Source organism: Egicoccus halophilus, assembly GCF_004300825.1.
Taxonomy (GTDB): domain Bacteria; phylum Actinomycetota; class Nitriliruptoria; order Nitriliruptorales; family Nitriliruptoraceae; genus Egicoccus; species Egicoccus halophilus.
This window is the reverse complement of record NZ_CP036250.1, coordinates 685,654-743,324: the sequence shown is the minus strand read 5'-3', so window position 1 is coordinate 743,324 and position 57,671 is coordinate 685,654. Positions and strand designations below refer to the sequence as shown.

The window sequence follows — 57,671 nt, the reverse complement described above, 5'->3', positions numbered from 1 at the left end:
GCGGCGTCGACCACCGTCCGCCGGGGAAGTTCGGTCGCCTCGGCCAGGACGTCGAGCCCGGTGCCGTCACCCGCGACGGCCGCGACCTCCACCAGTGCACGCTCGTCGCTGGACAACGATGCCAGCCGGGTGCGGACCAGGTCGCGGATGGTGGCGGGCAACGGGAGCGTGCCGGCATCCACGTCGAGGTCGTCCACGGTCTCGGCGATGGAACGCAGGGTCTCCACCACGAACAACGGGTTGCCACCGGTCTCGCGGTGCAGACGCTGCGCCAACGCGGCCTCGGCGCCGCGCCCGAGCCCGGCCGCACGTACGACCGCCGTCACATCGGCGGGTGCGAGCGGTTGCAGCAGCAACCGCACCGGCCGCAGTCGCCGGTCGAGGTCACGCACGGTCCGCCACACCGGTCCCCGACGGCGGGCCTCGTCACCGCGGTAGGCGAGCAGGAGCGCGATGCTGGCGTCACCGACCTCGGCCGACAGTTCGGCCAGCAGCTCCAGGGACGCGTCGTCGGCCCACTGCAGGTCGTCGACGGCCACCACGAGCGGATCGAGCGACGCCATCGCGACCAGGGTCCGCACCAGGGCCGAGCGCAACCGGCCCGCGGCCTCCTCGGGCCGCACCGCCGCGATCGGCCGCAGTGCCGGGGGCAGGGCGCGCGCCACCGGCGGCAACAGCTCGGCGACCAGCCCCAGCCACACCGGGTCGAGCCGGTGACGCAACTGCTCCACCCGCAGCGGGGTCAGCGCCGGCTCCAGCAGTTGGCGGACCACCGCGTACGGGCCCGAGCCCTGCGGCCCGCGGCCACTGGCCAGCAGCGTCTTGGCCCCGCGCCAGCGGGCGTCGTCGAGCAGTTCGGTGAGCAGGCGTGACTTGCCGTGGCCGGCCGACGCCTCGATCAGGACGAGTCCGCCGCGCCCGGCCTGGGCGTCCTCGAGGACCGCGACCCCGTCGGCGCGCTCCGCGTTCCGACCGGCCAGCGGCAGCCGCTGCGGGAAGGACGAGGCCGGCGGGCCCGGGGGCGCTCCCTCGACCCGTCGCCGTTCGTGCAGGATGCGCTGGTGCAGCTGCCGGGTGGCCGCAGCCGGTTCGGTGCCCAGTTCCTCCGCGAGCACCTCGCGACAGCGTTCGTACTGGCGCAGGGCGTCGCTGGTGCGACCGAGCAGGGTGCACAGCCGCATGACCTCGCGGTGTGCGTCCTCGCGCAGGGGGTCCTGGTGGGTGAGTCGCCGGGCGTAGACGAGCGCTTCGTCGTAGGCCCCCACGGACCGGGTGAGCGCCACGAGGTCACCCAGCGCGTCGAGGTGGCGCTGGGCGAGGCGCTGCTGTTCGACCAGGACCCACTCGTCGTAGTGTCCGGCGAGGAAGTCGCCGCGGTAGCGCTCGACGGCACGTTGCAGCACGGCGATGCCGTCGACCGCGCCCAGGGTGTCGCGCAGCTCGCGGGCACGGTCGAGCTCCCCCTCGAAGTCCTCGACGTCGATGCGGCACGGCGCGTCACCGTCGACCGCGATCGTGTCGCTGGTGGCCCGCAGGTGGTCCCACCCACCGGGGACCTCGGCGAACGCGTCCTGGATCTGCCACAACGTGTGGCTCAGCCGCCGCCGGCCCCGGGCGCCGGGCAGGTCCGGCCAGAACGCGGCCGCGAGTCGCTCGCGCGGCTGGGGCGAGCCACGGTGGATCAGCAGGTGCGCGAACAACGACCGGGCCGCCCGGGACGGCAGTGGCGCCAACGACTCGCCGTCGAGCCGCAACTGGAAGCCTCCCAGCAGCAGCACCTCGAGCACGGCCACGCCACCCTCTCCCGGACGTCCGTCACAGGCTAACGGAGCGTGGGATCGCCACCGCCCCCGCGGTCGGCCTCGACGGCGATCGCCGGGCAGTGTTGTGGCACCGGCAGCGGGCCCGGACGCCCGAGGTGGTGCCCCTGCGCCGCATGGGCACCCAGGTGACGCCAGTGCGCGAGGTCGGCGGCGTGCTCGATGCCCTCGGCGACGAGGCGTCGACCGGTCTCGTTGGTGAAGCGCAGCAGGCAGGCGGCCAAGGTGCTGCGCACCGGGTCGGCGCGCAGGTTCTGGGTCAGGGACATGTCGAGCTTGATGAACTCGGGCGCGAGTCGGACGATGTGACGAAGGCTCGCGAAGCCCGCACCGGCGTCGTCGACCGCGAAGCGGGCCCCGTGCTCGCGCAGACGTTGCATCGCCGCCTCCAACGCCGGGTAGTCCTCGACCATTGCGTGTTCGGTGATCTCGAACACGACCGGACGCCGCGTACGACCGAGCAGGCCGGGCAGCCGCGGATCCGCCAGCGCCTGCGGCGAGCAGTTGAGGTTCACCCCCACGTCCGGCGGCAACCCGTCGGCCGCGACCGCCGTCAGTGCCTGGTCGATCGCGGCGAGTTCGAGGTCACGACCGAGTCCGGCACACGTCGCCCGCTGGAACCAGACGTCGGGACGTTCCGGCGGGTCGGTGTGGAAACGGGTCAGCGCCTCCACCGCCACCAGCCGGCCGTCGTCGAGCGCGTACAGCGGCTGGAACACGATCGAGAAGTCGCGCTGCTCGAGCAGGGCGCGCACCTGCCACTCGTGCAGTGGCGCGATCGCCGAGGGCGGTTCGGGCGACGCGACGCTCAACTGCACCTCGCGGTCGAACCGGTCGGCGACGGCCGCCTCGTAGGAACGGCGCAGGTTGGCGACCAGGCCGCCCACGAGCGCACCGGAGAGCACGAAGAAGAAGCCGCGGACCAGCCAGTCGATCGCGGGCTGCGGGGCGCCGGTGGCGACGTCAGCCGGGGTGAGCGGGCCTCCGAGCAGACCGGCGAGGACCCCCGTCGCCGCGCCGCCCACGGGTCCCAGAGCGGCAGCGGCGACCAGGATCGCGACGTAGTAGGCGTGCGGGAGGGTGCTGGGTGCCCCACCCGCCAGGTACGTGGCGAGCCAGGCCAGGCCCAGCAGCGTTCCGACGCCGACCACCACCAGCCACGGGCTGGCACGGCCGACCAGCCACGAGCCGAGGCGGACGCGCGGGAGCGACGACGGGAGCGACAAGAGCAGGTACCTCGGGGGTCGGGCGCACGAACCGGGGCCCGTCCGGTCGGGCGGTGACCGGCGCTGGACCCCCACGCGAGAGTCTCGACGCCGGGTGTCTCCGAGGTGTCTCGCTGCTCGACGCGCCCCGCACACGACGATCCGTCACCCGGCGCCCCGGGCCACGACGGGCGGGCCTCGCTGCACCGGAACGCCCGGCGGCGGGCGGTACCCTCGCCGGCCACGGGGGGTGGCCCGCAGCGCGGCGCTCGCGTCGACCGCGTGCGCGTGCGCCGCCGGCCCGGATCCCGTCCGGCCGGGACCGGCCCCGTGCGTCGACGGACCGACCGCGACACGACCAGAGGCCGGATGACCGCTCCCTCCGCCACCGTCTTCGACCGCCCCGTCACCCCTCGCCGCTTCCGCAGCGACATCGAGGGCCTGCGCGGCATCGCGGTGCTGCTGGTGATGATCTACCACGCGGGTGCCGCCTGGCTGCCGGGCGGCTACGTGGGCGTCGACGTGTTCTTCGTCCTGTCCGGCTACCTGATCACCCGCGGGTTGGTCACCGAACTCGAACGCACCGGCCGCATCGCGTTGCCGACCTTCTACGCCCGTCGCTTCCGGCGGCTGCTGCCGGCGTCGACGCTCGTGCTGGTCACCACGGTGCTCGGCGCGCGGGTGTTCGCCAGTCCGATGGTGGCCGAATCGGTCGCACGCGACGGGCTGTGGTCGGCCGCCTGGCTGGCCAACTACCGGTTCGTCGCGGTCGGCCTGGACTATCTCGCGGCCGACCTGGCCGAGTCCCCGCTGCTGCACTTCTGGTCGTTGGCGGTCGAGGAACAGTTCTACGTGCTGTGGCCGCTGCTGGTCCTCGGCCTGGCGGCCGCCTTCCGGGGACGCGGTCGGCGCCCGATCGTGGCCGGCCTGGTCGTCGTGACCCTGGTGTCGTTCGCGTGGGCGGTCGTCGACAGCGTCACCGACCCGACGCTGGCGTACCTGTCGCTGCACACGCGCGCGTGGGAGCTGGCCGCCGGTGCCCTGCTCGCCCTGGTCGGTGCCCGGCTCGGCCCCGGCGCCGCACGACTCGCCGCCGGTGTCGGGCTGGCTGCGGTCGTCGGGGCGGCCGCCGTCTTCGACGCCACCACGACCTTCCCGGGGCCGTGGGCCCTGATACCGGTGCTGGGCACCGTGGCCGTGCTGGCCGCCGGCGACCGGGACCGCAACCCGCTCGCCCCGGTGCTCGACCGGGCGTGGCTGCAGCGCACCGGGAAGCTGTCGTACTCCCTGTACCTGTGGCACTGGCCGGTCCTGGTGCTCACCGAACATGCGCTCGGCCGACCGCTGCGTGCGCTCGAGGCGGTCGCGTGCCTGGCGGCCTCCTGGCTGCTGGCCGAGGCCAGCTTCGCCCTCGTCGAGGACCCGGTCCGTCACTCGCGCCGGTTGGCTGCGCGGCCCCGCAACTCGCTGTCGATGGGCGCCTCGTTGGCAGCGGGGTCGCTCGTGCTCAGCCTCGTCGCGGCGATCAGTGCACCGACGCTCACCGGCGCCGGGCAGAGCGAGCGGGCACTGCTGGAGGCGATGGCGCAGTTCACGTCGGACGGTGAGCCGGACGCCGCGGGCAAGCCGGTCTCCGTCGCCGGTGAGCTCGACGAGGCGCTGCGCACGATCCTCGAGGCTGCCGGGGACACCGAGGCGGTCCCCGCCGGGCTCACCCCGCCGCTGGCCGAGGCCGGCGAGCGACTGCCGCGGATCTACGACGACGGGTGCGTCGCCTCCGGGGTCGAGTCGCCTCCCTGTGTGTACGGCGACCCGGCTGCCGAGCGGACGCTGGTGTTGTTCGGCGACAGCCACGCCGCGCACTGGTTCCCGGCCTTCGAGCGCCTCGCCGTCGAACGCGGCTGGCGACTGGTCGTGCTCGTCAAGGCGGGGTGCCCGTCGGCCGACATCCACATCTGGCGCGACGGCACCCGCGGTGACGCCTGCACCACCTGGCGCGAGCACGCCTTCACGCGACTCGCCGACGAGCGCCCCGAGCTGTTGGTGGTCAGCAACGCCTCGCACTACGAGGCCCACACCTTCGAGGGCGAACGGCTCGAGGGCGAGGACGCACGCAACCTGGCCGAGGGACAGTCCCGGACCACGTCCAGGATCCACGAGGTCAGTCCCGACACGCGGGTCGTCGCGTTCGGCGTGTCACCACGTCTCGACTTCGTCGCGCCGGAGTGCCTGGCGCGCAACCTCGACACCCTGGAGGCGTGCACCCCGACGCTGGCCGACGCGGTCGACCTCGAACTGCGTGACGCGCAACGGGCCCGCGCGACGGCCGACGGGATCGCGTTCGTGGACACGACCCGCTTCGTGTGCGCCGAGGGGCGTTGTCCGCTGGTCGTGGGCGACCTGCTCGTCTACTGGGACACCCACCACCTGACCGTGGCCTACGCGCACTGGGTGACGCCGGCGCTGGGCGCGGCGCTGTTCGACGACGCGGCGGACGCCTGACGTGCCGAGCCCCGGTCGCTGTGCGCGACCGGGGCCCGGGCCGTCGACGCGGAGCGGCGTCGGCGCACGCCTTCCGGAGGATCAGTCCTCGGCGAGACGGAGGTCGAACACCGTCGACGCCTCGGCCGTGTACAGGCCCGTGATGCTGACGTCGGTGACGGTGGCCGTCCCGAGGGCGGCCTCGAACTGCTCGAACGACACGGTCTCGCCGTCGATGCGGTGGATGTCCACCTCGGCGTAGCTGACGCCGTAGTTGGGGAACGCCGCGGCACCGGTGGGCCGCACGAAGAGCCGGTCGGCGGCGCCGTCGAAGCCGAGGTAGGCGTAGGTCGCATCGGTGAGATCGGTCGACTGGTCGTACCAGTGGACGATCGCGGTCACCGCCGGGAGGCTGTCGCCGCCGGGACGCTCGACGACCGCGCTCACGACGTCGGTCCGGTTGTCGGATCCGTGCCGGCGAAGCACAGCCACGCCGTCGGCCGCCGTGGTGGTCCTTGTCTCCGCGACGGTGTTGCTCCCGGAGGTGGCGACGAACCGGACGTCGGCGCCGGCCACCGGCGCGTCGTACTGGTCGCGCACCGTGAGGGCGTGGAAGAACCAGCTCCCGGCCGGCACGAAGGTCGTGTCGCTCGCGAACCGCGCCGTGGTCGCGATCGGCGCACCGCGGTAGGCGATGGCGCCGTGGCCGGCCAGCTCGAGGCCACTGGTCGCGCTGCTGCGCTCGTAGGGCCCGTCGGTCGGATCCCAACGTGCCAGCACGCAGTGCACGTCCCCGCCGGCGCCGCCGGGTACGACGACCTGCGCCGCCCCGTCCGTCAGCGTGGTCGCGCCGCGCAGGAACACCTCGTCCTCGTCCGCCGCACCCGGGTCGGCCTGCAACGCGTCACAGCGCTCGACACCGTCGACACGCGCGAGCTCGTACTCGAGCTGGCCACCGGTGGGCACGAGCTCGCCCTCGACGTCCACCAACCCGGCGTTCACCGTGACCTCGGTGTCCGCGGGGACACTGGTGGCCGCGACGGGTGCGCCGTCCTCGTCGGTCAGGGCGATGCCTTCGACGTTGGTGACGGTCACCACGTCACTCACGCCGTACGAGCCGACCAGCGCGCCGTCCTCGATGCTGACGGACGGCGGGTCGAACACCAGGGCGACGAACGACTCCTCGTCCATGGTGCCGACCGTGAAGTGCACGGGACCGTCGACGTCCGCAACGGCCGGGTTGATGCCGCCGCTGATCGACCGACCGTTCACGTTGATCACGACGGCCGACGCCGCGGCGGCGAGGCTGCCATCGCCCACGTCGGTGAGTACGCCGTCCTCGTCGACCTCGACGGCGTCCGCGTCGAGCAGGGCGATGGCGACCTGCTGCGCACCCGACACCTCGGCGGTGAAGGCGACCTGCGCCGGCGTGGGCACGAGGACCTCGGCGACGTCGACGCTGTAGGTCACCGGCTCGGCCGGCGGGGCGGACGGGGCCGGCGGGATGGGCAGCAACGTCGGCGGCGTGCCCAGGTACTGCCCGGCCCACGCCTCGGGGTCCTGCTCGAAGGTGTACGCGGCGGCGTTGACCAGGTAGCGGGCCACCTGCTGGCGGCTGACGTTCTGGCCGGGGCGGAAGTTCCCGTCACGGAAGCCGGTGACGATCTCGACCTCGCGCAGCGCCGTCACGTTGGCGGCGTGCGCGGCGCCCGGGACCACGTCCGGGAAGCGGTTGACCCCCGTCGGCAGGTCGACGTCCAGTGCCCGCAGCGACTCGGCCACGTAGGTCGCCATCTGCTGGCGCGAGACGCGTGCAGCCGGGCGGTAGGTCTCGTCGGTGAAGCCCGAGACGATGCCGAGGTCCGCCAGCCAGTTGATGGCGGCTCGCTGCTGCGCGGAGCGCAGCACGGCGACGTCGGGGAAGGCGTCCTCGAGCAGATAGGCCTCCGGCGGCAGCGCGTTCGTGCCGTACACGGCCTGGGACAGGAACCGGGCCACGAACAGCGCCATCTGCTGGCGGGTGGTCGAGGTGCCCGGGAGGAAGTTGCCGTCCGTGTCGCCGACGGTGATCCCGTAGGCGGCCAGACAGTTGACGACCTGCGCCTGGTTCGGCGCGATCACATTGGCGTCCTGGAAGTCGAACACCGGTGCGTCGTCACAGACGGTGTCGACGTCCGGTCGGGCGAGCGCGGCTCCGGCCGGCAGCAGCGACAGGACCATCGCCCCCGCCAACCCGGCTCCGAGCGCCCGCGCGCTGCGATGCGGCTTGCTCACGTTGCTCTCCTGTGGTGTCGCCCTCGCCCGGCGGTGCGGGCGCGTCGGCTTCACCCCGTGTGAGCCGACGGACGCGGTACAGGTAGCCACGTCGGCCGAAGTCCCGTCGGATGAACTGGTCCGTTCGGACGAGCTCGACCGGGCCAGGCAGGCCCCGTCCCCGGCCCGCGAGGCCCCTCGGTTGTTCGGGTCGATTCGGGGTGGGTCAGACGAACGGTCGGAGCTCCTCGAGGACCACGGCCGACGGCTGACGGCGTTGCGTGGCTGGCGGACGCCGCCACACGTCGGGATCGGTGACGAAGTCGACGACCGTCGCCGGGTCGTAGCCAGAGACGACGACGTTGGCGCCGACGCCGTCGGGACGCTCGGTCGCACCGCGCCACAGCAGCGTCGGCACGCCCAGCAGCGCGCACTCCTCCTGGATCGAGCCGCCGTCGGTGATCACGAACGGCGCCGCACGCAGCAGCGACACGAAGCGACCGTGCGGCAGCAGTGGCACCAGTCGGACCCCCGCCGCCCGCAGCCGATCGTCGAGGCCGCGTCGCCGCAGGGTCTCGACGGTCGGCCCGTGCAGGACGAAGCACACCGGCTGGGCGCTGGCCAGGCGCTCGACGAGCGACACCAGCGACTCGACGCGTTCGCGACGGTTGAGGTTCTCGACGCGGTGCATCGTGACGACCACGGCCCCCGCGTCGTCATGGCCGTCCGACGCCGTCACCGGCGCGTCCAGCTCGTGCGCCAGTGCCTCAGCGACGGTGTTGCCCGGCAGGGCGACGATCCGGCCGCGCACCCGCATCCTGCGCAGGTTGTCCACCGCCTCGGCGTCCGGGGCGAACAGCAGCGAGGCCAGCCGCATGACCACGACCCGGATGAGTTCCTCCGGGAACGGGTGCAGCAGGTGCCGCGAGCGCAGCCCCGCCTCCAGGTGGGCGACCGCGAGCCCCGCCCGGCGGGCCATCAGCGTCGACAGCAACGTCGAAGGAGTGTCGCCGTGGACGACGCACACCCCGCCGTGACCGCCGAAGACCTCGCGGCGGAGCCGGCGGCCGTCGAGCAGCCGCGCGAACAGCTTCGCCGCCCACCCGGCCGCCTGGGGGATCGAGGTGACGTCACGCCCGGAGGCGAGGACGTGGTCCGGGGTCCGGACCCCGAGCTCCTCGCGCAGACCGACGGCGAGCGCAGCGTGCTGTCCCGAGTCGATCAACCGGTACGGCAGTCCGCTCGCGTCGAGCAGCCGCAGCAGCGGCGCCGTCTTGATGTACTGGGCCTTGGTGCCGAGGAAGACGTGGATCACGACAGGTCCAGCCGACGGGGGTGCGGGCGGCGGAGTCTACGGGGGTCCGCGCGCCGTACGACGCCGCCCACTTCCCGACGCCCGCCCCCGGCGCTCACCGGGCCGGTTCGAGCAGGCCCTGTTGCACCAGCCGGTCGAGCAGGCGACCCAACATGCTGGCGGCCTGGTCGCGGCGCACCGCCACGTCGGGCCCGAACGTGCCGTCGCTGCGACCGGCCACCACCCGCAGGCCGAGTGCCGCCCGCAGCGGGCCTTCCTCGGCGTGCCCGACGGCATCGGGGAACCGCGGACCGTAGATGCGGTACGGGGCACCCGCCAGGTGCTCGTTGGCGCGCGTCACGATCGCGGCGAACTCGGCCCGCGTGGTGATCGCACCCGGCGCGAAGGTGGTCGCGGTCCGACCGGAGACGATGCCGACCGCCGCGAGCGCCTCGATCGCGTCGCGGTGCACGTAGCCGCTCTGGGGCACGTCGAGGTACCGACCGCGAGCGGGAACGGCCGGCATACGGCCGGCGCGGTCCAGTGCCCGGGCCACCATCGCCGCGACCTGGCCGCGCGTGAGCCCGTCGGTGGCGCCGTAGCGGCCGTCGCTGCGGCCGGCGGTGATGCCGTGGGTGACGAGGCAGGCGACCGACGCGTGGTGGGCCGAGCCGGGACGCACGTCGGGGAAGGCGACCGCCGCGGGACGGGGACAGGCCGGCACGGACGTTCCAAGGTGGTCGAGGACCAGTGGCGCACGCACCAGCCCGCCCGACCGGGTCTCGCGCAGGCCCGGCAGGGGCCGCACCCCCGCCCGCACGGCGTCCGCGACCCGCGTCGGCGACGCGTGCCGGTGGTGCTGCAGTGCGAGCGCGACCGCACCGGTCACGTGCGGCGCGGCCTGGGAGGTGCCCGACATCCGTCCCAGTCCGCCACCCGGCAGCGTCGAGACGATGTGGGCCCCCGGCCCGACGACGTCGACGCGTTCGCGGCTGCGTGCGGTGAAGGCCGGCAGGGCCCCGGCGTTGTCGATCGCCGCGACGCTGATCACGTTCGGCAGCCGCCACGCCGCCGGGTAGAGCGGATGCTGGTCCAGCGACTGTCCGCTGTTGCCGGCCGCGACCACGACCGGCAGGCCGGACTCACGCAGCGCCGTGCGCAGCGCCGGCGAATCGTACGGAGAGGTCCAGCTGGCGTTGATCACGTGGGCGCCGTTGGCCTGCGCATAGCGGATCGCGGCGATCGCGTCGGACACGCGGCCGGTCTCCCCCTCGAGGAACTTCAGGACCATCAGCCGCGCGTCGGGCGCCACGCCCGAGAAGCCGGCCGCCGACTCCCGCGCGCCGGCGATGATCCCGGCCACGTGGGTGCCGTGCGCGTCGAGGCTGGCGCTGGTGTAGAGCCGGTTGGAACCGTTGCGGTTGGTCTCGGTGGTGACGAAGTTCCACCCGTGCAGGTCGTCGACGTAGGTCCGGCCCGTCACCGGATCGGTGCGCGGCGTGGCCGCGTTGGGGTTGCGCCACAGTTGGTCGCGCAGCAACGGATGGTGCAGGTCCACGCCGGTGTCGACGACGGCGACGACCACGCCGCGTCCGCTGGCCAGTCCCCAGGCCTCGGTGGCGCCGACGTCGACGCGGGCCCGGCCCCGCTGGCTGGCGACGGTCTGCCCGTCGTTGCGCAGACCCCAGGCCTCGGGACCGAGGTCGGAGGAACCGCGGGCGACGTGGAGCAGCGTGTCCGGCTCCACGGCCACGACGTCGCTCCGTCGGGCGAGCAGGCGCTCGGCAGCCGCCGCGTCGGCGCCGGAGTCGAAGTCCAGCACCTGCACGGCCGAGGTGGCCGCGAGCTCCTCCGACCCGTCGGGGGATCCCGGCGTCGGCGCGTGCGGACCGTCGACGACCGGCAGACCGGCGGCGGCGTCCTCGGCGTCCACCGGCGCAGCGAAGGTCACCAGCAGTCGGCTCCTGCCCTCGTCGGTGGCCGCGGCCGGCAGCGCCACCGTCCCGAGCACGGCAGCGACAGCGGCCAACAGCGACAGGCCCCGCAGGGACCGGCGGATCGAGGTCATGCACGCGAGCCTTCGACGGGACCCGCGTCGCCCGCACCGTCGGACCTCGACCCGCGCGCCCCTCCGCGCACCATGGTCGGCCGCCGGCCCGCCGGCGCGAGCACACGCGCGCACAGCGTGACACCACTGCGTCGATGGGTCGGGCACGTCGGCGGGGTCGGGCGCGTCAACGGGTCGGGCGCGTCAACGGGTCGGGCGCGTCAACGGGTTGGGCGCGTCAACGGGTCGGGCGCGTCAACGGGTCGGGCGCGCCAGGGGGTCGTCGACCGGTGGCTTGGTGACGCGCACCACCAGATCCGCCAGCAGACCGATGCTGATGACCTGGAAGGCGGCGAACAGGATCAGCAGCGTGTTGGTCGCCAGCCGCAGGTCCTTGGTGGTGATGTCGTAGACGAGCTTGGCGACCCCGAACAGCAACAGTGACAGCCCGACGGGCATGAACACCCGCAGCGGCTCGTAGCCGAGGATCATCCGCACGACCTGCAGCAGGTACTTGCGGGTGTCGCGGTACCAGTGGAACTTCGACTCCCCCTCCCGCGCGGCGTACGGGATGTCGACGTAGCCGACCGCCAGGCCGTCGGCGAGGAACGACATCGTCATCGTCGTCACGCACGAGAAGCCGTTGGGCAGCCGGTTGAGGTAGCGCACCGCCTTGTCCCGCCGGAAGGCGCGGAACCCGGAGTTGAGGTCCGGGATCTCCTCCTGGGCGAGGTACTGCGCCAGTCGGCGGATCGCCCACTTGGCCGGCACCCGCAGCGCCTTGTGCGAGCCTTCCTCGCTCGTGCGTGCCCCGACCACCTGGTCGTAGCCCTCGACCTCGAGCGACTTCACCAGGTGCGGGATGTCGTCGTTCGGGTAGGTCATGTCGACGTCAGTCCACACGACCACGTGTCCGCGTGCCGCCCGGGTACCGGTGCGGCGGGCGCCGCCGGAGCCGAGGTTGCGCCGGTGCTCGATCAACCGCAGCCGGGGCTCCTCGTCGACGGCGGCACGCAGCCACTCACGCGTACCGTCGGTCGAGCCGTCGTCGACCGCGACGATCTCCCAGGTGTAGTCGGAGGCGTCCATGGCGGCCCGGATGCGGGCGACCTCCTCGCGGACGTGGCCGACCTCGTTGTAGGTGGGCAGCACGATGGAGACGTCCGGACGGGCCCGGACGTCCTCCTCCTGCGGAGCAGGGGCAGGCGCGGTGGACATGGCTGCCTACGGAGACGGCGTGGCGACATGGTGCCCGGTGCCGGACGGCGACGTCCAGCACCGGGCCACCGGGTCGCGAGGTTCAGTGCTGCTCGAGGTGACCGCGACCGATGGCGTGGTAGCGCAGTCCGGCCGCCCTGGCCGCCTCCGGGTCGAGGCAGTTGCGGCCGTCGACGAGGATCGGGTAGTCGAGCGCGGCGACCAGCTTCCCGAGGTCGAGGTCGACGACCTCCGGCCAGTCGGTGGCGACCACGACCGCGTGGGCACCGGTGGACGCCTCGAGTGGATCGGTGAACACCGCCACGTCGGGCAGCTCACGGCGCACGCCGTCCGAGGCGACCGGGTCGTACACCCGCACGGTGGCACCCTCGTCGATCAGCGCGCGGGCCAGGTGCAGGCCCGGGGACTCGCGCAGGTCGTCGGTGCCGGGCTTGAAGGCGCCGCCGAAGACCGTGATCGTCTTGCCGGCCAGGTGCCACAGCTCGTCGCGCAGCTTGTCGAGCACGACCTCGCGCTGCCCGACGTTGATGCGGCCCACCTCCTCGAGCAGGCGGAAGTCGTAGCCGACCTGCCGCGACAGGTGCAGGAACGCGTCGACGTCCTTGGGGAAGCACGAACCGCCGTACCCCAGGCCGGCGGACAGGAACGCCGGGCCGATGCGGGCGTCCATCCCCATGCCCTGCGCCACCACCTCGACGTCGGCACCGACCCGGTCGCACACGTTGGCGACCGCGTTGATGAACGAGATGCGGGTCGCGAGGAAGGCGTTGGAGGCGTGCTTGATGAGCTCGGCGGTGTTGACGTCGGTCTCCACCACCGGGGCACCCGTGCGCTCGACGAGCGGGGCGTAGACCCGCCGCAGCGCGTCGCGGGCGAAGTCGGAGCTCGTCCCGTACACGATGCGGTCGGGATTGAGCGTGTCGTGCACGGCGGCGCCCTCGCGCAGGAACTCCGGGTTGGAGGCCACGTGGACGTTGGTCACCTGAGTGCCGCGCGCCTGCTGTTCGCGCCGGATGACGTGCGTCAGCCGACGGCCGGTGTTGGCCGGGACGGTGGACTTCTCCACCAGCACCAGCTCGTGATCGACCTTCGAGGCCACCTCGACGCCCACCCGCTCGACGAACCGCAGGTCCGGCCCGCCTCCCGGCAGTGGCGGCGTCCCGACGCAGACGAACACGACCTCGGCGTCCGCGAGGGCCTCGCCGAGGTCGGTGGTGAAGCGCAGCGCCCCCGAGTCGGTGACCTCCTGCACCAGCTGCGGCAGATCGGGCTCGTGGAACGGCACCCCGCCCGTGAGCAGGGTCTCGATCTTCGCGGCGTCGTCGTCGAGACCGACGACGCGGTGTCCGAGGTCGGCGAGGCAGGCCGCGGTCACCAGACCGACGTGCCCGACTCCGATGACGGCTACATCCAAGTCAACGTCCTTGTGCGGGAGCTTGCTGGCCGAAGGCGGCCGGGAACGGGTCGGTGCCGGGGCGGAGCAACGGGACGCCCCGGACACCCGGCGACCGGTCCCGGTGCCCGGATGGCACGCGGCAGATCGTCCGGCAGCGTACTCGTCCGGCCGGGGCCTGCACCCGGACCGCTAGCCTCGTCCGTCGCGTCGGGCCGACCCGTCCGGCGCACCGAGCCGAGGACTTCGCGTGCCGATCGACCGCGTGCTCGACCTGGCCCGACGTGTCGGGGCCGCCCGCGACCCCTCACCGCGGACCCGTCGGGTGCTGCTGAGCGTGGGCCTGGTCGCCTTCGTGGTCATGCTGGTCGTCTCGCTGCGCGATCTCGAGGTGGATGCGGGCACGCTCGCGTGGGGTCCGCTGGCCCTGGCCGCGCTCGTGCTGGTGCCGCTGACGATCCTCGGCAACGCGGCGGAGCTGCGCGTGATGGCTGCCACGGTCGCGCCCGGAGCCCTGACGTGGTCCGAGGCGGTACGCGCGGTCGTGCTGGCCACCGCGGCGAACCTGTTGCCGATCCCGGGCGCGGCACTGGTCCGCATCCAGGCGCTGAGAACCCGGGGTGCCTCCGGTGTCGCCGCCACGGGGATCAACCTCGCCGGCGCCGGGGCGTGGATCGGCTCCGGCCTGGTGGTGGCCGGGGTGGCCCTGACCCCGCTGCGGGGGCCGCTGGCCCTGGGGGTCGCCGGCGTCGGCCTGCTCGGGTGCGTGGTGGCGGGTCTGCTGGTGCGCCGGTTCGCGCTGCCCGGTCGGATGTGGCGGGGAGTCCTCGCGCTGACCGCGGTCGAACTCGCCGTGACCGTCACCCACGGCCTGCGCCTGCTCGTGGTCCTGGCCGCGCTGCAGGTCGAGCTCAGCCTGCCGCAGGCATTGGTCGTCGGCCTCGGTGCACCGCTGTCGGCGGCGGCCGGGGTGTTCCCCTCCGGCATCGGGTTGGCCGAGGCACTGGCGGGCCTGCTCGCGCCCGTCGTGGCGCTCCCGGCCGCCGTCGGGGTCGCCGCCACCGGCGTCAACCGGATCGTGGGACTGGCGGTCACCACGCCGCTGGCGGGGCTGCTCGCGGCACGCTCCCCCGTCGAACGCCCCCGCACGGACGCCGGCTGACCTCACGCCCCGGCGCGCGCCAGGGCGTCGAGCAACCGGGCCAGCACACTCGCCGCCTGGTCGCGGCGGGTGTCGCCGCCGGGGGCGAACCGCAGCACGGCCACGCCGCGGACCACCCCGAGGTCGCGCGCCACGTCGACGGCGGCGGCGTGCGTGCTGGCGTCGTCGTCGGCGAACCAGTTGCGGCTGGGAGCCCGGGCCTCACCGGTGGCGAACACGTGGACCCGCCCGGCGAGCGCGGCCAGCTGCGCGCGGGTCACCGGGCGGTCGGGGAGGAAGCGATCCGACCGGTCCCCCTGCGCGATGCCGACCGCGGCCAGACGCTCGATGGCATCGCGGTGCACCGAGTGCTCCACGTCGGTGAACGGCTGGGCGGTGGCGGCCGGGAGCTCGACCCCCGCGGCGGCCAGGGTGCCCAGCAGCAGGGTCGCCAGCTGCCCACGCGTGAGCGTCGCACCGGGGCCGTAACGACCCTGCCGGTCACCGACCGTCACCCCGTTGGTGCGCAGACAGCTGATCGCCGTGGCGTGGGTCGCCCCCGCCGGGACGTCGGGGAACGGCGGCGCGCCGAGCACACCGTGGCCGCACACGGGACGGTCGAGCCCGTCGAGCAACGCTGCCGCGTCGAGCATCCCGCGCGAGATGGTCGTGTCCCGCGTGCCCACCGTCACCCGCGAGGTCCACGACACCGCGTCGACGAGATCGGCGGCGGCCGCGTCCGGGTACGCCGTGCGGGCCAGCGCCAGTGCCCCCGTCACGAACGGGGTCGCGAACGAGGTGCCGTCGGCGAACTGCCACGCGCCCGGAGCAGTCGTGCGGATCCGTACGCCGGGGGCGCCGACGTCGATGCTGGCCCGTCCGACGTTGGCGTAGGACGGCAGGCCACCCGAAGGCCCGACGGCGGTCACGCTGACCAGGTTCGGCAGGCGGTAGCCGGCCGGGAAGGCCGTTCCCGGCCCCACGGTGAGGTCGTGTCCGTCGTTGCCCGCCGCGGCCACGACCGGCACGCCGGCGTCGCGGACCGCCGCCCGCAGCAGCCGGCTGTCGGACGGGTGCACCCACGAGGCGTTGACCAGGTCGGCTCCGGCCCGTCGGGCGTACGCGAACGCCTCGAGCGTGGCGGCCAGCGTGGCACGCCCGGGACCGGAACCGTCCACGACGAAGGTACGCAGGGGCAGCAGCGTCACCTCGGGCGCCATGCCCGCGATCCCGACGCCGTCGTCGGCGCGCGCCGCGATGATCCCCGCGACCGCCGTTCCGTGCCAGTCCTGGCGTGAGACGTTGGTCACGTCCGGGGTGTCGTCGACGAAGTTCCAGCCGTGCAGGTCGTCGACGTAGCCGTTGCCGTCGAGGTCCCGGCCGTCGGCCGCCTCGCGCGGGATGGTCCAGATCGCACCGGCCAGGTCGGGGTGGGCGAGATCGACCCCGCCGTCGATGAGCGCGACGAGGACCTCGGGGGCGCCACGGGTGCGCTGCCAGGCCGCTCCGGCGCGCACGTCGGTCCCGGCGGCGGTCGGGCGGCCCTCGACGGGGCGACCGGAGTTGTGCAGCCCCCACTGGTCGCGGAACAGCGGGTCGTCGACCACGGGCTCGTCGACCGTGTGCTCGGCCGCCCACAGCCAGCGGTCCACCTCGACCAGCTCGACCTCCGGCTGCGTGCGCAGACGCCTCGCGAGTGCGTCCGCCTCGTCCGGGGGCACGTCCACCGCGTCGACCGAGCCGCTCACGGCGCGCGACACCGCCAGTCCGTACGTGTCGAGCACCTGTGCCCGCGCCGCCGCGGCGGCGTCCGGGGCCCAACCGAGCAGCAGTCGCAGCGACCCGTCGACGACCACCGCGTCCCCGGACGCACCGGCGCTCGCCACCGGTACGGGTTGCGCGACGGCGGCTGCCGGCCGCGGCGGTCCGTGCACGAACGCGACCCCTGACGCGACGATCAGCGCGGCCGCGAGTCCGCGCGACGAACGGGACGCGGCCAGCGGGGCGCGGAAGCGTGTTCGTGTGCGTGTGGAACCTCGGTGGACGCCACCCCCCCGGACGCCGGACGGTTCCGTCATCGCGTGGCGACCCGGCGCAGGAAGCTCGCCATCTGTCCGCGGGACACGGGGTCCCCCGGGCAGTACCCGCTGCCGTCGGCCGTGCAGCCGGCCGCCACACCGGCGGCCGCGACCGCTGCGATCGCCTCGCCGTGGGCGGCCTGTCGCCGCACGTCGACGAAGGGGTCGGCCGTTCCCGCCGGGGCGCGCAGCCCCGCGGCGGCCGTGAGGAACGTCGCCATCTGTGCCCGGGTGACCGGGGCACCGGGGCGGAACATGCCGTCGGTGAAGCCTCCCGCCACACCCGCCTGGGCCAACGCATCGATCGCCAGGGCGTGGGTCGCGTCGGGATCGGCCACGTCGGGGAAGCGACCCCGGACGCTGGGCGCCGGGATCGCGAAGGTCTGGTAGAGGAACGTCGCCATCTGCCCGCGGGTGACGTCGCGGCCCGGCGCGAAGCGGGCTCCTCCGACGCCCTGGGCGATGCCGGCCAGGGCGGTCCAGGTGATCGCGTACTCATGGGTCGTGCCGTCGTCGTCGGTGAACGGCGCGAACCCGATCGCGGCGATCTGCGAGCTCGGCAGCCGACTACCGGCCGCGGTCGGGTGTCCGGTCGTCGGCAGGTGCATCCGGAACGACGCCCCGGCGACCCGCTTGGCCTGCAGCGTCGGTGAGTCGGCTGCCCGGGAGGTGAAGACGAACGTGTCGGGCATCCCGGCCGCGGTCACCCCGCTGACCCGCACCTCGCGCGGGGTGCCACCGGAGGTGCGGGAGAGGATCTGCACCCGTTCCACCCGCGAGAGCGCGGCGGAGCGGCCCGAGGAGACGTGCGCCGCGACGGCGGCGTTGGTCGCGCTGGACGTCCAGCTGCGGAAGTTGTGCGGCTCGGCCAGCGACCACGGGTCGTCGACGCTGCGCAGGTACGGCACCGGGTTGTTGGCATAGGCCCACGAGTCCTCGACCGCCTCCGTGCGGCCGCCGTGCGAGGACGAGTAGAAGGTCTGCGCCAGTGCGCCGTCGTAGGTCAACACGCTGCCGCTGCCGCCGGCGAAGGTGGCGTCGACCGCCCGTGGCCAGGCACCGCCGCTCGCCGTCTCGGTGCGGTGGCCGCCGTAGGCCTGGTGCGCCGGGGTCGCCAGGATCTCGCAGCTGCAGGTGGCCCGGAAGCCGATGGTGCGCAGCGCGAAGGTGCGGCCGGCGATCGCCTGCGCCTGCAGCGCCGCCGCGTTCCACGACGCTGGCATCTCTGCGAGCCCGTGCAGGTACTGCTGGAGGTTGCGCAGGTACTGCACCGTGTTCCAGCGGCCCGGCGCGACGTTGACGATGTCGTGGGCGCTCCAGCGATAGCAACCGACGCCGTCGCGGACGTCGGACTGGCACCGCGCCGCATTGGGGCCGGGAGCCTCGATCTGCACGCCGTGGTGGTGCACCCGCAGGATCGGCTGGGTCGCGGACGCGACGACGGTGCCGCCCGCGGCCCCGCACGCGACGGTCTGCACCCGCTGCGAGGTGCCGGCCTGGCAGACGTGGTAGGTGGTGCCCGCCGGCTGCGTGGTCAGGGCGGTGCACAGGTCGTCGTGCGTGCGGCGGGTCGGGTCGGCCGGTGCCGGACAGGCGTGCCAGGTCACGGCGCCGCCGACGGCGCGCACGAACGGCGCGTCGTGCAGCTGGCGCAACCCGACCCGGACGGGCATCGTCGCCGGGCGCTGGGCCACGGCGGTCCCCGGGTAGTAGTGCTGCAGGATCTCGTCGGCGGCGTGTCCGGCGCGGGCCATGGCCTGCGCCCCGTACTGACTCATCCCGACGCCGTGGCCCCATCCCGACCCCCGGAACAGGACCTCCGGGCGCGGGTCACCGACGGCCCGGACGGCCGGCCGCACGGCGAACCCGTCGGCCGGCGGGGCTACGGCCGTGCCCGCCACCGTGTCGGTCGCCCCGGTCCCGCGCACCTCGTCGGGCTCGACCTTCTCGGGCTCGACCACCCCGGGCTCGGCCTCCTCGGGCTCGGCCTCCTCGGGCTCGACCACCCCTGGCTCGGCCTCCCCTGGCTCGGCGACCTCCGGCCCCGCGACCTCCGGCTCGGCGGCGACCGGCGCGACCGTCGCCGACAACAGTGCGACCAAGGCCGCCGTGACCAACGGCATCCGCATCCGGCGTGCGCCCATGTCCGACCTCCCCACGAGGTTGCAGCACCGACTCTGTCACAAACGGGGACCCACGGGGAAGGGGCGGTCCGGCGGGGATGCCGTACCGCCCCTTCGAGCGCTGCCGTGGGTGCGTCGTCTGCGCTAGCGGGCCTGGAGGTCGAAGGCCCGCACGACCAGGGTCGCCGACTGGTCCCGACGCATCGTCTGCGTCGGTCCGTACTCGGTCGGGGACACGCCCATCGTGATGCCTTCGCGCTGCACGGCGCCGATCGCCCAGTAGTGCGTGCTCCCGGCGGGCACGTCGACGAACGTCGGGCGTGCGTCACGCAGGTTCATCGCCTTGTGCAGGAAGGTCGCCATCTGGTCGCGGCGCAGGGGCTCGCCGGGCCGGAAGGTGCCGTCCGGATACCCCTGGATGATGCCGGCGTCCACGAGCGCGGCGATGTAGGGGCCGAGCCAGTAGGCCTGACTGCTGTTGACGTCGGGGAAGCGGCCCTGCCAGTCGTTCCACTTCGGCTCGAGACCCATCCCGACGGCGACCGCACGTGCCATGTCGCCGCGGTTGAGCGCCTGGTTGGGCCGGAACTCCCACTGGTCGGTGCCCGCGACCTGAAAGCCGAGCAGCGCGCGGGTCTCGTGGACGGTGACGATCGAGTCGTGGTGGTGTGCGCTCGCGGTCACGTCGACGAATCGGGCGGCGGACGTCGAGCCACCTGCCGGGCCCGTCGCGGGAGTCGTGGTCGAGCGCTTGGCCGCCTGGTCGCGCAGCCACCACAGCCGGTCGCTGATCCGCCCCGGGCACGAGGTCGTACCGACGTCGCGGTGACCGGTGACCGTGCGCACGCGAGCGCCCCGGTAGGTCCGGTTCGTCGTCCCCTGCGGGTCGAAGCCGTGGAGGGCGGCCTTCCACGCGATCGTGTCGGCCAGTGCCTCGTAGGCGGCCTGTGGCGCGTCGACGCTGACGAAGTTGCCCATCACCGAGATGCCGAACGACCCGGAGTTGTAGCCGGCCGCGTGGGCACCGACGACGCCACGGGTGAGCCCGCCCTCGCGCCCCTCGTAGATGGTGCCGAAGCGATCGACGAGAACGTTGTAACCGATGTCGGCCCAGCCGTTGCTGTCCATGTGCCAGCTCTGGATGCCGCGCACGATCCCGGCCGCCTGCGCCTTGGTGTAGTTGTTGCTGCCCGCCGTGTGGTGCACCACGACGAGGTCGACGTTGTCCTGGAACGAGGGCGCGCCGCGGTAGGCGCGGGCCCCCCACTGCGAACGCGTCACGACGCGCGGGGCGGTCGCGGCCTCGGCGACCGGACCGTCGACCGTGACGGCGCGGCGGGCGACCGGACCACCCGAGAGCCCGTCGGTGTCGAGCACGGTCGCGGCCACCTCGAGTTCGCCGGCGTCCAGACCGACCAGCTCCTGACCGGGGATCTCGACCTGGAAGCGGGTCGCCTCACCGACGAACACCGGGTCGGTGTAGCGCTGGGAGCGGTCGTTGGCGGCTTCGGCGGTCCCGGCGTCGGGGCCGTCCTCCTCGTCGATCCGCTCGAGTTCGTACCACTCGTCCCAGTTGCCGTCGTCACCGGCGGTGCGGACACGGACGCTGTCGACGCCGTCGGGCAGTCGGAAGCCGACCATGCTGAACGGGATCGGGGCGGCGATCGGATCGGACCGGTGCGCGTCCGGTACGTCCTGCCCGGTGCTGGCCAGGCTGAGGCGGTCGGTCGGGACGCGTACCGCGAGGTCCTCGCTGACGACCTCGGGGATCGCGACGACGTCGACTTGCGATGCCGGCGGTGCGATCGCCAGAGCCATGGCGACCAGCAGCGCACGAGCGAACAGAGAGCGCACGGTATTCCTCCACGTGCCGGCGGGGGCGGCCGGCGGGTTCGGGTGTCCGGCGGGCGGCTGACAGCGGCACTTCGCCGCGCTGCAGTGGTGCGGCAACCCGCTCTCCTGCAGGTCGGCACACCGGCGGGCGAACTGAACGATCGACCACGGACCTCCCAACGGTAGACCGGTGGTCGGAGTTCCATCGGCCAGGAATTCGCCGCAAACGGCCGCTGTCAGGGGTTACGGGCCGGAAACGAACGAGCGCCCAGCGCTCGTTTTGGTGTCCTTCAGGTTCCTGTCATGCCACGTCCACCCGCGACGAGGGCCCACAGGCGTTGCCGAGGTGCCCGCGCAGCCGCATCGCCTCGCGGCATTCGCCGCCGTGCACCGTCGCCCCGTCCGGCGACACCACCGTGCGCCGCCCCCCGACGCGGACCCCTCAAGAAGGAACGCTGCGTGGTCGACCAGGCACACGAGAAGCCCTGATGTCGTCTCGTGCCGAGGATCCCCGTGTACCGCGCCCTCCCCGTTCGTCGCGCTCGCCGCCGTGGCACGATCCGCCACCTGACGGGGGGGCTCGCCGCACTGGTCGCACTCGTGCTCGCCGCCGGTGTGCTCGCGCCCTCGGCGGCCCTCGCGCAGGACCGGCCCGATCTCGCCGGACGGTTCGTCGACAGCGTCAACGCCGAGCGCGTGAAGCGCGGCCTGCCCCGTCTGCAGGTCGCCGGCGACCTCACACAGGTCGCCCGACGCCACAGCGTGAGGATGGCCGATCAGAATCGCCTGCACCACAACCCCAACCTGTCGACCGACGTGCGCAACTGGCAGCGGCTCTCGGAGAACGTCGGTCGCGGCCGATCGGCGACGTCGCTGCACACCGCGTTCATGAACTCCGACGGTCACCGACGCAACATCGTCGACGACCGGGTGTCCCAGATCGGGGTCGGCGTCGAGGTGCGCGGCAACAACGTCTGGGTGACGAAGGTCTTCCGGCGTCCGACCTCGGCCGCGACGACCAGCCCCACGACCCGCTTCCATGACGTCGGGGCCACCAGCCCCCACGCCACACCGATCGGCCGGCTGACCGCGTCGGGGGTGACCAGCGGCTGCCGGACCGACCGCTTCTGCCCGGGCTCCCAGGTCACGCGCGGGCAGATCGCCAGCTTCATCGGCCGTGCCAAGGGCGTGCTGCCCGCGGACTCCGGGCCGTACCGGGACCTGGCCTCGACGGCGACGCACGCCGGGAACATCAACGGGACCACCGCCGCCAGCATCACCACCGGGTGCACGACCGATCGGTTCTGCGCCGACCGTGCGCTGACCCGCGCCGAGATGGCCGAGTTCCTGGGCCGCGCCCTCGGGCTGCGCCCCGCGGCGCTGCGCAGCTTCGCCGACGTCGATCCCGCCCATCCGCAGGCCGGCTGGATCCAGGCCCTCGCGGACGCGGGGGTCACCAGTGGGTGTACGTCGGGGACCTACTGTCCCGAGGCGACCGTCACCCGGGCGCAGATGGCCAGTTTCCTGGTTCGCGCCTTCCGGCTCTGATCCGCCACGCCGCGTGGGCTCACTCGAGGACCGGCGGTCCGAAGTCGGCCGTCTCGAGCACCTGCAGGAAGGTGTCGATGTGGGCCAGGAACACCTCCGGCCCCTCCTCGTCGCCCGGACCCGGGATCGGCTGGCTGAGCACCACGATCGACCGTGACGGGACCAGTACCACCATCTCCCGGGTCGGGATGTCGTTGGTGACGTACGAGAAGACCAACTGCGTCGCCGGGATCTCGCCGTCGAGCGTCAGCCGGGTGTCCGCCTCCAGCGTCGCGTCCTGCTCGGCGACGAACCGGCGCCAGTCGTCGGGCAGCGTGGCGGGCTCGTAGGTGAACGCCATCGAGACCACCCCCTCCTCCGGCGCGACGAACTCCTCGTCCGACTCGCCCGGACGCAGGTCCACGTTGGCGATCGTGAGGTGGGTCTCGGTCTCCTCGTTGCGGTACCAGCCCTCGGGCAGGTCGATCGTGACGTTGCGCCAGGTGACCGACGACGGCTGTGCGTCCTCGCCCCCGCAGCCGGACAACGCCAGGGAGAGCAACAGCGCGAGCACGAGCGGGACACGACGGACGCGGGACACGCGGGCTCCTGCTGGGACGGGCCGGGACGCCGGCCAAGCTTACGAGCTACGCCGTCGGCCCACCGACGCGACGACGCGACCGCCACGCGAGCGACCGGATCGGCTCAGAAGCCCTCGTGTGCGTCGAGGTCGTCGAGCACCGCACCCACCGGTGCACGCTCGGCGGGCTCGGGCGCGGGCTCGGGCTCCGGATCCGGGCTCGGCATGGGGTCCGGATCCGGGGCCGGAACCGGATCGGGGACCGGCAGGAACGGGTCCGGCGGCGGCACGGTCGCGTGGGGCGCCGGCTCGCCGACCGGCAGCCGTCCGCTCGGCGCGGTTGCGGCCACGGAACTGGCGTCCGACACCCGGAGGTCGCGGATCGGACCGGCTGCCCCCGCGGCGCCGGCGAGCAAGGGCACACCGGTTGCCGGCGTCATGGCCAGCGGCCGCAGCCACGCCCCACGCAGGCGACGGCGGGCGCGACGGACGCGCTCCCCGAGGTCGACACCCGCTCCCGAGGCGAGGGTCGCGCGCGGGTGCGTCCCGGGCGACACGGCGGAGCCGGCCTCCCGCGACGGCGCGTCGGGTCGCTCGTCGACCGTCGGCCGTCCGGTCGCTGCACCCGACGTGGGCTCGGTCCCGTCGCCGACGGGCTCGTCGGCGGCCGAGGACCCACCGGAGGCCGAGGACCCACCGGAGGCCGAGGACCCACCGGAGGCCGAGGACCCACCGGAGGCCGAGGAGTCGTCGGAGGCCGAGGAGTCGTCGGAAGGCAGCGAGGTCGGCGCCACCCGGTCGGCCGTGACGTCATCGAGCAGCACGACCTGGGCGGCGATCCCGGCCGCTTCGAGTGCGTCGAGACCGGCGATGAGGTCCACCCGGGAGGTGATGTCGCGCTCCCCCACCACCAGGACGTGGTCGAGCGAGGCCGCAGCCGTGACCGAGGTGCGCGAGGCCGCCGTCGGCAGCGCGACCAGCAGCACGTCGAGGTCGCGCGGCAGGCGCAGCGGCAGTTCCGGGAAGGCCTCCAGGGCTCCGGCCAGGTCGCCACCGGCACCCATGCGGGCCAGGTGCAGACCGCCCGGCTCGAAGTCGACCGCGTCGACCAGCCGCCGCTCGGCTCGCAGGACCTCGTACAGCCCGGCCCGGTCGCTGCGTCCGGAGGCCAGGTCGAGCCGCAGCACACTGGTCCGTCGGGAGGCGATGGCCACGGCCAGCGCGTCGGTGAGGGCCGCGACCGGGCGACCGTCCCGGCCGGCGGCAGCCACGCCGAGGATGAGCTTGCCCTGCGGCTCCCGCGCCTCGAGCACGGCCTCGGCGAGCGGTCCGACGCGGTCCACCGTGGACTCGCGCGGCAGGACCGCGACCAGTTCACCGCCGGCGGCGCGGACGTGACGCGGCCCCCGCAGGGTGAGGTCCGCCGTGTCGACGGCGTACGCGACCGCTGCACCGAGCAGCAGCGCCGCCACCGCGACCGCGGCACCGACGGGCCAGGTCGGTGGCACGACGCCGGGGGCGACCACGGCGAGCACCAGGCCGACGAGGCACACCGCCACGACCGTCACCCGGACCGCACCGGCCCGACGGCGCAGGACGTCGAGTCCGTCGAGCAGCCACAGCGGAGTGCTCGAACGGCGTGCGGGGGGGATGGGTCGGCTCGTCATCGTGGGGCGAGGATAACGAGCAGGACCCCGCACACCCGTCAGGTGGGACCGCGCCGTCGGCCCGCCGCACCGACGGGGCCGTACCCTGTCGGCCACACCGGGCCGGCGGCGGCCGCAACGCGTCGATCACGGGACGGGAGGTGGTGGGCACGAGCACGGAGGCGCGCGCGTCAGGTGCCCGTGGGCTGCGCGACGCGCGGCGCCTGCTGCGCTACGGCGTGTCGGGGACGACGGCCGCGCTCGTCCACCTGCTGGCGTTGACGGCGCTGGTCGAACTGCTCGCCGTTCGCCCGGTCACGGCCTCGGCGATGGGATTCGGGTGTGGGCTGGTGGTGTCGTACGCGCTCCAGCGGCGGTGGGTGTTCGCCACCCGACGTCGGCACCGGCGGACGCTGCCCCGCTACCTCGTCGTCGTCGGCGCGGGGCTGGCCGTGAACACCCTGGTCCTGCTGGTCGGCACCGAGCTCTTCTCCCACCACTACGCCTGGGTGCAGTTGGCCGCGTTCGTCGCGGCACCGGCCAACAACTACGTGCTCAACAGCCTGTGGACCTTCCGCTGAGCTCAACCCGGGTCGCGCGGGGCTCGCAGACGTCGGGCCGTCGTGGTGTCGGCCACCTCGCCGGCGTGGTCGCACGGCGGCACGACGACCTGCCAGGCCGCGGCCGCCGCCGTGGCCGCCGTCGTGGCCGCGGCGGGGTCGTCGCACGCCTCGGCGCGGGCGAGGTGCACCGCCCACTTCAGCACGGGCGGGGCGAGCCGTGCCGCGGCGTCCAGCAACCGGAGGTCACCGGAGACCAGGCCGCCGAACAGCAGGCCCTTCGCGGCGTGGAAACCGGTGCCCCACGCCGCGTCGGGCGGCTGCACCGGCGCCTGCGCGTCGGCGTCCCACACCGGCAGGCCCTCGCCCGGCAGCGGCTCGCCCAGCAGCGCCGCGACCTCGACGCGGACCCAGGCCAGTCGAAGGCGCTGACGCGCTGCCCGCGGCCCGTCGGGAAGCTCGGCCACCGCACGCGCCGCGGCCTGGAGTCGCCGGTGAGCCCGCTCGCGGTCGCCGGTGCCCACCGCGTCGGCCGTCAGCGACACCCGCAGCATCGCGGCGTCGACGGCGTCGTCCGCGGCGAGCAGCGCCGGCCACTCCAGCGCCTCCGCACGGCGGTGCAACCCGAGCTCGCGCAGCACCCGGCCGCGTTCCGCGGCGATCCAGGGCTGCAGGGCGGGCAGTCGCACCCGGTCCCAGTGGGCCCAGGCGAGCTCACCGCGTCCCAGCCGGGACCAGACCATGCCGTACCACACCGGGCGGGCGGCCTCGTGGCGCAGGCCGGCGCCTGTCGCGAGGTCGACGTCGGCGGGCAGCAGCGCGGCCAGCGCGGCCGCCGGCGGCACGGCCGGCACGGACCCGGGTCCCGCAGACGGCGTCGTCGAGGGCGGCTGCTCCACGCTCAGCCCTCCTCCGGGGGTCCCGGGGGCTCGACGCCGAGGTGCTGGGCGAGTTGGGCACGCTGGTGTCGGGGCCGTTCGCGGACGAAGGTCCGCAACGACGCCACGTAGCCCTCCCACTCCTCGACCGAGCCGGGGTAGCCCCACCGGTCGACCTGCTGCGGCAGCTCGGGTGCGAGCAGCGCCACGAACTCGTCGAGGCGCGCCTCGGCCCGCACCGGGTCGAACGTGGTGTCGAGATGCTGCGCGAAGCGCGTGACGAAGCGCTCCCGGAACTCGGGGTTCTCGAGCAGCCGCTGCAGCAGGAAGGGGATGCCCGAGTCGTCGCGGGGATCGTCGACCGGCGCGAGCAGATGCGCGAGCAGGTCGTGGGTGGGATCGTTGGGCCACACCGAGCCACCGACCCGGTCGAGGTCGTAGGCCTTCCACCGCCAGCGTCCGTCGGCGACGGCCGGGCCGTCGGGATCGGCCGTGCGGGTCCGCCACACCTGGACGTTGTTGTGCGGCCAGTCGGTGTTGGCGACGTAGGTCTCGAGGATCACGTAGTCGAGGAAGCTGTCGAGATCGAGGCTCGCCTCGACCGCCCGCATCGTGTCGGGGTCGGCGGGGTCGCGTTCGGCGAGCAGGTCGAGCACGTCGAGCAGGTGCTGCTCGTCACCCGGGACCCCGGTGTCGAGCGCGAAGCGGGCCTCGAGGATGGCGACCTCGGCCGGGTCGACGCCGTGGACCGCCGCCAGGTAGTGCCGGTCGTAGCGCTCGTGCAGCAGGTGCAGCCCCCAGTACTCGCCGTTGAGGTACAGGACCATCGGCTGGACGGCGTGGGTGTCGATCGCCATCGGGCGGGCGAGGTCGAGGAACAGCGCGTCGTTGAGGAACGACAGCCCCCAGGTTCCCCCGCCGTTGCGGATCAACAGACGTCGGTGCCCCACCGGGGCGCGCTGATCGGGTGGTACGTCGGCCTCGGCCGCGGCGAAGAAGTCGTGGTCGAAGGTGCGCTCGCCGTAGTCGTTGCGGGCGTAGAGCCGCAGGGACTTGGCGGGCAGGCGACGGCTGTAGCCACCGTGGACGCGGACACCGAGATCGGTCGCGTAGGTGCACGCCCCGCCGGCGTCGCACCACGTCAGGTGGACGGCGCGCGCGAGGTCGTCGGCAGGCGGGCGTTCCCACGCCCGGCCGACCTCGGCGAAGTTGGCCGGCACGTTCCACCCGTGGTCGGGGTCGCCGTCGGGCCCGGCCAACCAGTCCTCGTAGACCCGGCCCGGCACGTAGATGCCGGTCTCGTGGTCGAAGAAGTGCTCGGCGTCGGTGGCGAGGTTCGCGACCGGTAGTGCCTCGCGCCGCAGGTGGTCGCCGACGAAGTACGTGGCGACGCGTTCGCGCCCCGCGGCGGTGCGGGCCCGCACGACGGTGGCCTTGGGCTGCGGGCCGGCCGGGGGTCGCCAACCCTCGCCGTGGAACGACGCGTCGAAGGCGAACGTGGTCGGGATGGTCGTGAACCGGTCCGGGTCGCCGGAGCGGTCGGCGACCGGGATCGGCCCCCGGTAGACGAAGGTGGCGTCGGCGTTGTGCTGCGGGTCCGGGTAGGACCCGTCGAGCGTGACGTACACCGGGTCGGAGGTCGCGACCTCGATGCGCAGGTCGAACGGCCCGTCGTAGAAGCCGCTCGGCGCCGAGAGCACCGGCGCACCGAGGTCGGCGTCGGCGTGGCAGACCGCGTCGTTGGGACCGCCCGGCGTCGGGCTGGCGAAGAAGCACCAGCGGCTGGGGTCGTCCGGATCACGGCCGTAGGAGGCGTCGCGGGGCACGGCGACCGGTTCGAGCCGGTCGGCGACGGTCACCCGGTCGGGCTCGACCAGCAGCAGCGGCTCGCCGGTCCGCGCCAACGCGAAGTCGGTGTGCAGTCCGGTGGCCGGATCCCGCCGGTCCTTGCCCGACAGCCACACGACGAGGTGGCCGCCGGCGGGGACGGTCACGGCCGGGAAGCGCCAGCGTGCGGGCTCGGCCGGGTCGTCGCCGAGGAACCAGCCCTCGAGCTGGCGGGCCTCGTCGGTGGGGTTGTGCAACTCCACCCAGTCGGGGTGATCGCCGTCCTCGTCGGCCAGCGTGCTCGCGTTCGACGCGACGAGCTCGTTGAGCACGACGTCGTCGGGCATGCCGACCGGGTCGAGCCGGGTCGCCAGGCCCGCGATGACCGCCAGCACCGCCAGTCCGACACCGGCGAGCAGCAGTCGCTGCCGCCCCAGCGGCGCGTCGGTGTCGACGGCACTCACGCGGCGTCGTCCCGTTCGACGAGCTTGCGCAACACCGGCAACCACGGGTTGCCCCGCACCGTCGGACGCGTGACGGTGACGCCCAGGCAGTACTTGCTGAGCCGGTCGGGGCGCAGACCCAGCGAACGGAGCGCGACGTGCGACGGCCCCGCGAAGCGCGACGACTTCACCTCGACGATCGCGTGGCTGCCCCCGAGTCCCGCCGCCGAGGGCCGGCGCTGCGGTGTCCCCGCCGGCCGGTGACCCGGCGCGGGCTCACCGAGGTCGACGACGACGAGGTTGCGATCGATGGTGACGCGTTCCCCGGCGTCGAGACCCACCAGCGTGCTGCGCCGGTAGCGCGTCATCAGGACCGGGTTCAGGTCGCTGGGGACCTCGTCCGGGTAGTGGCCGGCCAGCGCCTGCCGGACCTGGGCGATGCCGGTCGTGTCGAGCTGGTCGGCGGCTCGTCCGGTGTGCCGGAAGCGTTCCTTGACCGTCTGCCCCCGCAGGCCCTTGTACTTGACCTCCAGCAACGGCTCGGCCTCGCCGTAACAGCGCGTGCGGACCTTGAACCGCCGACGCCGGTCCTTGAGGTGGTCGGTGAAGGTCAACAGCTCGGCGGTGTCGAAGTAGACGCTCGAGTAGGCGGTGCTGCGCCGACCCTCGACCTCCAGCGCGTGCACGTCGGCGGCCAGGACCCCGACCAGGTCCGGCAGCCGGGCGAGCGGCACCAGGTACTTGGCGTCGTAGCGGCGCTGCAGGCCGGCCTCGGCCGGCAGCTCGTCGAGCCGGACCCCCGGCAGCGCAGCGAGCAGCGCGTCGATCATCGCCCGCGGCCCGGCGCGAGCTCCTCGCGCGGTCCGGCGTCGGCGTCGGCCGGCGCGTCGAGACGCGACGGTCGGTGCAGTCGCACCCGCACGTCCAGTCGCATCGTCTCGCGGACGTAGTCGACCTCCTGGACCACGACGGAATGGACGATGCCGCCCAGACGCCGTTCGAGCTCGCGCCGCAACACCTCGTGATCGGTGTGCACGACGTCGAGGACGACGCGGCACCGCTGATGACGCTGGGGAGGGATCAGTGCGGGGTGGTCGGCGACGTACATCGTGGCGACCAGCAGCAGGCTGAACAGCAGCTTGGCCTCCACCTGGAGCCCCGGCAGCCCGCAGACGAGGCCGAGCACGAGCGCGACCATCGTGTAGCCGATCTCGCTCTGCGTGGCCTCGTCGGAACGCAGCCGCACGATCGAGAGCACCGCGAACAGCCCGAAACCCACCCCCACGTTGAGCGGACTCGACGAACCCAGCGCGGCGGCGACGGTGAACAGGCTGACGTTGAGCGCCACGTAGCCGAGCAGCAGGTCACGACGCCGGTGCCGCCGGAAGTAGATCGCGTACGCCAGGATCGTCACCGCGACCAGGTTCAGCACCAGGTCACGCACCAGGCTGGGGAGGGCCAACTCGCCCACCAGGCTCCCTCCGACGGTCCAAAACCGCCAGTGTAGGCGAGTCGGCCCCGGCTGGGCGGCGCCGACGCGGCAGGGCCCCGCGCGTCGCGCGGGGCCCTGCCGATGGTGCGAGCGTTCCCCGGGATCGGGGAGGTGGCCTGGATCAGAAGTCCATGCCGCCCATGCCGTGGTCGTGACCGCCACCGGCGCCGGCAGCGTCACCGGCGGGCTCGGGCTTGTCGGCGATCAGCGCCTCGGTGGTGAGGAGCAGACCGGCGATCGACGCGGCGTTCTGCAGCGCCGAGCGGGTGACCTTGGCCGGGTCGATGACGCCCGCGGTGACCAGGTTCTCGTAGTCGCCGGTCAGCGCGTTGAGACCGTCACCGGGGGTCATGCCACGGACCTTCTCCACGACGACGGAGCCCTCGAGGCCCGCGTTCGACGAGATCCAGTACAGCGGGGCCGACAGTGCCTGACGGATGATGCGGGCACCGGTGGCCTCGTCACCCTCGAGCTCGAGCTTGTCGAGACCGGCCTCGGCCTGCAGCAGCGCGGTGCCACCACCGGCGACGATGCCTTCCTCGACGGCCGCACGCGTCGCGGACAGGGCGTCCTCGATGCGGTGCTTGACCTCCTTGAGCTCGGTCTCGGTGGCAGCACCCACCTTGACGACCGCGACACCGCCGGAGAGCTTCGCGAGACGCTCCTGAAGCTTCTCGCGGTCCCAGTCGGAGTCGGTCTTGTCGATCTCGGCCTTGATCTGGTTCACGCGGCCGGTGATGTCGTCGTTCGAACCGGCGCCCTCGACGATGGTGGTCTCGTCCTTGGTGATGACCACCTTGCGGGCACGGCCGAGCAGGTCGAGGGTGGCGGACTCGAGCTTGAGACCGACCTCCTCGGAGATGACCTGGCCACCGGTCAGGATCGCGATGTCCTGGAGCATGGCCTTGCGACGCTCACCGAAGCCCGGCGCCTTGACGGCGGCCGACTGGAAGGTGCCGCGGATCTTGTTGACGACCAGCGTCGCGAGCGCCTCACCCTCGAGGTCCTCGGCGATGATGACCAGCGGGCGTCCGCCCTGCATGACCTTCTCGAGGACGGGGAGCAGGTCCTGGACGGCCGAGATCTTCGAGTTCGCGATGAGGACGTAGGGGTCCTCGAACACGACCTCCATGCGCTCGGGGTCGGTGACCATGTAGGGCGAGATGTAGCCCTTGTCGAACTGCATGCCCTCGACGAAGTCGAGCTCCATGCCGAAGGTCTGCGACTCCTCGACGGTGATGACACCGTCCTTGCCGACCTTGTCCATCGCGTCGGCGAGGATCTTGCCGATCACCGGCTCGTTGTTGGCCGAGATGGACGCGACCTGGGCGATCTCGTCCTGGGTCTCGATCTCGCGGGCCTGGTTCGCGATCTCCTCGACCACGCGCTCGACGGCCTTGTCGATGCCGCGCTTGAGCGACATCGGGTTGGCGCCGGCGGCGACGTTGCGCAGGCCTTCCTTGACGATGGCCTGGGCGAGCACCGTCGCGGTGGTGGTGCCGTCACCCGCGACGTCGTTGGTCTTGGTCGCCACTTCCTTGGCGAGCTGAGCACCCATGTTCTCGTACGGGTCCTCGAGCTCGATCTCACGGGCGACGGTCACGCCGTCCTTCGTGATCGTGGGGGCGCCCCACTTCTTGTCGATGACGACGTTGCGGCCACGGGGGCCGAGCGTCACCTTGACGGCGTCAGCGAGCTGGTTGACGCCCTTCTCGAGGCGCTTGCGGCCTTCCTCGCTGTAGCTGAGGATCTTCGCCATGCGGTGTCCTCCTGCAGGTTCGAAGTCTTGAGGGATGGAAGGAGACGCCGGTCAGCGACCGGCGCGAGCGACGTTGCTCAGCCGACGACGGCGAGGATGTCGCGGGCCGACAGGATCAGGTACTCCTGGCCCTCGACCTTGACCTCGGTACCGCCGTACTTGCTGAACAGCACGGTGTCACCGGCGTTGACGTCGAGCGGGATGACCTCGCCCGTGGTCTCCGAGCGCTTGCCTGGACCGACGGCGACGACGGTGCCCTGCTGCGGCTTCTCCTTGGCGGTGTCCGGGATCACGAGCCCACTCGCGGTGGTCTGCTCGTTCTCGTCGATGGTGACGATCACCCGGTCGTCGAGCGGCTTGATCTTGACCTCGGTGGCGGTAGCCAATGTGCCCTCCCTAGGTCTGTCGTACGCGGGGCGTCGCCCGCGAGGGAACGGATGGGGGCGCGCCACGATGTGGCGCGGGTCCCGGCCCAGGTCCACGAGACCGTGTGTTCGGTCGTCGTCCGGACGCCAGCGCTGTGCGCTGGCACTCCTGGTTTCCGAGTGCCAGCCACGACGCTAGCACTCACCCTCGGCGAGTGCAAGGGATGCCCCGCCGAGGCTGAGCCACCCCGACGCAGTTCCCGGCGGGCGCGTCGATCGCCCCGCCCGCCGGCCGAGGCCCTCGCCGTTCGCTGGGCATTGCGGGCGGCGGTTGCGGGCGGCGCACCCGGGATGCGCCGTCGTGCCCGGCCGGGGACCATACTGCCGACCCGAGGGAGCCGACGAAGGCCGCTGCCGTGCCCGACCGACCGAGGAGCGAGGCGGGCGCGCACACGTCCGCGCCCGGTGCACACGATCCGGCCCTCGACCACACGCCGACCGTCCCGACCGGGGCCGCAGCAGCGGATCGGCACGGCAACGTGATCGGCGACCGGCTGCGTGACATCCGCCACCAGCAGGGGCTGTCGCTGGCCGACGTCGAGGTCCGCAGCGACGGTCGCTGGAAGGCCGTGGTGGTCGGCGCCTACGAGCGCGGCGACCGCGCCGTGACGATCTCGCGCCTGGCCGAACTCGCCGGCTTCTACGGCGTCCCGATCGCGAGCCTGCTCCCGAGCCGGCCCGTCTCGTCACCACGGACCGCCGGCCACCGGCGTCGCGAGGCGGACACGGGGCGCACACCCGTGACGCTGGACCTTCGCCGCCTCGACGATCTCGGCCGTGGCAGCGACGAACCCGACGATGCCGACGACCGGGCCGCGTTGCATGCGGTCGCCCGCTTCGCCGGGCACATCGCCCAGCTCCGCGGCGACCACAACGGGCGCGTGCTCACGGTACGCGGCGACGACCTGCGGACGGTCGCCGTCGCCGCCGGCGCGGACCCCGACGCGCTCCTCGCGTCGCTGCGTGCCTCCGGCGCCGTCCTGTCGCCGTGACCGGGGCGGGACGACCGGTGCCCCCGGCACGTCCGGGCACCTCCGGTCACGCTCGGTCACGGCGCGCGAACGCGGCGTCGAGGCCGTTCGGCCGAGTACGTGCGTCGGGTGTCCGTGCGCGGCGGGATCTGCGGCCGGCAGCCCGGTTTGCGCGACCGCGCGGGCGAACGCCGCCCGTCCGCGCAGGCGCCTCGGCACGCTGGTCACACCACGACGGCACCGCGCAGGTCACCCACGCCGCCTCGTGCCTCGTCCGCCGAGAGGATCGCGCCGTGCAACCCGTGCCCCACGACCCCCACCGACTGCGCATCGCACTGGGACGGCGGCTACGCCACGTCCGGCGTCAACAGCAGCTGTCGTTGGCCGAGGTCGAGGCGCGCAGCCAGGGACGCTGGAAGGCGGTGTCGTTGAGCGCGTACGAGCGCGGGGAACGCGACGTCAACCTGCCACGCCTGGCCGGGCTGGCCACGTTCTACGGCGTCCCCCTGACCGCGTTGCTCGACGACCTGACGGGTTCGCGCAGCAATGGTCCGGACCACGCCGACGCACCAACCGACCGGACGCCTGCTGCTGGCGGAGCTCGGCGTGCACCCCGACTGCACCTGTACGCGCTGGACGTCCGCGACGCCCCCGCGGACGTGGACACCGCCGTGTTGCTGGCGACCACCCGCTTCGCCTCGGATCTCCGGTGGCGACGTCGCGACCACAACGGCGTCGTGCTCACGGTCCGCCGCGACGACCTGCGCACCGTCGCGGTCAGCATCGGCCGCGAACCACAGCAGTTCGTCGCCGCACTGGTGGCCAGCGGCGTCGTCGATCCCACGTCGACGACCGGTCCCGACGGGTTCCCGCGGACGCCGGTCGACGGCCCCCGACGCTAGGAGCGGACGGCCAGGCGCCAGGCCTCTCGGTCCTCGAAGCCTGCGGCGAAGTAGGCCTTGTGTGCCGCGGGGTTGTCGGCCCGGACGTGCAGGGAGATCCGCCGACGGAGTGGCCCCTCCGCGAGCGCGGCGCGGACGGCGGCGGCGACCGCGCCACGGGCGATGCCCTGGCCGCGGACGTCCGGTGCGGTGACGATGCCCGCCAACTGCACGCCCCAACGCCGCGACGAGACCGAGCGCTCGAGCTTGAACACCGGCGCCCCGACCGGGCCGACGCAGTAGGCCAGCCCCTGGCGCACCGTCCCCTCGAGCCGTTGCCGGTACCCGCGCCAGCCCACCCGTCCGGGGTCCGGTCCGAAACGGTCGTCGACGTGCAACTGCACGGCCAACCGCGCGAGGGCGTCGAGGTCGGCCGCCTCGGCCCGCCGCAGCCCGGGATCGGGCAGGACGTTCGCCGGCGGGACCCGCTCCGGGTCCACCAGGAAGAAGCGCTGGTCGTGGACGATCAGCGCCGGGTCGGGTGGCGTGTGGCGCAGCACGGCGTCGCCGGCGGCGACGTCGCCGATGAGCAACCGCCAGCGGCGACCGGGGCTGCCCGCTTCCTCGATGGCGCTCGCGTCGCCGCAGGGCACCACCAGCCGGTTGGGGAACACCACGGCCGCCGCCCAACGCTGGTCGTCACTGGCCAGCCGCACCGAGCCGACGCCCTGGTTCTCGATCACCGACAGGGCGAACATGTGCCGCGCGGCGCCACCGGCCTCCGCCGGCCACTGTTCGAGCCGGGCGACGATGGTCTCGAGCTCTCCTGCACCGGCACGCCGCCACCGCAAGCGTCGCAGCATCATGCGCGCCACCGGCGACCTCGGCGCTCTCCGACCGAGCAGCGGGCGGACGTCCGGCGGCCCATCATCCGGCCAACGGGAGGTTGGGGTCGACGCCGAGCTCGAGCGGGGCGAGGTGACCGGCCGCCAGCAGGTTCGCCCCCGAGGCCGCCACCATCGCCCCGTTGTCGGTGCACAGCGGGACCGACGGCACCAGCAGGCCGAGACCGGCCTGTCCGCACGCCTCGGCGAACCGCGCCCGCAGGCGGCTGTTCGCGGCGACACCGCCGGCGAGCACGACCCGTTCGAGCCCCTGGTCGGCCGCGGCACGCAGCGTCTTGTCCACCTGGACGTCGACGATCGCTTCCTGGAACGAGGCGGCGACGTCGGCGAGGTCGGGTTCCTGGCCGGCCGCCTCCAGCCGGCGCAGGTAGCGCACGACGGCGGTCTTGAGTCCCGACAACGACACGTCGTAGCCGGGGTCGGCGCGCATCGCGCGTGGGAAGGCGATCGCGTGCGGGTCGCCCTGACGGGCCAGCCGGTCGATCTCCGGACCGCCCGGGTAACCGAGACCGAGGAAGCGGGCGATCTTGTCGAACGCTTCGCCGGCCGCGTCGTCGATGGTCGCCCCGAGCTGGCGGAACCGGCCGTCCTCGCCCAGGGCCACGATCGAGGTGTGACCACCGGAGACCACGAGCGCCGCGAGCGGCGGTTCGAGCTCGCCGTGCTCGAGTTGCGCGACCTCGACGTGGGCCCGCAGGTGGTTGACCCCGATCAGCGGCTTGTCGTGGGCGAGCGCGAGCCCCTTGGCGGCCGACACCCCGACCAGCAGCGCGCCGATCAACCCCGGTCCCGAGGTCACGGCGACGGCGTCGACGTCCGACAGGCCACAGCCGGCTTCGACCAGGGCACGGTCGATGGTCGGCAGCAGCGCCTCGAGGTGGGCGCGGGCCGCGACCTCGGGCACCACCCCGCCGTAGGGGGCGTGGAGCTCGACCTGGGAGGCGATCACGTTCGAGCGCAGGGTGAAGCGGTCCTCGACCACCCCGACCGCGGTCTCGTCGCAGGACGTCTCGATCCCGAGCACCAGCACGTCCGGTCAGTCCTCCGTGTCGGGCCGCGGCCGCCGCCACAGCAGCAGCGCGTCCTCACCGTCCGGGTAATACCCCGGGCGTTGGCCTTCGATGACGAAACCGCGCTGACGGTACAGCGCCAGCGCGGCGGCATTCGACCGCCGTACCTCCAGGGTGACCCCGTCGGGTGCCTGCGGGGCGACGGCCTCCAGCAGCGCCTCGAGCAGACGTCGCCCCACGCCACGGCGACGCGCCGCCGGGTCGACCACCAGGTCCAACACGTGGGCCTCGTCGAGCGCGACGAGTGCGGCCGCGTACCCCACGACCCGACCGGGTCGCGTGCTGGCCACCAGGCACCGGCGGTCGTCGCGGGCCAGGTCCTTGCGCAGCAGGCGGCGTGTCGACGGCGACAGCCCCTCCAGGCGACGGATCGCGTCGACGTCGGTGTCGGTCGCGACCCGCAACTCGAACTCGGTGTCGGTCGCGACCCGCAACTCGAACTCGGTGTCGGTCGCGACCCGCAACTCGGCGTCGGTGTCGGTCGCGACCCGCAACTCGGCGTCGGTCACGCGCCCGCACCGCCCTGCAGGCGACCCCGCGTCTGCCACCCGATCTTGGCGTCCACCTGACGCAGGTAGATCGGCAGGAGCTCACCGGGCCGCTGGGTCTCCTCACGCGCGAAGCGTGGGAGCGCCAGTTCGGCGAGCGCCGCGGCGTCGGGGCTGGCCTCGGCGGTGTCGTCCACCTCGACGCCGACCCGACGCAACTCGTCGGCGGCCCGGGTGAGCCCGTCGCCGGTCACGAGGCACTCCTGCCCGGTCGCCTGGATGTCGGCGGCCAGTTGCTCGGCCGTCCCCACGCGCAACTCGTCCTGCCGCTGCACGCCGCCGGGGACGGCGCGGTAGGAAGCCCAGAACAGCTCGCCTCGACGGGCGTCGAGCACGGCGAAGACGGGGCGCCGGACGTGACGCTGCTGGAAGCCGAGCACGTCGAGCCCGGACAGCCCGACGACCGGGAGCTGCCGCGCGGCAGCGATGGCCTGGGCGGTGGCGATGCCGACCCGCAGGCCGGTGTAGAGACCGGGTCCGAGCCCGACCGCCACACCGGTCAGGCGGTCGACACCCACGCCGGCCTGGTCGAGACAGAAGCGCACGGCGGGCGCCAGGAACTCGCCGTGCCGCCGGGCGACCCCGAGCGATGCGGACGCGACCAGGCCGTCCTCGCCGACGAGGGCGACCGAGGAACGGCCGGTGGAGGTCTCCAGTCCCAGGACGAGCACGGTCAGCCTTCCTCGCGCCAGGGCGCACACCCGTCGGCGAGCGCGTCCAGCCGCGACGGCCACCGTGCGCCGACGGCGGTGAGCCGCACGAGCCGGTCGCCCTCGACGGCGTCGACGGCCGGGTCGCTCCCGCCGGCCAGCGACAACTCGACCTCCAGCCGGTCGTCGGGCAGCAACGGCGTCACGGCGTCCCCCCACTCGACGAACGTGACGGCGTCGGGGGCCAGCACGTCGTCGCCGAGATCGAGCACGTCCTGCAGGCGGTCGAGTCGGTAGACGTCGGCGTGGACCACCGGCACCCGCCCGTCGAGATGCGTGCGCACCAGCGTGAAGGTCGGTGAGGTCACCCGGCCAGTGACACCCAGGCCACGGGCCGCACCCTGCACGAAGCACGTCTTGCCGGCGCCGAGGTCACCACTGAGCGCCACCACGTCGCCGGGCCGCAGCTCGGTGGCGACCACGGCGGCCAACGCGCGGGTCTGCTCCGGGGAGGTGGAGCGCAGCAGCAGGTCGGACGACACGGTGGCAGGCACCTTCGCGCTTCGGGGACGACGGACACGGGCTCCGGTGCGGTCGACCCCGAGGCGACCTGCCGGACGTCACGAGCCGACGGCCGTCCTCGACCGCAGCTCGGCCAGGGTCTGCGCGCCGGTCGGCAACCGTCCGTCGAGCACCGCCTTGGCGGCGGAGAGGTCACGGCGGAGCGTCACCGCGGCCTGCGGCACACCCCGGACCGCGTCGGCCGGATGGTAGGTCGGGATCAGCGTCACGCCCTGGACGTCGAGACGGTAGCCGGCCACGCGCTCGATCGAGACCGGACGCCGCAACAGCACGCTGGCAGCGAACGACCCGAGGGCGACGACGACCTCGGGTCGTACCAGCTGGAGCTGGGCACGGAACAGCTGCCCACAGGCCTCGACCTCGTGCGTGCTCGCCGGCCGGTCGTCCTCGGGTCGACACTTCACCAACGTGGTCAGGTAGACGTCCGACCGGGCCAGGCCGGCGACCTGCATCGCCTGGTCGAGCACGTTCCCGGTGCCCCCGGCGAACGGTCTGCCCTGCAGGTCCTCGTGTCGGCGTGGCTTGGAGCCGACGATCATCAGGCGGGCGTCGAAGGAGCCCTCCCCGACCACCGGTGTCGTCCGCCCCTGGTGGAGCCCACAGGCGGTGCACGCCCGGACCGCTCGCTCGAGTTCCCGCTTCAGCCGTGCCGGCGAGGCGTTCGCCGGCGCCGTCAGATCGCTGCCCACGCTCCATCCCTCCCCGCAACGGATGGCGATACGCCTCCCAGCGCGCCACGACGCGCACGCTAGCGGCTGTGGCACGTCCGGGGACGTGCGGAACGATGAGCGCGCGTTCGTCTCGCTGTTCCGCTCGCTCCTGCAAGCATCAGCGGTCCGCGAGCCCAGGGAGGTCGCCCCGGCCGCTCGCGGTCAACGGCCCCCGGCGCACCGCGTCGGCCACGGCGTCGGCCGCGAGCGCGGCGACGAGGTCGACGGTGGCGTCCCGGGCACCCGTGGCCAGGCAGAACAGCGCGTCGCCGTCGGCGTCGGTGTGGGCCGGTCGCAGCGTCCGGGCCAGTCCGGAGTGGCCGAGGTCGGCCACCCGATGGGCCTCGGCCTTCGTCAACCGGGCGTCGGTCACGATGCAGCCGATCACGGTGTTCGTGCTCGGACCGACCTCGTCCCCGGCCTCCCCGGTCCCCAGCGCCCGGCCGTTCACCGGCCAGCGCACGACGTCGTCGGCGACCCGGGCCCGCGCCAGCCAGGTTCCGTCCTCGGCGAGCACCTCGCCGACGGCGTTGTTCACCACGAGCGCGCCGACGCTCACGCCGGCGGCGCGACGCACGGCGACACCCTGACCGCTCCGCCACGCGTGGGCGAGTCCGGCCACCTTCGCCACGGTGCACCCGGCACCGGCGCCGACGCCGCCCTCCGACGGGTCGGCGTCCACCGCGGCGTCACAGGCGGCGTACCCCGCCTCCGGGCCGGGGCGGGCGGCGGGTACCAGCACCGCTTCGTCGAGGACGATCGCCGCACCGACGATCGGCACGACCACCCCCGCGCCGAGGGCGTGACCGATGCCGCGCTCCTCCAGCCAGCGCATCGCCCCGTCGGCAGCGGCGAGGCCGAAGGCCGACCCGCCGGCGAGCACGATCCCGGAGCAGACCGTCACCTTCCCCGCCGGCCCGAGTGCGGCCGCCTCCCGCGTCCCCGGTGCCGCACCGCGCACCGCGATCGCGCCCACGGTGCCCGGTGGGGGCAGCACCACCGTGCAGCCGGAGACGCCTCCCGGTGCCGTCCACGTCCCGACCCGTACCCCGTCGACACCCAGTGCCATGCGCTGCTCCCCGCTCGGATCGGTCAGTCGGTCGCGTCGGTCAGGTCGGCGGGTGGTCAGGTCGGCCGGTCGGCGGCGGGTCGACGACCCGGGGCACCCGAGCGGTCAGCTGGGTCACGATCTCGTAGGTGATGGTCGACGCGTGTGCCGCCCACTCCTCGACCCGGACCTGCTCGTCGCCCTGGGTGCCGATCAGGACGGCCTCGTCTCCGGCGGCCACCTCGTCGTCGCCGCACCAGACCAACAGCTGGTCCATGCAGACCGTGCCCGCGACGGGACGTCGACGACCATCGATGAGCACCACCCCGACGTTGGTCAGCGCCCGGGGGACGCCGTCGGCATAGCCCAGCGGCAGCGTCGCGAGCCACCCGTCGGCCGGCGCGACCCACCGGTGCCCGTACGACACCGCCGTGCCGGCCGGGATCCGCTTGGCGAACGACACCTCGGTGACCAGGCGCAACGCGGGACGCAACCCGAACGCGGCGGCGTCGACGTCGGGTGCGGGCGAGAGCCCGTACAGCGCGATGCCCGGCCGCACGAGGTCGCGACGTGCGGCCGGGTGCAGCAGGGTCGCGGCGCTGTTGGCCGTGTGCACCCGCACCCCGGCGGGCAGACCGGCACTCGCGCCCCGGCGCAGGAAGCGCTCGAGCACGGCGAGCTGGTCCCGGGTCGTGTCGGCCGCGGGTTCGTCGGCCCGGGCCAGGTGGGTGTAGACGGCCTCGACCCGGAGCCCCGTGGCGGCAACGGCCTGTCGCAGACGGGCGTCCCAGTCCGCCTCGGGTACGCCGACGCGCCCCATGCCGGTGTCGACCTTGAGGTGGACGCCGACCGGGGTGCCCCGCTGCCGGCCGAGCCGGTCGAGCACGTCGAGCGTCGCCTCGCGGTAGACGGTCGGGGTCAGCGCCGCGTCCACCATCGTCGGCAGCGCGTCGACCGGCGGCTCGGCCAGCACGAGCACGGGCGCGTCGATCCCCGCCGCCCGCAGGGCGAGGCCTTCCTCGACCAGCGCGACGGCGAGGGTGCTCGCTCCGCCCGCCAGCGCGGCCCGGGCCACCGCGGCCGCGCCGTGTCCGTACCCGTCCGCCTTCACCACCGCGCACACCTCGGTGCCGGCGAGGGCGGCCAGTCGGGCCGCGTTGTGCCGGACGGCGTCGGTGGACACCTCGATCCGGGTCGGGCGGTGGGCCCTCACGCGAGCTCGCCCAGTACCCCGGGGACGGCGTCGAGCAGGTCCACCGCGGTGGCTCGCGCAGCGCGCCCCTCACCGGCGCGGACCCCGGCCGCGGCGTGCCACCACACCGCCCGGGCGACCGCCTCGGGGACGGCGTCCGGTGCGGCAGCGGCGATCGCGGCCCCGATCATCCCGGCCAGCACGTCACCGGTGCCGCCGCTGCCCAGTGCCGGCCCGCCGTTGGGAGTGACCCACACCGCACCGTCGGGGGCGGCGACGATCGTGCCGGGGCCCTTGGCCACCAACGTGGCGTCGTAGCGCCGGGCGAGGTCGGGCACCCGCTCGACGCGGTGTGCCCAGGCGTCACCGCCGTCCGCTCCACCACCGATGCGGGCCAGTTCCCGCTCGTGGGGCGTGAGCACCAACGCGCCCGCGTGCTCGGCCAGCGCGGCAGGGTCGTCGCGGTGGACGTTGAGGCCGTCGGCGTCGAGCACCAGCCGCCGGGCGCCCCGCCGCAGGTGTGCCACCACGGCGGCCGCACCCGGACCGTGTCCGAGGCCCGGACCGGCCACCACGGCGTCGAAACCGCCGAGGTCGGGCAGCGCCTCGACGGCCTCGGGTGCGAGTCGTCCGTCGGCGTCGACGGGCAGCCCGTGCACCATCGCCGAGGGGTGGTGGACCGCGACCTCGGTGCGGACCGGTGCGGGCACGGCGACCGTCACGAGCCCGGCACCGGCAGCCAGCGCGCCGGCACTGCTCAGGGCGGCCGCGCCAGCGGTGCCGAGGGCACCGGCGACGACCAGCACCACGCCGCGCTCGCGCTTGTCCGCTGCGGCTCCCAGGCGCGGCGGGGCCGCGCCCCGCGCGCTCAGTGCCGTCCAGGTCCCGGTCGGGGGCACGTACCCGGGGCCCAGATCGCCGATCACGACCCGGCCGGCGTGGGCGGCCCCCGGGTGGAGCAGCAGACCGCGCTTGAGGCCGCCGAACGTGACGGTCAGGTCGGCGACGACGGCACCGTCGGGCGCGGCACCGTCGTCGGCGCCGACACCGGAGGGCACGTCGCACGCGACCACGGGGACGCCGGCGTCCCGGGCCCGCCGCAGGGCGGCCGTCGCGTCACCGACGGCGCCGCGGGGCGCACCGGACGCCCCGGTGCCCAGCAGCGCGTCGACGGCGACGTCGGCGCGGGCCAGCGCCGGGGCGAGATCGGCGAGCTCCCACGAGACCCGTCCACCCGCGGCGAGCCAGCGGTCACGAGCCGAAGCGGAGGCGTCCGACAGCGGCTCGTCGGCCGGGTGGGTGGACACGACCCGTGCCTGCGCACCACGCTCGGCCAGCCGGCGGGCGGCGACCCAGCCGTCTCCGCCGTTGTCGCCCTTGCCGACCAGGATCACGACCCGCAGCCCGTACCCGCGCCCGGCGAGCCGGGTCACGCCGCGGGCGAGATGCCCACCGGCACGCTCCATCAGCCCGGACCACGTGTCACCGGCGGCGACGGCGGCCTGGTCACCGGCCCGTGCCGCGGCCGCGTCGAGCAGCGGCACGACGTCCGCCGTCGACTCGACGACGGCCGCGACCCCGCTCAGCGGCGGCAGGCTCACTCGACCGTGACCGTCTTGGCGAGGTTCCGCGGCTGGTCGACGTCCTCACCCCGCAACGTGGCGATGTGGTAGGCGAACAACTGCAACGGCACCACCGACAGGATCGGTCCCGCCAGCTCGTGCGGCGCCTCGGGCAGGGTGAGCACGTGGTCGGCGTTGGCCTTCAGGTCGGCGGTCGATCCCTCGGTCCCGATGGCGAGCACGCTGGCACCGCGGGCGCGGACCTCCTGGATGTTGGAGACCATCTTGCCGAACACGTGTCCCGCCGCGGCCAGCGCGACGACCAGCGAGCCGTCCTCGATCAGCGCGATCGGGCCGTGCTTCATCTCGCCGGCGGCGAACGCCTCGGCGTGCAGGTAGCTGATCTCCTTGAGCTTGAGCGCGCCCTCGTAGGCGATCGGCAGGCCGACGTGGCGGCCGATGAACATCGTGTACGGGACGGCCTGGTACTGCTCGGCGAGCTGCCGGATCTCCCCGTCGAGCTCCAGCACCTGCTCGAGCGCGGAGGGGATCTGCTGCAGACGGCCGAGGATGTCCTCGATCTCCGAGCCGTACATCCGCCCGCGCTGTTGGGCGAGGTAGAGCGCCAGCAGCAGCCCACCGACGATCTGGGTCGTGAAGGCCTTGGTCGAGGCGACCGCGACCTCGAGCCCGGCATGGGTGTAGAGCACGCCGTCCGCCTCGCGCGCCAGCGTCGATCCGACGATGTTGCACAGCGCGATCACCGGGGCACGCTGGTCCCTGGCGTGCAGGGCGGCGGCGATGGTGTCGGTGGTCTCGCCCGACTGCGAGATCGCGATCACGAGCGTGTGCGGGTCCAGGATCGGGTCGCGGTAGCGGAACTCGCTGGCCTCCTCCACCTCGCACGGGATGCCGGCCCAGTGCTCGATGGCGTACTTGGCAACCATGCCGGCGTACCGCGAGGTGCCGCAGGCGAGCACGAACACCTTGTCGACACGACCGAACTCGCGCTCGTCGGTCTGCAGCTCGTCGAGATGGAGCCGCCCCTCGTCGAAGCGCCCCAGCAACGTGTCGGCCACCGCCCTGGGCTGCTCGTGGATCTCCTTGAGCATGAAGGTGTCGTAGCCCTGCTTCTCGGCGGCCGAGAGGTCCCAGTCGACCGTGTAGCGGTGGGGCTCGGCCGGGTTGCCCGCGAGATCGCGCACCTCGACCCCGTCGGGGGTGATCCGGGCGAGCTGACCGTCGAGCAGCGCCGCGACGTCCTTGGTGTGCTCGATCAGCGCGGCGACGTCGGAGGCGCAGTAGCCGACCCCGTCGGCGGCGGCGACGATCAGGGGCGCCTCGAACTTGGCCACCACGATCGTGTCCGGGTCGTCGAGCGCGACGAAGCACAGCGAGTACGCGCCCTCGAGGCGGGCGACGGTGCGCCGGACCGCCTCGAACAGGTCCGGGGTGTCCATCGCGTCGAGTTCGCGCTCGACGAGGTGGGCGGCGACCTCGCTGTCGGTGTCGGACGCGAACGTCGCCCCGTCGAGCTCGGCCCTCAGGGCCTGATAGTTCTCGAGGATGCCGTTGTGCACCACGGCGACCCGGCCGGTCGGGCCGAGGTGCGGGTGGGCGTTGGCGTCGTTGGGGGCGCCGTGGGTCGCCCACCGCGTGTGGCCGATGCCGACCCGACCGCTCGTGGGCTCGTCGGCGAGCGCGCTCTTGAGGTTGTCGAGCTTGCCGGCCCGCTTGGTCACCAGCAGCTCGTCACCGTCGCGCACCACCACGCCGGCCGAGTCGTAGCCGCGGTACTCCAGCCGGGTCAGCCCGGCGAGGATGCCGTCGACCGCGTCGTCGCGTCCGGTGATGCCGATGATGCCGCACATGGTCGAGCTCCTGTCCTGACGGTCCCCCGGGACCGACGCACGAGCCGACGCCGAGGTTGCGTCGCCGGAGCGTAGCGTCGCCCGCGAGGCCGGCGGCCGGTCGGCGACGGCCGGTCGAGCTGCGATCCGTGAGCCGGTCCGGCGCCGGGTGGGATTAGCCTGCCCGCACCGGCGACCCGGTGAGGCGATGCGATGAAGGTGCTGGTGGCCGGCTGGATCGGCTCGACCAACCTCGGCGACGAACTGGTGTTCGCGGGCCTGCGCGCCCTGTTGCGCCCCTCGGGGGTGCAGCTCTCGGCGATCTCGGTCGATCCCGGGGCGACCCGACGCGACCACGGCGTCGGTGCCGTCGGCCACCTCGACGCGCCGACGCTCGTGCGCGCGATCGACGAGGCCGATGCGGTCGTGTTCGGCGGCGGGGGTCTGCTGCAGGACGACTCGAGTGCTCTGAACCTCCCGTACCACCTGTCGCGCCTCGCACTCGCGCGGGTGCGAGGCACGCCGTACGCGGTGGTCGGGCTCGGCGTCGGCGGCCTGTCCACGTCGTCGGGCCGGCGACTCGCACGGCTCGCGATGCGCCCGGCGGTCGGACTCGCGGTGCGTGACGAGGACAGCCGGCGACTGCTCGAGACGATCGGTGTGCCGTCGGCGACCGTCGCCGCCGACCTCGCGTTCGCCCTGCCGACGCCCGCGGTCGCGGTCTCGCCCGGCGACCACCTGGCGGTCTGCCTGCGACCGTGGAGCGCGGACCGTGCCCGACGACCGGCCGCCGCGCAGCGTGGCACCATCGCCGAGGAGCACCTCGACGCGCTCGCCCGTGCGCTGGACGAGGCGGCGAGCGCGACCGGCCTCGGCATCGAGTTCGTCGCGCTCCAGGCGGACCGCGACGACGCGGTCCACGCCCGGGTCGCCGAACGGATGCGGACCCCGTCGACGCGCGTGACGCCGTCGTCGGGTGAGCTCGTGCCGACGATCGCGGGCGCACGGGCCGTCGTGGCCATGCGCTACCACGGTGGGGTCGCCGCCACGCTCGCCGGGGTGCCATCGGTGCTGATCGGGTATGCACCGAAGGTCGATGCGCTGGCCCACGAGCTCGGGGCGGGCGGCAAGGTGCTGGCCTGGGACCCGCGCGACCTCGCCGACGTGCCCGCGGCCCTCGAGGCCGTCCTGCCCCACCAGCGGGCGGTCACCCGGACCCGCGCGGACCTGCAGGCCCGGCAGGCCGGGAACCGGGTCGTCCTCGATCGGCTGCTGGAGGCCGCCGCCCGCCCGCGCTGACGCGCCCGGTGGTGACCTGGTCCGTCTCCGCCGGTGTCCGGCGTGCTCAGCCGGTACCGAAGGTCTCGAGGATCGCCCACAGGTTCTCGGCCAGGCGCTGCGGGGACACGCCGTACCAGGCGCCACCGAGGATCACGTGGTCGACGTGCGCCTCGATCGCCGACAGCCGGTCGCGGACCTCCTCGGGGGTGCCGGCGACCGCGTAGCGCTCCACCGCCTCGTCGGGCACCGCCGCGACCATCGCGTCGAGGTCGCGGTCGGTGTCGCGCCAGACCGCACGCAGCCGGTCGGTCAGCTCCTCGTCACCGTAGGAGGCGAACACCGCCTGGTAGTTGGGAGTCGTGCCGTAGAAGGCGATCTGCTGCTTCGCCTCCCGCACCGCGACCTCGCGGTCGTCCGCGATGCACAGGATCACCCCCTGGCAGATCGTGAACGCGTCCCGGTCACGACCGGCGGCGGCCAGGGCCTCGTCGACCCGGGGCAGCACGTCCCCGGTCAGGTACCGGTCGGAGGTGAACGGGTGCCCGAGCAACCCGTCGGCGTACGACGCGGCGGCCCGGGTCATCAGGGGACCGACCGCGGCCACGTAGACCCGCGGCAGCGCGCGCTCCGACGCGCGGCCCCGACCGCCGAGCCCGGGCCGCAGCACGCGGTAGATCTCCCCCTCGAAGGTGACGTCCTCCCCCCGCTCCATCCGCCAGGCGGTCTGCATCGCCTGCACGTACTCGGCCATGCGCTTGGCCGGACGGTCGAAGTCGGCCGAGAAGCGCTCCTCGATGATGCGCTTGACCTGACTGCCGAGACCGACCACGAAGCGGTCGCCGGTCACCTCGTTGAGGTCCCAGGCCTCCATCGCGGTGATCACCGGCGAGCGGGGGAACGCCAACGTGATGTTGGTGCCGATGTCGATCCGCGACGTCGCCTGCGCCAGCACGGCGGCCTGGATGGTGGCGTTCTGGGTCGTCTCCGACACCCAGGCCGCGTCGAAGCCCTTCGCCTCGACCTGCTTCGCGAGCTCGCGCAGGAACGCGTACGGCCCACCGAGCGCCACACCTCTGCTCGCCATGTTCCTCTCCCGTTCCGTCGGCGCGTCACCGTAGTGCCCGGTCCCGACGGCCGCGCCATCGACGCGTGCACGGCGTCGGCCCGCCCAGCGCCCGCGGCCTATCGGTCGGATCGCGTCGGCCGATGTGCTCTTCGCCACCCGAGCGTTCAGGAACCGCCATGGCCAGGCGCACGTCGCTGGGGCTCGTGCTCGCCGGCGTCCTGTGGGCGACGGCCCAGGTGGTGCTGCCCGCGTCCGTGGCCGGCGTGGTCTACCTCGCCGGCGGTGTCATGGCGCTGGTCGCGCTGGGCTCGGCACTGCGGTGGCGACCGCTGGTACGCCGCGGCGCGTGGGTGACCCTGACGCTGGCGATCGCGACTTCGGTCGTCGCCGACGTCGTCTGGGAGACCTACGCCCGCCTCGGGCTGGACCCGTTCCCGTCGCTGGCCGACGTGTTCTACCTCGCCGCCTACCCGCTGTACGGGCTGGCGCTGTGGTTGCTCGGGCGGCGCGGCCGGGTGGCGGACCGGGGCGTGCTCACCGACGCGTTGATCCTCGGCCTCGCCGGCATGGTGCTCGGCTGGACCTACGTGCTCGCGCCGCTGGCGACGGGCAGCGACGTGCGCCTGCTCGAGCGCCTGGTGACTCTGTCCTACCCGGTCGGTGACCTGGTGCTGCTGCCGTTGATCGCCCGGCTGGTGTTCGCCCACGGCGCGCGCATCCGGGCCCACCTGCTGGTCCTGCTCGCGCTGCTGGTGCTGCTCGTCGCCGACGTGCTGTTCACGGTCGACGTGCTCGCCGACGCCTACGCCGGCGGACTGCTCGACGGACTGTGGGTGCTGTCCTATCTGCTGATCGCGGCCGCTGCCTGGCACCCCTCTGCGGCCGAAGAGCCCCCACCGCTGGCGCCCATCGACGTCGTGTCCCGGCGCCGGCTGGGCGCGCTGGCCGCGGCCAGCGTCCTGGCGCCGGTCCTGTTGCTGGTGCACGACCCGCCACGCACCTCGGTGGGGTGGGTGGCCGGTGTGGCCTCGATCCTGCTGTTCCTGCTGGTCGTCCGCCGCATGTCGATCCTGGTCAGCCAGGTCGACGAGCAGGCACGCGAGCTCGACCGCCTCTCCCGGACCGACGCACTGACCGGTGCCGCCAACCGACGAGCGCTCGACGAGGAGCTCGAGCACGCGCTGGCCCGCTACGAGCGTGACCGACGGCCGCTCGCCTTCGCCCTGCTCGACCTCGACCGGTTCAAGGACTTCAACGACACCTACGGCCATCCGAGCGGCGACGCGCTGCTGCAGGACGCGGTGCAACGGTGGACCGCCGAGCTGCGCGAGGTCGACCTGCTCGCCCGCTACGGCGGGGAGGAGTTCGCCGTGCTGCTCCCCGGCTGCGACGCCGAGGCGGCCCAGATCGCCGTCGCACGCCTGCGTGCGGTGGTCCCCGGTGACCAGACGTGTTCCGCCGGCATCGCGCTGGCACGCCCGGGTGTCGCGCTCAGCCGGCTCGTGCGCCAGGCCGACGACGCCCTCTACGAGGCGAAGCGCCGCGGACGCGACCGCGCCGTGCTCGCCGGGTCCGGACCAGGCGACCGCCCGGCGACCGCGCCGACGGCCGATCCGGCTCAGGGCAGCGGGCCCACCACGCGGTAGTCGATCTCGAGCTCGAGGCGGCCGTCGTCGATCTCCACCTCGAAGTCCCAGCGCTCGCCGTCGCGGGCGAAGTCCACCTCGACCTCGTCGCGGTCGTCGACGTCGACGTCGACGTAGGCCCGCCAACCGTCCGCCACCGTGTGGTCCATCGGCACGAGCCCGCCGTCGCGGACGTCGAAGTCACGGTGCCGGCGTCGCCCACGGGCCAGGTGCCCGGGACGGCCCGCGTGGTGTCCACCAACGCACCGTCGTCGGCGGTGCCGTCACCCGTGGTGTCGTCTGCGCCGTCATTCGGGCCGTCATTCGCGCCGTCGCCGGGTGCACCCGCCGCCGGCGGCCCGCTCGGACCCGATGGCTCGGACGGCCCGGCGTTCTAGACGGTCAGGTGGTCCCGCACCGCGTCGGCGATGCGGTCGACGGCGAGCTGGGCGTCGTCGGCGGTCTCCGCCTCGGCCATGACGCGCACCAGCGCCTCGGTGCCCGAGGGCCGCAACAGCACCCGACCGCCGTCGCCGAGGCGCTCCTCCTCGCGCCGGACGACGTCCCAGACGGCGTCGGTCGTGTCCAACCGGGACTTGTCGACGCCGCGGACGTTGACCAGCACCTGCGGCAGGCGCGCCATGACGTCGGTCAACTCCCGCAACGAGGCGCCGGTCGAGCGCACCACCGACAGCAACCGCACGGCCGAGAGGATCCCGTCCCCAGTGGTGGCGTGGTCGAGGTCGATGAGGTGTCCCGACTGCTCGCCCCCGAGGTTGAGGCCGCGCTCGCGCATGGCCTCCAGGACGTAGCGGTCGCCGACCTTGGTCTCCAGGACGTCGATGTGCAGGCCCGCCATGGCACGCTTGAAGCCGAGATTGGTCATCACGGTGGTCACGACGGTGTCCTGTGCGAGCGCCCCACGGTGCTTGGCGTCGCGGGCGAGGACGGCCAGGATCACGTCGCCGTCGACCTCGACGCCCTCGTGGGTGGCGGCGATCAGGCGGTCGGCGTCCCCGTCGTGGCTGATCCCGGCGTCGGCGCGGTGTTCGAGCACCGCCGCCGAGACGACCTCCGGATGGGTCGAACCACAACCCGCGTTGATGTTCGCGCCGTCGGGTCGGCAGTGGACGGTGACCACGTCCGCGCCGAGTTGGCGGTAGACCTGCGGTCCGACGTTGGAGGCCGCGCCGTTGGCACCGTCGACCACGATCCGCAGGCCCGTGAGGTCGACGTCGGCGATGGTGGCGAGGTACTCGACATACCGGGCGACGGCCGCGTGGTCGCGCAGCCGGCGGCCGATGTCGGTCGACAGCGGCCGCTCCCCGGCGTCCTCGGCGATCAGCTGCTCGAGGCGCTCCTCCTCGGCGTCGGTCAGCTTGTAGCCCTCCGGGCCGAAGAACTTGATGCCGTTGTCGCCGACCGGGTTGTGCGACGCGCTGATCATCGCGCCGGCGGCGGCCGCCGAGTGGGCCGTGAGGTGGGCGACGGCCGGCGTGGGCAGCACGCCCACCGACACCGCGTCGCCACCGGCCGAGGTGATCCCGGCGATCAGCGCCGACTCGAGCATCTCACCCGACCAGCGTGGATCACGGCCGATCAGGATCGAGGGCCGGCGGGTTCCGTCCTCGCGCAACACGGTGACCAGCGCGCGGCCCAGCGCCAGCGCCAGCTCGGGCGTGAGGTCGGCGTTTGCCTTGCCACGCACGCCGTCGGTGCCGAAGATCGATCCCACGGGCCGGACTTTCTGCTGGGAAGGGTGGGCGTCGGCAGCCTAGGGCGCGTGCAGACGTCGACGAACGACGAACGCCGCCCCCGGACGGGGACGGCGTACGTCGCGGGCGTGTACTCGTCTCAGCGCTTGGAGAACTGCGGCGCGCGACGGGCCTTCTTGAGGCCGTACTTCTTGCGCTCGACCTTGCGGGCGTCACGCGTGAGCAACCCGGCCTGCTTGAGCGGCGTGCGCCACTCGGGGCTGTCCTCCGCGAGGGCACGGGCGATGGCGAGGCGCACCGCACCGGCCTGCCCGGTGGTGCCGCCGCCGTGGATGCGGGCCTTGACGTCCCACTGGCCGGCCTGCTCGACCACCGCGAAGGGCTCGAGTACCGCGGCGCGGAGCTTCTCCGTGGTGAAGTAGTTCTCGAGGGGCCGGCCGTTGAGCTCGAACTGACCCGAACCGCGGGTGACGCGGGCGCGGGCGACGGCCGACTTGCGACGTCCGGTGAAGATCTTGGTGTCCGCCATCAGTCGGTCCTCAGACGTGGTCGGGCAGCGGCATGGGCTGCTGGGCGGCGTGCGGGTGGTCGGCACCGGCGTAGACCTTGAGCTTCTTGCCCATGGCATTGCCGAGCTTGTTCTTGGGCAGCATGCCCTTGACGGCCTTCTCGACGATGTCGGTCGGCTTCTTCTCCAACATGGTGGCGAAGGGCACCGACCGCAGGCCGCCCGGGAAACCGGAGTGGGCGTGGTAGAGCTTCTGTTCGGACTTGGCGCCCGACAGCACGACCTTGTCCGCGTTGATCACGATGACGTGGTCGCCCATGTCCATGTGGGGGGCGAAGGTCGGCTTGTGCTTGCCGCGCAGGACCTTGGCGACGCGGGTGGCGAGCCGCCCGAGGGTCTGGCCCTCGGCGTCGACCACGTACCAGTCGCGCGTGATGTCCTTGGCGCTGGGCGAGTAGGTGCGCATGTCGTCCTCGGTGGCCACGGTTGCTCGTCGCGAGGCGAGAAGCGGTGGGTCGTCGCGTGGCGGTTGCTCGGTCGGTGCGGTGCGTGCTGCGGGCGACGACACCCGACCACGTCGTGGTGGCTTCGGTGTCTCGCGAGGTGGCGTCCGGCGGCCCCGGTCTGCCGGCGGACCCGTCTGGCGGGTGGCCGCGGCGACGAGCTCGGCCCGAACCGCGGGGCCGGTCTCCGGCGCGCCGTGCACGAACGCGCGGTCCACAGGGGACCGCGGACACGAAGCGTACCCCCCACCCCCGGCGGCGGTCAACCGGCCGCCGGCGAGGCGGTCCGGATGCCACCGCGGACGCCGGCCGGCGGGGCTCCGGGCCATCGGCGCCCGTAGCCGACCCGCTCGAGCACGAGCCCCTGTGGTGGTGCGACACGTCCGGCACGCTGCCGGTCGCCGGAGGCGAGGACCTGCGCGATCCAGTCCGGCTCCCGGCGGCCCGCCCCCACCTCGACCAGACTGCCCACCAGCGAGCGCACCTGGTTGTGACAGAAGGCGTTCCCGACGAAGCGCAGGTGCAGGATCCCGGTGTCGTCCCGCCGGATCGTGCACGTGTCCAGCCGGCGCACGCTCGAGCGACCGGGCGCCTTCTTGCAGAACGCGGCGAAGTCGTGTTCGCCGACCAGGTGCGTGGAAGCCCGACGCATCGCCGACAGCGACAACCGCTGGCGGACGTGCCAGCAGTCGTGGCGCGCGAGCGGAGCGAGCGCAGGGGTGTCGGCGACCCGGTAGCGGTAGCCCCGCCAGGTCGCCGAGAAGCGGGCCGAGAAGTCGTCGGCGACCCGACGCGCCGCCCAGATCGTGATCGGCGGACCGACGAGCCGGTCGAGCCGGTCGCGGAAGACCTCGAGGTCGTCCAGGGCCCGCGCGGCGCGATCCACCTCGGGATCGAGGTCGAAGTGCACGACCTGCGCCAGGGCGTGGACCCCACGGTCCGTGCGTCCGGCGCAGGTCGCGTCGATCGGCTGCCCGAGGATCCGTTCGGCCGCGCGCTCGAGCGTGCCCTGGACGGTGACCTGATCCGGCTGGCGGGCGAAACCGACGAACGGCGCGCCGTCGTAGGCGAGGTCCAGCCGGAGCCGGACGGTCGCTGGCGCGCCGCTCGTCATGCGTGCGGTCCTACTTGTCGTCCTCGTCGTCGACGAGCGCCTCGGCGTCGGCCTCGGCGACCGTCTCCGCGGGCGAGTCGACCGAGGCGGGCGAGTCGACCGACTCCGGGCTGTCGGGCGACGCCGGCGAGTCGTCCGCGATCTCGTCGTCGGCGTCGGTGTCGGCGTCGAGGAGCGCCGTGCCGGCGGCCGCACCCTCGGTGTCCGCGGACTGGCGACGACGGCGGCCGAACAGACCGCGCGAACGGCTGACCTTGGCCTCCTCGATCGCCTCCTCACCGGAACCGGTGGGCAGCTCGACGAGCTCGACCAGCGCCATGGGGGCGTTGTCGCCCTTGCGCGGACCGAGCTTGAGCAGGCGCGTGTAGCCGCCGTTGCGCTCGGTGAAGCGCGGCGCGACCTCCTCGAAGAGGTAGGCGACCACGTCGCGGTCGTTGAGCTTGGCGAGCACCTGACGGCGGGCGTGCAGGTCACCCTGCTTCGCCTTGGTGATCAGTCGCTCGGCGTAGGGCCGCAGCGCACGGGCCTTGGCCTCGGTCGTCTTGACACGACCGTGGCGGAACAGGTCCTTGGCCAGGTTCGCCAGGATGTGGCGCTGGTGTGCCGGGCTGCCGCCGAGCCGGCGGCCACGCTTGGGGGTCGGCATGATGTGCTCTCTTTCGAAGGTTCCGTGGGGACGCGGGTGCGCGCCTCCCACCACGCCTGGTGGTGTGGTGGGGGCGGTGCGGCGACGCCGCGACTCCCCCACGAGGCCGGTCACTCGCGCAGTGCGACGCCCAGCTCGGTCAGCTTGTCCTTGACCTCGTCCACGGACTTGGAGCCGAAGTTGCGGATCTCGAGCAGGTCCTGCTCGGTGCGCTCCATCAGCTCGCCGACCGTGGCGACGCCCTCACGCTTGAGGCAGTTGTAGGACCGGACCGACAGGTCGAGGTCCTCGATGGCCATCTGCTTGATCGGGTCGGACCCGATCGAGGCCAGTGCCTCCTCCGGCGAGACCACGATGCCGCCGGGGCCGGAGGTCTCGAAGCCGGCGAACTGCTCGAACAGGCCCTTGAGGGTCTCACCCGCCGACGACAGTGCCTGTGCCGGGGTGAGCGAGCCGTCGGTCTCGACGTCGAGGACCAGGCGGTCGTAGTTGGTCATCTGCTCGACACGGGTCGACTCGACGCGGTAGGCGACCCGACGGATCGGGCTGAACACCGAGTCGATCGCGATGACGCCGATCGGGTCGTTGTTGCGCTTGTTGGCGTCCGCGGTGCGGTAGCCGCGGCCGCGCTCCACGGTCAGGTACATCTCGAGGTGGCCGTTGGCGTTGAGGGTCGCGATGTGCAGGTCCTCGTTGACGACCTCGACCTGCGACGGTGCGAAGATGTTCTCCGCGGTCAGCACACCCGGTCCGTCACCACCGAGGAAGATCTCGACCGGCTCGTCGGAGTCCGACCGGACCACGAGGTCCTTGATGTTGAGGATGATGTCGGTCACGTCCTCCTTGACGCCCTCGATGGCCGAGAACTCGTGGAGGACCGAACCGCCCTCGGGCCCGGCGGCCTGGGCGGAGGTGAACCGGATGCGGGTCACCGCGGCGCCGGGCACGGAGCTCAGCAGGGTGCGGCGCAGCGAGTTGCCGATGGTGTAGCCGAAGCCCGGCTCGAGCGGTTCGATGGTGAACCGCGAGCGGGTGCCCTCCTCGACGACCTGCTCGTCGAGGCGCGGGCGGTAGGCGACGAACGGCGAGCCCGAGGTGGTCTCCCCCAGGCTGATGACGCCGTCCTCGTCGTAGAAACCGAAGTCCGACACGGATGCTCCTCTGTTCCGGTGCCCCGGCGACGGGGCGACCGCAGGGTTTCGGTGGGGCGTTCCCCCCACCACGCGCCGCCCTCGATCCCGGGGCCATCGGCGGGGCGTTCGTACGACCGCGGTCCGGTGTTCCCGGGCCGGTCCGCGGGTCGCCGCACGGGGCGTGGCGGCGACGAGACACGCGAGGCGTCGGCGTGGCCGTCGCCCCGACGGGGGCGGCCACGCCGACGGCGCGACTACTTCGAGTAGAGCTCGACGATGGCCTGCTCGTTGACCGGCGCGTCGATCTGGGCACGCACCGGGGCGTCGACCACGTGGATCTTGAACTGGTTCGGGTCGGACTGCAGCCAGCCCGGGACCTCACGCGAACCGAAGACCTCGAGCGAACCGATGACCGCCTGGGACTCACGGGCCCGGCTGCGGATCTCGATGACGTCGCCCGGCTTGACCCGGTAGGACGGGATGTTGGTCGCCCGGTTGTTGACCATCACGTGCTTGTGGCTGGCCAGCTGACGCGACTCGGCCCGGGTGCGACCGAAGCCGCCGCGGAAGAGCACGTTGTCGAGGCGCAGCTCGAGCAGCACGAGCAGGTTCTCACCGGTGAGGCCGTCCTTGCGGGTGGCCTCCTCGTAGTAACGGCGGAACTGCTTCTCGAGCACGCCGTAGTAGTACCGCGCCTTCTGCTTCTCGCGGAGCTGGAGGAGGTACTCCGACTCCTTGATGCGGCCGCGGCCGTGTTCACCCGGCGGGTACGGGCGCTTCTCGAAATACTTGTCGTTGCCCTTGAGGTCGACGCCGAGACGGCGCGACTTCTTCGTCATGGGGCCGGTGTAACGAGCCATGTGATCGCGATCCTTGGTCCTCGGTCACCCCGCGGAGTCGCGAGGTGCCACGGGAGCGCGCGGACCGGTCGCCGACGTGGGTCGGTCGACCGGCGCGCTCCTCGCCGCGAGACGCCGGTGGCGTCAGGTGCGGCGGCGCTTCGGGGGGCGGCAGCCGTTGTGCGGCACCGGGGTGATGTCCTTGATGGACAGCACCTCGATACCGGCGGCAGCCAGGGTGCGGATCGCGGTCTCACGACCGGCGCCCGGACCCTTGCAGAGCACGTCGACCTTGCGCACGCCATTGTCGATGGCGGCCTTGGTCGCGGCCTCGGCAGCGACCTGCGCGGCGAACGGCGTGGACTTGCGCGAGCCCTTGAAGCCCGCGTTGCCACCCGTCGACCACGACAGGACGTTGCCCTGCTGGTCGGTGAAGGTGATGATGGTGTTGTTGAAGGTCGCCTTGATGTGGCACTTGGCGTGCATCACATTCTTGCGCTCGCGCCGGCGACCGCGCTGCTTCTTCTGTGCCATGGGTCAGCTACCTCGGTCGCTTCGTCACTTGCGCGTCGGCTTGCGGATGCCGCCGACGGTGCGCTTGGGGCCCTTGCGGCTCCGCGCGTTGGTGTGGGTGCGCTGACCGCGGACCGGCAGGCCGAGACGGTGCCGGATGCCCTGGTACGAGCCGATCTCGATCTTGCGCTTGATGTTGTTGGCGACCTCGCGCCGCAGGTCACCCTCGACCCGGTAGGCGTTCTCGATGTGGGCGCGCAGACGGCCCACCTCGTCGTCGTTCAGGTCACGGACGCGCGTGTCCGGGTTGATGTCGGTCGCGGCGAGGGTCTCCTCCGCACGCGAACGGCCAACGCCGTAGATGTAGGTCAGGGCGATCACCACGCGCTTCTCGCGCGGGACGTCGACTCCAGCAATACGTGCCATCGTTGATCAGCCTCCCCGTCAGCCCTGGCGCTGCTTGTGGCGCGGGTTCTCGCAGATCACACGCACACTGCCGCGTCGGCGGATGATCTTGCACTTGTCACACTGCTTCTTGACGGAAGGATGCACCTTCACGTTCGTCTCCTTCGGCTGGTCCGACGACCCGTCTGGTCGTCGGCGGCGCGGGGCCTGCCTGCCTCGCACCGGGGCCGCCTCCCATCCCGGACGGATGGAGGGCTCGTCGTTCCTGTGGCGCCGCACCGGTGGCGGGCGGCGAGGTGACGGCCGGCCGATCTGTGGCGTCGTCCGCGAACGGGCGACGCGTTGTGGCGAGCGGCGGGGTCGGGAACCGTGTCGTGGCAGCGACACGCGGCCTCGCCGGTCGGTCTCACTTGTAGCGGTAGGTGATCCGCCCGCGGGAGAGGTCGTAGGGGGACAGCTCCACGACGACCTTGTCGCCCGGCAGGATGCGGATGTAGTGCATCCGCATCTTCCCACTGATGTGGGCCAGGACGCTGTGGCCGTTCTCCAGCTCCACGCGGAACTGGGTGTTCGGGAGGGCCTCCGTGACGGTGCCCTCCACCTGGATGGAGTCTTCCTTCTCTGCCACGCCGTCTCCGGGTCGGTTCATGATCGTGCCCGGGCCGCCCTGCGGCGTTCCGGTCGGTCCGCGCCCCACGGGACGAGCGCGTCGGCTCGCGGTGGTGGGCGCAAGGTCCGGGCGGAGGGCGGTTCGACGTGCCGAGGTGCCGTTCCGCCGGACGAAGACACACCCTGCGCAGGCAGGGCGTGAGGGGAGGGTACCGAGTCCGACGGGCGCGGGGCAACTGCCACTCCGTCGCCGGGCCTCACCAGCTCGGAATCGTCGCCTCGAGCAGGTGCGACGGCTCGTCGCTGCGCGCGGTCAGCACGACCGGTCCGTCCGCGGTGATCGCGATCGTGTGCTCCCAGTGGGCCGAGACCGCGCCGTCGGCCGTGACCACGGTCCAGCCGTCGTCGAGGGTCTCGGTCTCCTCGGTGCCGAGGTTGAACATCGGCTCGACGGCGATGACCCAACCGCGGGTGAGCTTCAGTCCACGACCGGGGCGGCCGTAGTTGGGCACCGAGGGGTCCTCGTGCAGCGAGCGGCCGATGCCGTGCCCGACGTACTCACGCACGACGCCGTAGCCACGCGTGTCGGCGACCGCCTCGATCGCGGCACCGACGTCGCCGAGCCGGTTGCCGTCGCGCACCTCGGCCAGGCCGCGCCACAGCGCGTTGCGGGTCTCGCGCACCAACGTCGCCACGGCCGGGTCGACCGTGTCCTCGCCACCGACGATCAACGTGGTGGCCGAGTCGCCGTGGAAGCCGTCGACGATCGCACCGGCGTCGATCGAGATCACGTCGCCCTCGTCGAGCACCACGTCCTTCGACGGGATGCCGTGCACGATCTGCTGGTTCTTCGAGGTGCACAGCGTGGCCGGGAACCCGCGGTAGCCCTTGAACGACGGCACCGCGCCCGCGCCCACCACGACCTTCTCCGCGATCCGGTCGAGGTCGAGCGTCGACATGCCGGGCCGCAACGCCGCCACCAGCTCCTCGTGGACCTTCGCCACGACGGCACCGGCACGTGCCATCTTCGCGATGTCGTCTGCGGTCTTCTTCAGGATCACGGTTGTCCCCGCCCGCCAGCCCGAGCGTCCCGCTCGCTGGCGCTCGCTCGTGCGGCTAGGCGACGTCGCGGAGGATCGCGTCGATGCGTTCGCCGACCTCGTCGACGCTACCGACCGCCTCGACGTCACGCAGCAGGCCGCGGCCCCAGTAGAACTCCTCGAGGGGCTCGGTGGAGCGCCGGTACACCTCGAGGCGGTTGAGGACCACGTCCTCGGCGTCGTCGTCGCGCTGGACGAGTTCCCCTCCGCACTTGTCACACACGCCCTCGACCTCCGGCGGGTCGTAGACCATGTGCTTGACCGCGCCGCAGGCACGGCACGTGCGCCGGCCCGTCAGCCGCTGCACGACCTCCCGCGTGTCGACGATCATCCGCAGCACGGCGTCGAGCGGCTGCCCACGTTCGATGAGCAACTGCTCGAGGGCCTCGGCCTGGGGCACGGTGCGCGGGAAGCCGTCGAAGAGGAACCCCTCGGTGGCATCGGGCTCGGCGAGCCGGATCCCGACCATGCCCAGGATCACGTCGTCGGGCACGAGTTCGCCGGCGTCCATGTAGGTCCGAGCCTGCTTGCCGAGCTCGGTGCCCTCGCGCACGTTCGCGCGCAGGATGTCGCCGGTGGAGATGTGCGGGATGGCGTAGGTCGCCGCGATGCGGCCGGCCTG

The 57,671-nt window shown here is 73.3% G+C and carries 51 protein-coding genes (2 of these 51 only partly in view); 8 read left to right on the top strand and 43 right to left on the bottom strand.

Annotated elements, in window-relative coordinates:
• Window positions 1–1,793 carry the beginning of a BTAD domain-containing putative transcriptional regulator gene (locus ELR47_RS03480; protein ID WP_130648623.1) on the bottom strand. The gene continues 2,017 nt to the left of window position 1, outside the view, so 1,793 of the gene's 3,810 nt are visible here — the first part of the coding sequence; the start codon lies at window positions 1,791–1,793; the stop codon falls past the left edge of the window.
• A gap of 29 nt (window positions 1,794–1,822) precedes the next feature.
• Window positions 1,823–3,046, bottom strand: a complete 1,224-nt coding sequence (locus ELR47_RS03475) for an EAL domain-containing protein (RefSeq protein WP_165403818.1) — start codon at window positions 3,044–3,046, stop codon at window positions 1,823–1,825.
• A gap of 348 nt (window positions 3,047–3,394) precedes the next feature.
• Here ELR47_RS03475 and ELR47_RS03470 point away from each other — a divergent pair, with 348 nt between their 5' ends.
• Window positions 3,395–5,527 (top strand): acyltransferase family protein, encoded by a 2,133-nt coding sequence (locus tag ELR47_RS03470; RefSeq protein WP_130648621.1) that lies wholly within the window; start codon window positions 3,395–3,397, stop codon window positions 5,525–5,527.
• An 81-nt stretch (window positions 5,528–5,608) separates the two neighbouring features.
• Here the strand turns inward: ELR47_RS03470 and ELR47_RS03465 are convergent, their stop codons facing one another.
• The 5 genes from ELR47_RS03465 to ELR47_RS03445 all read right to left on the bottom strand — a co-directional run bounded on the left by ELR47_RS03465 (window position 5,609) and on the right by ELR47_RS03445 (window position 13,732).
• Window positions 5,609–7,780, bottom strand: a complete 2,172-nt coding sequence (locus tag ELR47_RS03465; protein ID WP_130648620.1) for an S-layer homology domain-containing protein — start codon at window positions 7,778–7,780, stop codon at window positions 5,609–5,611.
• Between the two features lie 205 nt (window positions 7,781–7,985).
• The gene (locus tag ELR47_RS03460) at window positions 7,986–9,074 is read right to left on the bottom strand and encodes a UDP-N-acetylglucosamine 2-epimerase (protein WP_130648619.1); all 1,089 of its coding nucleotides are present in this window, start codon (window positions 9,072–9,074) and stop codon (window positions 7,986–7,988) included.
• A 94-nt stretch (window positions 9,075–9,168) separates the two neighbouring features.
• The gene (locus ELR47_RS03455; RefSeq protein ID WP_130648618.1) at window positions 9,169–11,121 is read right to left on the bottom strand and encodes a S8 family serine peptidase; all 1,953 of its coding nucleotides are present in this window, start codon (window positions 11,119–11,121) and stop codon (window positions 9,169–9,171) included.
• A gap of 234 nt (window positions 11,122–11,355) precedes the next feature.
• Window positions 11,356–12,318 carry a glycosyltransferase family 2 protein gene (locus tag ELR47_RS03450; RefSeq protein WP_130648617.1) on the bottom strand — a complete coding sequence of 321 codons (963 nt, stop codon included), beginning with the start codon at window positions 12,316–12,318 and terminating at the stop codon, window positions 11,356–11,358.
• Window positions 12,319–12,400: 82 nt separating this feature from the next.
• The gene (locus tag ELR47_RS03445; RefSeq protein WP_130648616.1) at window positions 12,401–13,732 is read right to left on the bottom strand and encodes a UDP-glucose dehydrogenase family protein; all 1,332 of its coding nucleotides are present in this window, start codon (window positions 13,730–13,732) and stop codon (window positions 12,401–12,403) included.
• Window positions 13,733–13,961: 229 nt separating this feature from the next.
• On the opposite strand from ELR47_RS03445, the gene ELR47_RS03440 reads away from it, so the two are divergent.
• Window positions 13,962–14,873, top strand: coding sequence for a hypothetical protein (locus ELR47_RS03440; protein WP_130648615.1), 912 nt, complete (start codon window positions 13,962–13,964; stop codon window positions 14,871–14,873).
• A 2-nt stretch (window positions 14,874–14,875) separates the two neighbouring features.
• Here the strand turns inward: ELR47_RS03440 and ELR47_RS03435 are convergent, their stop codons facing one another.
• The 3 genes from ELR47_RS03435 to ELR47_RS03420 all read right to left on the bottom strand — a co-directional run bounded on the left by ELR47_RS03435 (window position 14,876) and on the right by ELR47_RS03420 (window position 20,907).
• Window positions 14,876–16,786: a S8 family serine peptidase gene (locus ELR47_RS03435; RefSeq protein WP_165403817.1), complete on the bottom strand. Its 1,911-nt coding sequence runs from the start codon at window positions 16,784–16,786 to the stop codon at window positions 14,876–14,878.
• Window positions 16,787–16,926: 140 nt separating this feature from the next.
• The gene (locus tag ELR47_RS03430) at window positions 16,927–19,074 is read right to left on the bottom strand and encodes a SpoIID/LytB domain-containing protein (RefSeq protein ID WP_165403816.1); all 2,148 of its coding nucleotides are present in this window, start codon (window positions 19,072–19,074) and stop codon (window positions 16,927–16,929) included.
• Window positions 19,075–19,197: 123 nt separating this feature from the next.
• Window positions 19,198–20,907, bottom strand: coding sequence for an S-layer homology domain-containing protein (locus ELR47_RS03420; RefSeq protein WP_130648611.1), 1,710 nt, complete (start codon window positions 20,905–20,907; stop codon window positions 19,198–19,200).
• 492 nt (window positions 20,908–21,399) lie between these two features.
• On the opposite strand from ELR47_RS03420, the gene ELR47_RS03415 reads away from it, so the two are divergent.
• Window positions 21,400–22,434 (top strand): CAP and S-layer homology domain-containing protein, encoded by a 1,035-nt coding sequence (locus ELR47_RS03415; RefSeq protein ID WP_165403815.1) that lies wholly within the window; start codon window positions 21,400–21,402, stop codon window positions 22,432–22,434.
• A 19-nt stretch (window positions 22,435–22,453) separates the two neighbouring features.
• On the opposite strand, the gene ELR47_RS03410 is transcribed toward ELR47_RS03415, so the two are convergent.
• A complete protein-coding gene (locus tag ELR47_RS03410; protein WP_130648609.1) occupies window positions 22,454–23,014 on the bottom strand; it encodes a DcrB/PsbP domain-containing protein in 561 nt (186 codons plus the stop codon).
• Between the two features lie 104 nt (window positions 23,015–23,118).
• Window positions 23,119–24,660, bottom strand: coding sequence for a hypothetical protein (locus ELR47_RS03405; RefSeq protein WP_130648608.1), 1,542 nt, complete (start codon window positions 24,658–24,660; stop codon window positions 23,119–23,121).
• A 143-nt stretch (window positions 24,661–24,803) separates the two neighbouring features.
• Between ELR47_RS03405 and ELR47_RS03400 the strand changes: the two genes are divergently transcribed.
• Window positions 24,804–25,220: a GtrA family protein gene (locus ELR47_RS03400; RefSeq protein WP_205745418.1), complete on the top strand. Its 417-nt coding sequence runs from the start codon at window positions 24,804–24,806 to the stop codon at window positions 25,218–25,220.
• A 2-nt stretch (window positions 25,221–25,222) separates the two neighbouring features.
• Here ELR47_RS03400 and ELR47_RS03395 read toward each other — a convergent pair whose 3' ends face one another.
• The 6 genes from ELR47_RS03395 to groES form a co-directional block, all read right to left on the bottom strand.
• Window positions 25,223–26,098 (bottom strand): hypothetical protein, encoded by an 876-nt coding sequence (locus ELR47_RS03395; RefSeq protein ID WP_130648607.1) that lies wholly within the window; start codon window positions 26,096–26,098, stop codon window positions 25,223–25,225.
• A 2-nt stretch (window positions 26,099–26,100) separates the two neighbouring features.
• On the bottom strand, window positions 26,101–28,368 hold the full coding sequence (locus ELR47_RS03390) for a CotH kinase family protein (RefSeq protein ID WP_130648606.1): 2,268 nt from the start codon (window positions 28,366–28,368) through the stop codon (window positions 26,101–26,103).
• On the bottom strand, window positions 28,365–29,177 hold the full coding sequence (locus ELR47_RS03385; RefSeq protein WP_130648605.1) for a polyphosphate polymerase domain-containing protein: 813 nt from the start codon (window positions 29,175–29,177) through the stop codon (window positions 28,365–28,367). Before ELR47_RS03385 ends, ELR47_RS03390 begins: the two co-directional genes overlap by 4 nt.
• Window positions 29,174–29,818 (bottom strand): DUF4956 domain-containing protein, encoded by a 645-nt coding sequence (locus tag ELR47_RS03380; RefSeq protein ID WP_205745417.1) that lies wholly within the window; start codon window positions 29,816–29,818, stop codon window positions 29,174–29,176. The genes ELR47_RS03385 and ELR47_RS03380 overlap by 4 nt, the downstream gene beginning before the upstream one ends.
• Window positions 29,819–29,960: 142 nt before the next feature.
• Window positions 29,961–31,598 (bottom strand): chaperonin GroEL, encoded by a 1,638-nt coding sequence (gene groL, locus ELR47_RS03375; RefSeq protein WP_130648604.1) that lies wholly within the window; start codon window positions 31,596–31,598, stop codon window positions 29,961–29,963.
• Between the two features lie 77 nt (window positions 31,599–31,675).
• Window positions 31,676–31,984 carry a co-chaperone GroES gene (gene groES / locus ELR47_RS03370; RefSeq protein WP_130648603.1) on the bottom strand — a complete coding sequence of 103 codons (309 nt, stop codon included), beginning with the start codon at window positions 31,982–31,984 and terminating at the stop codon, window positions 31,676–31,678.
• Between the two features lie 518 nt (window positions 31,985–32,502).
• Here groES and ELR47_RS03365 point away from each other — a divergent pair.
• Entirely contained in the window at window positions 32,503–33,015 is a 513-nt protein-coding gene (locus ELR47_RS03365; protein ID WP_130651196.1) for a helix-turn-helix domain-containing protein, read from the top strand.
• A gap of 272 nt (window positions 33,016–33,287) precedes the next feature.
• Window positions 33,288–33,896: a helix-turn-helix domain-containing protein gene (locus tag ELR47_RS03360; protein ID WP_165403814.1), complete on the top strand. Its 609-nt coding sequence runs from the start codon at window positions 33,288–33,290 to the stop codon at window positions 33,894–33,896.
• Here the strand turns inward: ELR47_RS03360 and ELR47_RS03355 are convergent.
• The 10 genes from ELR47_RS03355 to glmS all read right to left on the bottom strand — a co-directional run bounded on the left by ELR47_RS03355 (window position 33,893) and on the right by glmS (window position 44,013).
• Window positions 33,893–34,741 carry a GNAT family N-acetyltransferase gene (locus ELR47_RS03355; protein WP_130648601.1) on the bottom strand — a complete coding sequence of 283 codons (849 nt, stop codon included), beginning with the start codon at window positions 34,739–34,741 and terminating at the stop codon, window positions 33,893–33,895. The two genes, ELR47_RS03360 and ELR47_RS03355, sit on opposite strands and share 4 nt — an antisense overlap.
• A 61-nt stretch (window positions 34,742–34,802) precedes the next feature.
• Window positions 34,803–35,810, bottom strand: a complete 1,008-nt coding sequence (gene tsaD, locus ELR47_RS03350; protein ID WP_130648600.1) for a tRNA (adenosine(37)-N6)-threonylcarbamoyltransferase complex transferase subunit TsaD — start codon at window positions 35,808–35,810, stop codon at window positions 34,803–34,805.
• A gap of 6 nt (window positions 35,811–35,816) precedes the next feature.
• A complete protein-coding gene (gene rimI, locus ELR47_RS03345) occupies window positions 35,817–36,359 on the bottom strand; it encodes a ribosomal protein S18-alanine N-acetyltransferase (protein WP_165403813.1) in 543 nt (180 codons plus the stop codon).
• Window positions 36,356–37,069, bottom strand: coding sequence for a tRNA (adenosine(37)-N6)-threonylcarbamoyltransferase complex dimerization subunit type 1 TsaB (gene tsaB, locus ELR47_RS03340; protein ID WP_165403812.1), 714 nt, complete (start codon window positions 37,067–37,069; stop codon window positions 36,356–36,358). The genes rimI and tsaB overlap by 4 nt, the downstream gene beginning before the upstream one ends.
• A 2-nt stretch (window positions 37,070–37,071) precedes the next feature.
• Window positions 37,072–37,590 (bottom strand): tRNA (adenosine(37)-N6)-threonylcarbamoyltransferase complex ATPase subunit type 1 TsaE, encoded by a 519-nt coding sequence (tsaE, locus tag ELR47_RS03335; protein ID WP_130648597.1) that lies wholly within the window; start codon window positions 37,588–37,590, stop codon window positions 37,072–37,074.
• Window positions 37,591–37,668: 78 nt separating this feature from the next.
• Window positions 37,669–38,319, bottom strand: coding sequence for a uracil-DNA glycosylase (locus ELR47_RS03330; RefSeq protein WP_165403811.1), 651 nt, complete (start codon window positions 38,317–38,319; stop codon window positions 37,669–37,671).
• Between the two features lie 139 nt (window positions 38,320–38,458).
• On the bottom strand, window positions 38,459–39,409 hold the full coding sequence (locus ELR47_RS03325; protein ID WP_130648595.1) for a P1 family peptidase: 951 nt from the start codon (window positions 39,407–39,409) through the stop codon (window positions 38,459–38,461).
• Between the two features lie 40 nt (window positions 39,410–39,449).
• Window positions 39,450–40,601: an alanine racemase gene (gene alr / locus ELR47_RS03320; RefSeq protein ID WP_130648594.1), complete on the bottom strand. Its 1,152-nt coding sequence runs from the start codon at window positions 40,599–40,601 to the stop codon at window positions 39,450–39,452.
• Window positions 40,598–42,181: an NAD(P)H-hydrate dehydratase gene (locus ELR47_RS03315; RefSeq protein WP_130648593.1), complete on the bottom strand. Its 1,584-nt coding sequence runs from the start codon at window positions 42,179–42,181 to the stop codon at window positions 40,598–40,600. Before ELR47_RS03315 ends, alr begins: the two co-directional genes overlap by 4 nt.
• On the bottom strand, window positions 42,178–44,013 hold the full coding sequence (gene glmS / locus ELR47_RS03310) for a glutamine--fructose-6-phosphate transaminase (isomerizing) (RefSeq protein ID WP_130648592.1): 1,836 nt from the start codon (window positions 44,011–44,013) through the stop codon (window positions 42,178–42,180). The genes ELR47_RS03315 and glmS overlap by 4 nt, the downstream gene beginning before the upstream one ends.
• A gap of 192 nt (window positions 44,014–44,205) precedes the next feature.
• Between glmS and ELR47_RS03305 the strand changes: the two genes are divergently transcribed.
• On the top strand, window positions 44,206–45,291 hold the full coding sequence (locus ELR47_RS03305) for a polysaccharide pyruvyl transferase family protein (protein ID WP_130648591.1): 1,086 nt from the start codon (window positions 44,206–44,208) through the stop codon (window positions 45,289–45,291).
• Between the two features lie 46 nt (window positions 45,292–45,337).
• Here ELR47_RS03305 and ELR47_RS03300 read toward each other — a convergent pair whose 3' ends face one another.
• Window positions 45,338–46,357: an LLM class flavin-dependent oxidoreductase gene (locus ELR47_RS03300; RefSeq protein ID WP_130648590.1), complete on the bottom strand. Its 1,020-nt coding sequence runs from the start codon at window positions 46,355–46,357 to the stop codon at window positions 45,338–45,340.
• A 158-nt stretch (window positions 46,358–46,515) separates the two neighbouring features.
• Here ELR47_RS03300 and ELR47_RS03295 point away from each other — a divergent pair, with 158 nt between their 5' ends.
• A complete protein-coding gene (locus tag ELR47_RS03295) occupies window positions 46,516–47,985 on the top strand; it encodes a GGDEF domain-containing protein (protein ID WP_130648589.1) in 1,470 nt (489 codons plus the stop codon).
• Here ELR47_RS03295 and ELR47_RS18120 read toward each other — a convergent pair.
• The 14 genes from ELR47_RS18120 to ELR47_RS03230 form a co-directional block, all read right to left on the bottom strand.
• Window positions 47,958–48,122, bottom strand: coding sequence for a hypothetical protein (locus ELR47_RS18120; RefSeq protein ID WP_165403810.1), 165 nt, complete (start codon window positions 48,120–48,122; stop codon window positions 47,958–47,960). The two genes, ELR47_RS03295 and ELR47_RS18120, sit on opposite strands and share 28 nt — an antisense overlap.
• Window positions 48,123–48,358: 236 nt before the next feature.
• Window positions 48,359–49,699, bottom strand: a complete 1,341-nt coding sequence (glmM, locus tag ELR47_RS03290) for a phosphoglucosamine mutase (protein WP_130648588.1) — start codon at window positions 49,697–49,699, stop codon at window positions 48,359–48,361.
• 119 nt (window positions 49,700–49,818) lie between these two features.
• Window positions 49,819–50,307 (bottom strand): 30S ribosomal protein S9, encoded by a 489-nt coding sequence (rpsI, locus tag ELR47_RS03285; RefSeq protein ID WP_370469413.1) that lies wholly within the window; start codon window positions 50,305–50,307, stop codon window positions 49,819–49,821.
• Window positions 50,219–50,653, bottom strand: a complete 435-nt coding sequence (gene rplM / locus ELR47_RS03280; protein ID WP_130651195.1) for a 50S ribosomal protein L13 — start codon at window positions 50,651–50,653, stop codon at window positions 50,219–50,221. The genes rpsI and rplM overlap by 89 nt, the downstream gene beginning before the upstream one ends.
• A gap of 299 nt (window positions 50,654–50,952) precedes the next feature.
• Window positions 50,953–51,804: a tRNA pseudouridine(38-40) synthase TruA gene (gene truA / locus ELR47_RS03275; protein WP_130648586.1), complete on the bottom strand. Its 852-nt coding sequence runs from the start codon at window positions 51,802–51,804 to the stop codon at window positions 50,953–50,955.
• 10 nt (window positions 51,805–51,814) lie between these two features.
• Window positions 51,815–52,450, bottom strand: a complete 636-nt coding sequence (rplQ, locus tag ELR47_RS19225) for a 50S ribosomal protein L17 (protein ID WP_130648585.1) — start codon at window positions 52,448–52,450, stop codon at window positions 51,815–51,817.
• A gap of 110 nt (window positions 52,451–52,560) precedes the next feature.
• Complete coding sequence (locus ELR47_RS03265; RefSeq protein WP_268234455.1) at window positions 52,561–53,601, bottom strand: DNA-directed RNA polymerase subunit alpha; 1,041 nt, start codon at window positions 53,599–53,601, stop codon at window positions 52,561–52,563.
• 236 nt (window positions 53,602–53,837) lie between these two features.
• Window positions 53,838–54,443: a 30S ribosomal protein S4 gene (rpsD, locus tag ELR47_RS03260; RefSeq protein ID WP_130648584.1), complete on the bottom strand. Its 606-nt coding sequence runs from the start codon at window positions 54,441–54,443 to the stop codon at window positions 53,838–53,840.
• A 123-nt stretch (window positions 54,444–54,566) separates the two neighbouring features.
• Entirely contained in the window at window positions 54,567–54,956 is a 390-nt protein-coding gene (gene rpsK / locus ELR47_RS03255; protein WP_130648583.1) for a 30S ribosomal protein S11, read from the bottom strand.
• 24 nt (window positions 54,957–54,980) lie between these two features.
• Complete coding sequence (gene rpsM / locus ELR47_RS03250) at window positions 54,981–55,361, bottom strand: 30S ribosomal protein S13 (protein ID WP_130648582.1); 381 nt, start codon at window positions 55,359–55,361, stop codon at window positions 54,981–54,983.
• 18 nt (window positions 55,362–55,379) lie between these two features.
• On the bottom strand, window positions 55,380–55,493 hold the full coding sequence (gene rpmJ, locus ELR47_RS03245) for a 50S ribosomal protein L36 (protein WP_130648581.1): 114 nt from the start codon (window positions 55,491–55,493) through the stop codon (window positions 55,380–55,382).
• A 253-nt stretch (window positions 55,494–55,746) separates the two neighbouring features.
• On the bottom strand, window positions 55,747–55,968 hold the full coding sequence (infA, locus tag ELR47_RS03240) for a translation initiation factor IF-1 (RefSeq protein WP_205745415.1): 222 nt from the start codon (window positions 55,966–55,968) through the stop codon (window positions 55,747–55,749).
• A 238-nt stretch (window positions 55,969–56,206) separates the two neighbouring features.
• Complete coding sequence (gene map / locus ELR47_RS03235; protein WP_130648579.1) at window positions 56,207–57,010, bottom strand: type I methionyl aminopeptidase; 804 nt, start codon at window positions 57,008–57,010, stop codon at window positions 56,207–56,209.
• 55 nt (window positions 57,011–57,065) lie between these two features.
• A protein-coding gene (locus tag ELR47_RS03230; protein ID WP_130648578.1) for an adenylate kinase crosses the window boundary here: on the bottom strand, window positions 57,066–57,671 show its 3' portion. 45 nt of this gene lie beyond the right edge of the window; only the last 606 of its 651 coding nucleotides appear in the window; the start codon falls outside the window, past its right edge; the stop codon is at window positions 57,066–57,068.

Coding starts and splice junctions, on each gene's coding strand:
- ELR47_RS03470 (WP_130648621.1), top strand. CDS start 3,395: ATGACCGCTCCCTCCGCCACCGTCTTCGACCGCCCCGTCACCCCTCGC.
- ELR47_RS03455 (WP_130648618.1), bottom strand. CDS start 11,121: ATGACCTCGATCCGCCGGTCCCTGCGGGGCCTGTCGCTGTTGGCCGCT.
- ELR47_RS03450 (WP_130648617.1), bottom strand. CDS start 12,318: ATGTCCACCGCGCCTGCCCCTGCTCCGCAGGAGGAGGACGTCCGGGCC.
- ELR47_RS03430 (WP_165403816.1), bottom strand. CDS start 19,074: ATGGGCGCACGCCGGATGCGGATGCCGTTGGTCACGGCGGCCTTGGTC.
- ELR47_RS03405 (WP_130648608.1), bottom strand. CDS start 24,660: ATGACGAGCCGACCCATCCCCCCCGCACGCCGTTCGAGCACTCCGCTG.
- ELR47_RS03385 (WP_130648605.1), bottom strand. CDS start 29,177: ATGATCGACGCGCTGCTCGCTGCGCTGCCGGGGGTCCGGCTCGACGAG.
- groL (WP_130648604.1), bottom strand. CDS start 31,598: ATGGCGAAGATCCTCAGCTACAGCGAGGAAGGCCGCAAGCGCCTCGAG.
- ELR47_RS03355 (WP_130648601.1), bottom strand. CDS start 34,741: ATGATGCTGCGACGCTTGCGGTGGCGGCGTGCCGGTGCAGGAGAGCTC.
- ELR47_RS03325 (WP_130648595.1), bottom strand. CDS start 39,409: ATGGCACTGGGTGTCGACGGGGTACGGGTCGGGACGTGGACGGCACCG.
- glmS (WP_130648592.1), bottom strand. CDS start 44,013: ATGTGCGGCATCATCGGCATCACCGGACGCGACGACGCGGTCGACGGC.
- ELR47_RS03305 (WP_130648591.1), top strand. CDS start 44,206: ATGAAGGTGCTGGTGGCCGGCTGGATCGGCTCGACCAACCTCGGCGAC.
- ELR47_RS03300 (WP_130648590.1), bottom strand. CDS start 46,357: ATGGCGAGCAGAGGTGTGGCGCTCGGTGGGCCGTACGCGTTCCTGCGC.
- ELR47_RS03295 (WP_130648589.1), top strand. CDS start 46,516: ATGGCCAGGCGCACGTCGCTGGGGCTCGTGCTCGCCGGCGTCCTGTGG.
- rpsI (WP_370469413.1), bottom strand. CDS start 50,307: ATGCCATGGGCAAGAAGCTCAAGGTCTACGCCGGTGCCGACCACCCGC.
- rplM (WP_130651195.1), bottom strand. CDS start 50,653: ATGCGCACCTACTCGCCCAGCGCCAAGGACATCACGCGCGACTGGTAC.
- truA (WP_130648586.1), bottom strand. CDS start 51,804: ATGACGAGCGGCGCGCCAGCGACCGTCCGGCTCCGGCTGGACCTCGCC.
- rplQ (WP_130648585.1), bottom strand. CDS start 52,450: ATGCCGACCCCCAAGCGTGGCCGCCGGCTCGGCGGCAGCCCGGCACAC.
- rpsD (WP_130648584.1), bottom strand. CDS start 54,443: ATGGCTCGTTACACCGGCCCCATGACGAAGAAGTCGCGCCGTCTCGGC.
- rpsK (WP_130648583.1), bottom strand. CDS start 54,956: ATGGCACAGAAGAAGCAGCGCGGTCGCCGGCGCGAGCGCAAGAATGTG.
- rpsM (WP_130648582.1), bottom strand. CDS start 55,361: ATGGCACGTATTGCTGGAGTCGACGTCCCGCGCGAGAAGCGCGTGGTG.